At 55.6% G+C, this 54945-nt stretch carries 62 protein-coding genes and 5 pseudogenes (1 of these 67 running past the window's edge); 30 read left to right on the top strand and 37 right to left on the bottom strand.

The annotated features are described in order from the left end of the window. From AB5975_23825 to AB5975_23815, 3 genes are all read left to right on the top strand, one after another. A protein-coding gene (locus AB5975_23825) for an NAD-dependent deacetylase (protein ID XDR19511.1) crosses the window boundary here: on the top strand, positions 1-399 show its 3' portion. The gene continues 351 nt to the left of window position 1, outside the view; 399 of the gene's 750 nt are visible here — the last part of the coding sequence; the start codon falls outside the window, past its left edge; its stop codon occupies positions 397-399. 276 nt (positions 400-675) lie between these two features. Further along, entirely contained in the window at positions 676-1062 is a 387-nt protein-coding gene (locus AB5975_23820) for a hypothetical protein (GenBank protein ID XDR19510.1), read from the top strand. A gap of 185 nt (positions 1063-1247) precedes the next feature. Then, positions 1248-1589, top strand: a complete 342-nt coding sequence (locus tag AB5975_23815) for a hypothetical protein (GenBank protein XDR19509.1) — start codon at positions 1248-1250, stop codon at positions 1587-1589. A 152-nt stretch (positions 1590-1741) separates the two neighbouring features. Here AB5975_23815 and AB5975_23810 read toward each other — a convergent pair whose 3' ends face one another. Together AB5975_23810 and AB5975_23805 are read right to left on the bottom strand one after the other, a co-directional pair. Continuing rightward, complete coding sequence (locus AB5975_23810) at positions 1742-2788, bottom strand: DUF4062 domain-containing protein (GenBank protein XDR19508.1); 1047 nt, start codon at positions 2786-2788, stop codon at positions 1742-1744. A 136-nt stretch (positions 2789-2924) separates the two neighbouring features. Further along, a complete protein-coding gene (locus AB5975_23805) occupies positions 2925-3116 on the bottom strand; it encodes an antitoxin Xre/MbcA/ParS toxin-binding domain-containing protein (GenBank protein ID XDR19507.1) in 192 nt (63 codons plus the stop codon). Positions 3117-4319: 1203 nt separating this feature from the next. On the opposite strand from AB5975_23805, the gene AB5975_23800 reads away from it, so the two are divergent. Beyond that, positions 4320-6086 carry an SIR2 family protein gene (locus AB5975_23800; protein ID XDR19506.1) on the top strand — a complete coding sequence of 589 codons (1767 nt, stop codon included), beginning with the start codon at positions 4320-4322 and terminating at the stop codon, positions 6084-6086. Positions 6087-6141: 55 nt separating this feature from the next. Here the strand turns inward: AB5975_23800 and AB5975_23795 are convergent, their stop codons facing one another. From AB5975_23795 to AB5975_23785, 3 genes are all read right to left on the bottom strand, one after another. Continuing rightward, positions 6142-6351 carry a hypothetical protein gene (locus tag AB5975_23795; protein ID XDR19505.1) on the bottom strand — a complete coding sequence of 70 codons (210 nt, stop codon included), beginning with the start codon at positions 6349-6351 and terminating at the stop codon, positions 6142-6144. 652 nt (positions 6352-7003) lie between these two features. Further along, positions 7004-8689 carry a hypothetical protein gene (locus tag AB5975_23790; protein XDR19504.1) on the bottom strand — a complete coding sequence of 562 codons (1686 nt, stop codon included), beginning with the start codon at positions 8687-8689 and terminating at the stop codon, positions 7004-7006. Beyond that, positions 8686-9582: a hypothetical protein gene (locus AB5975_23785; protein ID XDR19503.1), complete on the bottom strand. Its 897-nt coding sequence runs from the start codon at positions 9580-9582 to the stop codon at positions 8686-8688. Before AB5975_23785 ends, AB5975_23790 begins: the two co-directional genes overlap by 4 nt. 129 nt (positions 9583-9711) lie before the next feature. On the opposite strand from AB5975_23785, the gene AB5975_23780 reads away from it, so the two are divergent. Then, positions 9712-10473: a competence protein CoiA family protein gene (locus tag AB5975_23780; protein XDR19502.1), complete on the top strand. Its 762-nt coding sequence runs from the start codon at positions 9712-9714 to the stop codon at positions 10471-10473. A gap of 287 nt (positions 10474-10760) precedes the next feature. Here the strand turns inward: AB5975_23780 and AB5975_23775 are convergent, their stop codons facing one another. The 3 genes from AB5975_23775 to AB5975_23765 all read right to left on the bottom strand — a co-directional run bounded on the left by AB5975_23775 (position 10761) and on the right by AB5975_23765 (position 12706). Then, positions 10761-11129 carry a histone-like nucleoid-structuring protein, MvaT/MvaU family gene (locus AB5975_23775; GenBank protein ID XDR19501.1) on the bottom strand — a complete coding sequence of 123 codons (369 nt, stop codon included), beginning with the start codon at positions 11127-11129 and terminating at the stop codon, positions 10761-10763. Between the two features lie 72 nt (positions 11130-11201). Beyond that, the gene (locus tag AB5975_23770; protein ID XDR19500.1) at positions 11202-12380 is read right to left on the bottom strand and encodes a hypothetical protein; all 1179 of its coding nucleotides are present in this window, start codon (positions 12378-12380) and stop codon (positions 11202-11204) included. After that, positions 12380-12706 carry a hypothetical protein gene (locus AB5975_23765; GenBank protein ID XDR19499.1) on the bottom strand — a complete coding sequence of 109 codons (327 nt, stop codon included), beginning with the start codon at positions 12704-12706 and terminating at the stop codon, positions 12380-12382. The genes AB5975_23770 and AB5975_23765 overlap by 1 nt, the downstream gene beginning before the upstream one ends. 293 nt (positions 12707-12999) lie before the next feature. On the opposite strand from AB5975_23765, the gene AB5975_23760 reads away from it, so the two are divergent. Further along, entirely contained in the window at positions 13000-13332 is a 333-nt protein-coding gene (locus tag AB5975_23760) for a hypothetical protein (protein XDR19498.1), read from the top strand. A gap of 313 nt (positions 13333-13645) precedes the next feature. Beyond that, entirely contained in the window at positions 13646-14077 is a 432-nt protein-coding gene (locus AB5975_23755; GenBank protein XDR19497.1) for an SH3 domain-containing protein, read from the top strand. A 6-nt stretch (positions 14078-14083) separates the two neighbouring features. Here AB5975_23755 and AB5975_23750 read toward each other — a convergent pair whose 3' ends face one another. Together AB5975_23750 and AB5975_23745 are read right to left on the bottom strand one after the other, a co-directional pair. Further along, a complete protein-coding gene (locus tag AB5975_23750) occupies positions 14084-14293 on the bottom strand; it encodes a hypothetical protein (protein ID XDR23025.1) in 210 nt (69 codons plus the stop codon). A 160-nt stretch (positions 14294-14453) separates the two neighbouring features. Then, complete coding sequence (locus AB5975_23745) at positions 14454-14663, bottom strand: hypothetical protein (GenBank protein XDR19496.1); 210 nt, start codon at positions 14661-14663, stop codon at positions 14454-14456. A gap of 255 nt (positions 14664-14918) precedes the next feature. Between AB5975_23745 and AB5975_23740 the strand changes: the two genes are divergently transcribed. The 4 genes from AB5975_23740 (at position 14919) to AB5975_23725 (ending at position 17682) form a co-directional block, all read left to right on the top strand. Then, positions 14919-15308, top strand: a complete 390-nt coding sequence (locus AB5975_23740; protein XDR23024.1) for an NUDIX domain-containing protein — start codon at positions 14919-14921, stop codon at positions 15306-15308. A gap of 112 nt (positions 15309-15420) precedes the next feature. Beyond that, positions 15421-15753: a transposase gene (locus AB5975_23735; GenBank protein ID XDR19495.1), complete on the top strand. Its 333-nt coding sequence runs from the start codon at positions 15421-15423 to the stop codon at positions 15751-15753. After that, positions 15750-16085, top strand: coding sequence for an IS66 family insertion sequence element accessory protein TnpB (tnpB, locus tag AB5975_23730; GenBank protein XDR19494.1), 336 nt, complete (start codon positions 15750-15752; stop codon positions 16083-16085). Before AB5975_23735 ends, tnpB begins: the two co-directional genes overlap by 4 nt. Positions 16086-16146: 61 nt before the next feature. Next, positions 16147-17682 (top strand): IS66 family transposase, encoded by a 1536-nt coding sequence (locus AB5975_23725; protein ID XDR19493.1) that lies wholly within the window; start codon positions 16147-16149, stop codon positions 17680-17682. Between the two features lie 33 nt (positions 17683-17715). Here the strand turns inward: AB5975_23725 and AB5975_23720 are convergent, their stop codons facing one another. From AB5975_23720 to AB5975_23710, 3 genes are all read right to left on the bottom strand, one after another. Continuing rightward, positions 17716-18249 carry an NUDIX hydrolase gene (locus tag AB5975_23720; protein XDR19492.1) on the bottom strand — a complete coding sequence of 178 codons (534 nt, stop codon included), beginning with the start codon at positions 18247-18249 and terminating at the stop codon, positions 17716-17718. 92 nt (positions 18250-18341) lie between these two features. Beyond that, positions 18342-19193, bottom strand: a complete 852-nt coding sequence (locus AB5975_23715; protein ID XDR19491.1) for a universal stress protein — start codon at positions 19191-19193, stop codon at positions 18342-18344. Between the two features lie 11 nt (positions 19194-19204). Then, positions 19205-20692, bottom strand: a complete 1488-nt coding sequence (locus tag AB5975_23710; GenBank protein ID XDR19490.1) for a SulP family inorganic anion transporter — start codon at positions 20690-20692, stop codon at positions 19205-19207. A gap of 519 nt (positions 20693-21211) precedes the next feature. Between AB5975_23710 and AB5975_23705 the strand changes: the two genes are divergently transcribed. The 3 genes from AB5975_23705 (at position 21212) to AB5975_23695 (ending at position 23674) form a co-directional block, all read left to right on the top strand. After that, positions 21212-21904, top strand: a complete 693-nt coding sequence (locus AB5975_23705; protein XDR19489.1) for a DUF421 domain-containing protein — start codon at positions 21212-21214, stop codon at positions 21902-21904. 245 nt (positions 21905-22149) lie between these two features. Further along, on the top strand, positions 22150-22944 hold the full coding sequence (locus tag AB5975_23700) for an OBAP family protein (GenBank protein ID XDR19488.1): 795 nt from the start codon (positions 22150-22152) through the stop codon (positions 22942-22944). Positions 22945-23314: 370 nt separating this feature from the next. Next, positions 23315-23674 carry a hypothetical protein gene (locus tag AB5975_23695; protein XDR19487.1) on the top strand — a complete coding sequence of 120 codons (360 nt, stop codon included), beginning with the start codon at positions 23315-23317 and terminating at the stop codon, positions 23672-23674. 258 nt (positions 23675-23932) lie between these two features. Here the strand turns inward: AB5975_23695 and AB5975_23690 are convergent, their stop codons facing one another. Beyond that, the gene (locus AB5975_23690; GenBank protein XDR19486.1) at positions 23933-24223 is read right to left on the bottom strand and encodes a hypothetical protein; all 291 of its coding nucleotides are present in this window, start codon (positions 24221-24223) and stop codon (positions 23933-23935) included. Further along, positions 24220-24765, bottom strand: coding sequence for an N-acetyltransferase family protein (locus AB5975_23685; protein ID XDR19485.1), 546 nt, complete (start codon positions 24763-24765; stop codon positions 24220-24222). The genes AB5975_23690 and AB5975_23685 overlap by 4 nt, the downstream gene beginning before the upstream one ends. Positions 24766-24796: 31 nt before the next feature. Between AB5975_23685 and AB5975_23680 the strand changes: the two genes are divergently transcribed. Then, positions 24797-25360 carry a DUF4440 domain-containing protein gene (locus AB5975_23680; GenBank protein XDR19484.1) on the top strand — a complete coding sequence of 188 codons (564 nt, stop codon included), beginning with the start codon at positions 24797-24799 and terminating at the stop codon, positions 25358-25360. 222 nt (positions 25361-25582) lie between these two features. Here AB5975_23680 and AB5975_23675 read toward each other — a convergent pair. Together AB5975_23675 and AB5975_23670 are read right to left on the bottom strand one after the other, a co-directional pair. After that, positions 25583-25791, bottom strand: a pseudogene (locus AB5975_23675) (hypothetical protein). 62 nt (positions 25792-25853) lie between these two features. Next, the gene (locus AB5975_23670) at positions 25854-26084 is read right to left on the bottom strand and encodes a hypothetical protein (GenBank protein XDR19483.1); all 231 of its coding nucleotides are present in this window, start codon (positions 26082-26084) and stop codon (positions 25854-25856) included. Positions 26085-26764: 680 nt separating this feature from the next. On the opposite strand from AB5975_23670, the gene AB5975_23665 reads away from it, so the two are divergent. Beyond that, entirely contained in the window at positions 26765-27103 is a 339-nt protein-coding gene (locus AB5975_23665) for a stress-induced protein (GenBank protein XDR19482.1), read from the top strand. Positions 27104-27192: 89 nt separating this feature from the next. On the opposite strand, the gene AB5975_23660 is transcribed toward AB5975_23665, so the two are convergent. After that, a complete protein-coding gene (locus tag AB5975_23660; protein ID XDR19481.1) occupies positions 27193-27465 on the bottom strand; it encodes a PepSY domain-containing protein in 273 nt (90 codons plus the stop codon). An 81-nt stretch (positions 27466-27546) separates the two neighbouring features. Beyond that, positions 27547-27957 carry an NUDIX domain-containing protein gene (locus AB5975_23655; GenBank protein XDR19480.1) on the bottom strand — a complete coding sequence of 137 codons (411 nt, stop codon included), beginning with the start codon at positions 27955-27957 and terminating at the stop codon, positions 27547-27549. A gap of 490 nt (positions 27958-28447) precedes the next feature. Between AB5975_23655 and AB5975_23650 the strand changes: the two genes are divergently transcribed. Then, positions 28448-28675: a hypothetical protein gene (locus AB5975_23650; GenBank protein XDR19479.1), complete on the top strand. Its 228-nt coding sequence runs from the start codon at positions 28448-28450 to the stop codon at positions 28673-28675. A 253-nt stretch (positions 28676-28928) separates the two neighbouring features. Here the strand turns inward: AB5975_23650 and AB5975_23645 are convergent, their stop codons facing one another. Together AB5975_23645 and AB5975_23640 are read right to left on the bottom strand one after the other, a co-directional pair. Next, the gene (locus AB5975_23645) at positions 28929-30104 is read right to left on the bottom strand and encodes an MFS transporter (GenBank protein ID XDR19478.1); all 1176 of its coding nucleotides are present in this window, start codon (positions 30102-30104) and stop codon (positions 28929-28931) included. An 80-nt stretch (positions 30105-30184) separates the two neighbouring features. Next, entirely contained in the window at positions 30185-31213 is a 1029-nt protein-coding gene (locus tag AB5975_23640) for an alpha/beta hydrolase (GenBank protein XDR19477.1), read from the bottom strand. Positions 31214-31475: 262 nt separating this feature from the next. On the opposite strand from AB5975_23640, the gene AB5975_23635 reads away from it, so the two are divergent. After that, positions 31476-32384, top strand: coding sequence for an AraC family transcriptional regulator N-terminal domain-containing protein (locus AB5975_23635; GenBank protein XDR23023.1), 909 nt, complete (start codon positions 31476-31478; stop codon positions 32382-32384). A 496-nt stretch (positions 32385-32880) separates the two neighbouring features. Here AB5975_23635 and AB5975_23630 read toward each other — a convergent pair whose 3' ends face one another. The 4 genes and pseudogenes from AB5975_23630 to AB5975_23615 all read right to left on the bottom strand — a co-directional run bounded on the left by AB5975_23630 (position 32881) and on the right by AB5975_23615 (position 36136). Then, positions 32881-33171, bottom strand: coding sequence for a hypothetical protein (locus AB5975_23630; protein XDR23022.1), 291 nt, complete (start codon positions 33169-33171; stop codon positions 32881-32883). A gap of 277 nt (positions 33172-33448) precedes the next feature. Beyond that, entirely contained in the window at positions 33449-33706 is a 258-nt protein-coding gene (locus AB5975_23625; protein XDR23063.1) for a hypothetical protein, read from the bottom strand. A 69-nt stretch (positions 33707-33775) separates the two neighbouring features. Beyond that, a pseudogene (locus AB5975_23620) lies at positions 33776-34078 on the bottom strand (aldehyde dehydrogenase family protein). Between the two features lie 510 nt (positions 34079-34588). Continuing rightward, positions 34589-36136 carry a sensor histidine kinase gene (locus AB5975_23615; GenBank protein XDR19476.1) on the bottom strand — a complete coding sequence of 516 codons (1548 nt, stop codon included), beginning with the start codon at positions 36134-36136 and terminating at the stop codon, positions 34589-34591. 183 nt (positions 36137-36319) lie between these two features. Between AB5975_23615 and AB5975_23610 the strand changes: the two genes are divergently transcribed. Next, positions 36320-36700, top strand: a complete 381-nt coding sequence (locus AB5975_23610) for a response regulator (protein XDR19475.1) — start codon at positions 36320-36322, stop codon at positions 36698-36700. A 15-nt stretch (positions 36701-36715) separates the two neighbouring features. On the opposite strand, the gene AB5975_23605 is transcribed toward AB5975_23610, so the two are convergent. After that, positions 36716-38050 carry a cation:proton antiporter gene (locus tag AB5975_23605; GenBank protein ID XDR19474.1) on the bottom strand — a complete coding sequence of 445 codons (1335 nt, stop codon included), beginning with the start codon at positions 38048-38050 and terminating at the stop codon, positions 36716-36718. Between the two features lie 165 nt (positions 38051-38215). On the opposite strand from AB5975_23605, the pseudogene AB5975_23600 reads away from it, so the two are divergent. Beyond that, positions 38216-38632 (top strand): annotated as a pseudogene (locus AB5975_23600) (low affinity iron permease family protein). Here the strand turns inward: AB5975_23600 and AB5975_23595 are convergent. The 5 genes from AB5975_23595 to AB5975_23575 all read right to left on the bottom strand — a co-directional run bounded on the left by AB5975_23595 (position 38629) and on the right by AB5975_23575 (position 40252). Continuing rightward, on the bottom strand, positions 38629-39066 hold the full coding sequence (locus AB5975_23595) for a response regulator (GenBank protein ID XDR19473.1): 438 nt from the start codon (positions 39064-39066) through the stop codon (positions 38629-38631). The pseudogene AB5975_23600 and the gene AB5975_23595 overlap by 4 nt on opposite strands. A 122-nt stretch (positions 39067-39188) precedes the next feature. After that, positions 39189-39584 carry a DNA methylase gene (locus tag AB5975_23590; protein ID XDR19472.1) on the bottom strand — a complete coding sequence of 132 codons (396 nt, stop codon included), beginning with the start codon at positions 39582-39584 and terminating at the stop codon, positions 39189-39191. Further along, positions 39581-39805, bottom strand: a complete 225-nt coding sequence (locus AB5975_23585; protein XDR19471.1) for a DUF2188 domain-containing protein — start codon at positions 39803-39805, stop codon at positions 39581-39583. Before AB5975_23585 ends, AB5975_23590 begins: the two co-directional genes overlap by 4 nt. A 17-nt stretch (positions 39806-39822) precedes the next feature. After that, positions 39823-40026, bottom strand: a complete 204-nt coding sequence (locus AB5975_23580; GenBank protein ID XDR23062.1) for a hypothetical protein — start codon at positions 40024-40026, stop codon at positions 39823-39825. A 1-nt stretch (position 40027) separates the two neighbouring features. After that, positions 40028-40252, bottom strand: a complete 225-nt coding sequence (locus tag AB5975_23575; protein XDR23021.1) for a DUF6555 family protein — start codon at positions 40250-40252, stop codon at positions 40028-40030. Positions 40253-40509: 257 nt separating this feature from the next. Here AB5975_23575 and AB5975_23570 point away from each other — a divergent pair. Both AB5975_23570 and AB5975_23565 read left to right on the top strand, forming a co-directional pair. After that, positions 40510-40785 (top strand): annotated as a pseudogene (locus AB5975_23570) (short-chain dehydrogenase). A gap of 312 nt (positions 40786-41097) precedes the next feature. Beyond that, entirely contained in the window at positions 41098-41637 is a 540-nt protein-coding gene (locus AB5975_23565) for a type 1 glutamine amidotransferase domain-containing protein (protein XDR19470.1), read from the top strand. 58 nt (positions 41638-41695) lie between these two features. Here the strand turns inward: AB5975_23565 and AB5975_23560 are convergent, their stop codons facing one another. Continuing rightward, on the bottom strand, positions 41696-42220 hold the full coding sequence (locus AB5975_23560) for a hypothetical protein (GenBank protein ID XDR19469.1): 525 nt from the start codon (positions 42218-42220) through the stop codon (positions 41696-41698). A gap of 195 nt (positions 42221-42415) precedes the next feature. Here AB5975_23560 and AB5975_23555 point away from each other — a divergent pair, with 195 nt between their 5' ends. Continuing rightward, positions 42416-43273 (top strand): SDR family oxidoreductase, encoded by an 858-nt coding sequence (locus AB5975_23555; protein ID XDR19468.1) that lies wholly within the window; start codon positions 42416-42418, stop codon positions 43271-43273. A gap of 51 nt (positions 43274-43324) precedes the next feature. On the opposite strand, the gene AB5975_23550 is transcribed toward AB5975_23555, so the two are convergent. Continuing rightward, positions 43325-43486: a hypothetical protein gene (locus tag AB5975_23550; protein ID XDR19467.1), complete on the bottom strand. Its 162-nt coding sequence runs from the start codon at positions 43484-43486 to the stop codon at positions 43325-43327. Positions 43487-43683: 197 nt separating this feature from the next. Between AB5975_23550 and AB5975_23545 the strand changes: the two are divergent. From AB5975_23545 to AB5975_23535, 3 genes and pseudogenes are all read left to right on the top strand, one after another. Further along, positions 43684-44186, top strand: a pseudogene (locus AB5975_23545) (CinA family protein). Positions 44187-44326: 140 nt separating this feature from the next. Beyond that, a complete protein-coding gene (locus tag AB5975_23540) occupies positions 44327-44791 on the top strand; it encodes a hemerythrin domain-containing protein (protein ID XDR19466.1) in 465 nt (154 codons plus the stop codon). A 79-nt stretch (positions 44792-44870) separates the two neighbouring features. Next, positions 44871-45119 carry a hypothetical protein gene (locus AB5975_23535; protein XDR19465.1) on the top strand — a complete coding sequence of 83 codons (249 nt, stop codon included), beginning with the start codon at positions 44871-44873 and terminating at the stop codon, positions 45117-45119. Between the two features lie 73 nt (positions 45120-45192). Here AB5975_23535 and AB5975_23530 read toward each other — a convergent pair whose 3' ends face one another. Next, positions 45193-46332, bottom strand: coding sequence for a glutathione-independent formaldehyde dehydrogenase (locus AB5975_23530; GenBank protein XDR19464.1), 1140 nt, complete (start codon positions 46330-46332; stop codon positions 45193-45195). 419 nt (positions 46333-46751) lie between these two features. Between AB5975_23530 and AB5975_23525 the strand changes: the two genes are divergently transcribed. Both AB5975_23525 and AB5975_23520 read left to right on the top strand, forming a co-directional pair. After that, entirely contained in the window at positions 46752-47744 is a 993-nt protein-coding gene (locus AB5975_23525; GenBank protein ID XDR19463.1) for an NAD(P)H-dependent flavin oxidoreductase, read from the top strand. A 130-nt stretch (positions 47745-47874) separates the two neighbouring features. Continuing rightward, the gene (locus tag AB5975_23520; protein XDR19462.1) at positions 47875-48153 is read left to right on the top strand and encodes a hypothetical protein; all 279 of its coding nucleotides are present in this window, start codon (positions 47875-47877) and stop codon (positions 48151-48153) included. A 189-nt stretch (positions 48154-48342) separates the two neighbouring features. Here AB5975_23520 and AB5975_23515 read toward each other — a convergent pair whose 3' ends face one another. Then, positions 48343-49695: an aminotransferase class III-fold pyridoxal phosphate-dependent enzyme gene (locus tag AB5975_23515; protein ID XDR19461.1), complete on the bottom strand. Its 1353-nt coding sequence runs from the start codon at positions 49693-49695 to the stop codon at positions 48343-48345. A gap of 84 nt (positions 49696-49779) precedes the next feature. Continuing rightward, positions 49780-51255, bottom strand: a complete 1476-nt coding sequence (locus AB5975_23510) for an NAD-dependent succinate-semialdehyde dehydrogenase (GenBank protein XDR19460.1) — start codon at positions 51253-51255, stop codon at positions 49780-49782. A 341-nt stretch (positions 51256-51596) separates the two neighbouring features. On the opposite strand from AB5975_23510, the gene AB5975_23505 reads away from it, so the two are divergent. Next, entirely contained in the window at positions 51597-52178 is a 582-nt protein-coding gene (locus tag AB5975_23505) for a TetR/AcrR family transcriptional regulator (protein XDR19459.1), read from the top strand. Next, positions 52175-53131, top strand: coding sequence for a DMT family transporter (locus AB5975_23500; GenBank protein ID XDR19458.1), 957 nt, complete (start codon positions 52175-52177; stop codon positions 53129-53131). Before AB5975_23505 ends, AB5975_23500 begins: the two co-directional genes overlap by 4 nt. Positions 53132-53367: 236 nt before the next feature. Here the strand turns inward: AB5975_23500 and AB5975_23495 are convergent, their stop codons facing one another. Further along, entirely contained in the window at positions 53368-54777 is a 1410-nt protein-coding gene (locus AB5975_23495) for an amino acid permease (GenBank protein ID XDR19457.1), read from the bottom strand. Positions 54778-54945: the final 168 nt, after the last annotated feature.

Genomic DNA, 54945 nt, shown 5'->3' with positions numbered 1-54945 from the left:
CACGGTAGCCTTCATTCGCCTCGGTGTATCGACTGTGGCATTGCGCACGAAGCGTTACTCGCCTGCGATCAAATGTCCGAGGATGGCTGCCGCGTCGAACCACCGCGGTGTCATTCATGCAACGGGCACATCAGGCCGGGCGTCGTTTGGTTTGGCGAGATGCTTCCAGAAGCCGCGTGGCGCGCTGGTCTTGAAGCGGCAGAGGATTGCGACCTGTTCTTTTCGATTGGTACCTCCGGCAACGTATTCCCGGCAGCAGAGCTGCCGCTTCGGGCCTTGAGTACGGGGGCGTCAGTCGTGCACATCAATCCTGTGCGTTTTGAAATCAGTGACCAGGAACATTTCCTCCAAGCGCCGGCTTCCGTCATGAGGACGTTGATCAGCGACGCCTTCAGCTGAATCTACTGATACGCGCAGTGCTTATTCGGTACACGCAAGTCACGGCGACTTCGGAGCGGTTGCCCGCAAAACATCGCGAGGAAGGCACTCGCCCCGTTGACTGACTGAATTACAATGGCCTGGCAGAAATCGGCTCGGCACAGCCACTGCATCTGACCGCGACGCACAGCTACGGTACCGAGAACCTAGGTGCCTGTGACAGCCTGCCCGCTCCCCCTCAACTCTCGCCCACTTGGCGAATGCCTGCTAGCAGGCCATCATCCATATGGTTAGATCATGGAAGTAGTCACACTTGTACACGTCACCCTCAACCGAATCGGCACCGCAAGTGAGTCAAGAGGATTGAGAACAGGCGCTAGCCGCCAACGGAAGTTTACAGCAGAGGTCACTGACTCGGCCCCCGCAGCGCTACGCGATCTGGTCATTGAGATCGCCGAGGCCAACGGTGAATCAGAGGGTAGCCTTGAGAAACTGACGCTCTCACGTCACTACGCAGCTGCAGGCGAATCTACCTTCGACATCCAGGTAGGTAACACGTATCACGGGACACCCTACTGCGTATGCCAAGTGCAGGCAGCGCTCAAAGCAAACGGCCAATACTTCGAGCTTCGGGCGATTGACGTGCAGGGCTTTGCGCCTTATGCCGCTAACACTCACGAATGAGCGGATGCGCTATTGCGGCGATTTGAGTCGCCGCCCCTTCTTCTAGTTACCTGCGACCATTCCAGGCAGTGCCAGGACGAGGCTTGCTCTTAGTCACGCGAATAATAGGAGCGCCACTTGAAGTGGCGGCCTATCGCCACTATCTCTATTTAGCCCCAATTTGCGGGTATAGAGAGCAACCAGCCATGACAACATTAACCCGGCAAGACTTGCAGTACGACTATGTGTGGACGACTAGCCCGGGCGACAATCCGAAGCTGATCCACGATGACGGCCACCATCTCAGCCGAAAAGAGGGTTATGAGATGATCCGTTTTCTGAATAACCTCGGCATGGCCAGCGATGGTACTGAGTTCGTGTACGGCAGTGGAAATGACCTTACTAAAGAAGCTCGGCTCCGAGTTGAGAAGATGCTGAAAGTTAACCTAAAAAGCACGTCGCCTGGACGCGGAACCGTGCTCAAGTGGATCAATGAAAAGTGGAATACGATCGCAACCGACTTCCAGCCCCTCAAAGCCAAGAAGTGACTGCGAACACCAGCCGGCGCTAGCAGCAGGCCGGCAATCTTGTGTGCCTGAGACGCCACGCAGGCATCAACAATAGTGCCTCCTCCTTTCCTTCAGCGAGTTGACGCCCCATCTGCTCCAGGGCCTGGCAAGGCTAGCTCGCGAACAGACTTTCACATGGACATTTTGCGCTCAAAGCGGAACATCACTTCGTCCAGCCAGTGTCGGTATGCAGCCGGTGTAGCGGGAATTAGGAGGCTTCGCTCCTCCAGGCTTTCGGTTGAGCGGAACGGTGTCGAGATGCTGTTGGCTGGGGTTGCTGGAGGCTCCGCAAATAGCTTGTGGCCAACGCCATAGAGGCCAATCTGGAACCACCCACTCTTCTCTTCACTCAACAAGCTGAACGCAGCCTCCGCCCCCTGCCTGACCTTGGAGGGCGAAAGGTAGAAGGAGTCCATGATGTTTCGCGAACTGGAGGTGTTAGCGAGAGTTACCGTCAACCAACTCAGCCCACTCTCATGATGCCGCCACTTCAGGTCTGCGGTATCAATCCCGGTCTGATCAGCAGAGTCGAAATCCTTGTAGCCGCCTTTTATTGAACCCAGCCCGGCCTGGCAGAGCTTGAGAAAGAAAGCTTCATGCTGAGTATGTGCGAGGCGCAGTGTGCCCAGAGTTTCGGGTTGCGGAAGGAAAGCCACCTCCAAGCGAGCTTCGTGGTCGTACCCACCCCAGCGCCCATTGCCATTGCGCAGCTGCAGACGCTGCACGAACTCCTGTTCAGTAATGGCCTTACGATTTACAGAAAGCTGGTTGAGGCCTTGGATGATGCCGTCATACAGCTCTGACTGATCGGAGAACGTCACCCGGAACAGACCATCAAGGTAGTCCGATACCTCCCAGGAGAATGCTTTCTGGCGTTCCTCCATCTCCACAGTTTCGAGGAAGGCCAGGATGGGTTTGCCTGAGGCCTTCGCACGCCGGAACTCCTGCTGAGTGACGGATTCCCCTGTCTCCGTCTGATAGCCGAAATTGGCACCTAGGATCAGCACTACGACATCTGCCTGGTCGACCTCAGTCATGCACGCATGCTGTGAAGAGTACGGGCGCGCTCCGAAGTCTTCGCACATTACTGGCGTGTGCCCCAGAAGCGTGATGGCCTTCCGGGCCGCAGCTCGGTACTGCTCAAAACCACTGACGACCGAGCTAACAAATACCTTCATTGTGATCCCCCATGACTGACGGCTGTGCTGTGCAACTGTATGTTCTCACAGGGGCTGATGCCAAGTGCCCTGCCCCGCACATTGAGCACTCGCTATGCCATCTGAACCTCGGCTTCACTCACCATTAGGATCTGTTTCAGGAGCCATACCCATGTTCGATCTGACTCAGCGCCTCGATCACACGCAGCGAGCTTTGGTGATCATTTACGAAGTCGATTGCAGTCAGCCCACCGAATAATTGCTTGGGCGTAGCCAACCACACCGCAGCTTTGGCTTTGTCACCAAACACCTCCTCAGCCTTAAGCCATACCACATCGATATCCTGCATTCGCCATCCCCGCTTGTGATTTTTCCCGACGTACTAACCCGATCGGCCCTCCGGCCTGGAGAGGCGGCCCAGAGTGCGCATCAGCAGCCCTCGCCCCACCAAGAGTAAAAGTTAAGCTGCGACGCGAAACACACCGCGATGAAGAGCAGGCGAATCGCACCGCGGACGCGAAAATCCTTAGCGCAGGCGGTGAAAGATCTGAGGATACCTAGCGCCTTGACAGTTTCACGAGAGCTGCCGCACCATTCGGCCACAGGTACGCCTACAGGTGCCTGAGCCGCCCGCTGGCCAAGTGAGAACACTGTAAGCAAAAATCTGACGAATTCCCAAAAATCTAGGGCCTGAGCGGGCCAGTGCTCCGTATTGGATTATGGGATAGCCATGTCTAAATTACTTGCTCCGTTACAGCCTCTCACCCCTGAGCTGCTGCATAAAATCAAACGCGAAGCCAAGCTTCTTAAGCGCAAAAGCCAAAAGACTTTGCGACATAGAGCATGCTTGGGCATCGTCGCGCGACGCTACGGTTTCGAGTCATGGGAGCGCTGCCAGGAATCATTCCAGGAAGCGTTCAAATCGTGGCGTGACCATAGAAGAGACCTCTGTGCAGCAGCATTTGCGGACAAAAGCCGGTCGTACTACTTCGTTCAGATGCATGATGACTTTGAGCGCAGCTATTTTAGCCACTGGGTGGGATGGTCGGATGACGGGTATGAGCTTCGGGTGCCATCTAAGGTCAATCCCGCTTGGTTTCTCCATCTTTTCAGGGAATCCAGGGCAGAAACGCTTTACGTGATCGAGACAGAGGAAGACTACAATCGCTGGACGCTTTTCTGGCATGGGCCAGCACTGGTTGAGTGCGACCTCATGCTATCGGAGGAGCCTCGATTCTTGAGTCCTGAACCCTCGTATAGCCGTCCTCGCTTGACGTAAATCGCAACGAAGAGAAAGGCCCGAATCACTAAATTCGGGCCTTTCATCGTATCAGTCAGACCAGGACAACGGCTTAAGCAAGTTGTCTTCGATTGCGACTCCTCAATGTGCCTTAATACCTGCCTATCAATGCGATGGCAATTGGGCAATCACTCTGCGCACCAATGGCTGCGTCGGTGATGGCCTTTGGCTAGAATACAGTCCATCGAGGATAACGCTGGCGACTTCATGATTTTGGCAATCGCCCCCAGAACGCAAGGAAGATCCCATCCCATGATCGCCAATGACCCTACTACCCAGCTTGCCTTCTCGGCATACGAGAACAAAGGCGTGTACGCACTACTCCTGGGGTCAGGGGTGTCACGCTCCGCCGGCATTCCGACCGGCTGGGAGATCACGATGGAGCTGGTCAAACGCGCCGGTATCGCCTCAGGGGTAGGTGAGCAGGAAGACTGGCATGCTTGGTATGTAGGTCAGACAGGAGAGCAGCCAAACTATTCGACACTGCTTGAGACCTTGGCTGGGACGCAAAGCGAACGCAGAGCTATTGTCCAAGGTTTCCTGGAGCCGACAGCCCAAGAGCTGGAAGACGGGTTAAAGGTACCTACCCGGGCGCATCGAGCTATCGCAGAAATGGTGCGCGCTGGGCACGTGCGTGTCATCGTCACGACCAACTTCGACAGGCTGATGGAGAATGCACTGCGTGATGCCGGCATTGAGCCCACGATAGTGAGTTCAGTCGACACTTTGGCAGGGGCCGAACCGATCACCCATTCCCAGTGCTTTATTCTCAAGCTTCATGGCGACTACAAGGACGCCAGAATTCTGAATACGGATGTTGAACTGGGTGACTACCCTGCCGAGTTCAACATCTTGCTCGACCGCATCATCGATGAGTTCGGTCTGATCGTCGCCGGCTGGTCAGGGGAATGGGATCATGCCCTGAGGGCCGCGTTTCTTCGCGCGCCTTCCCGCCGCTATCCAACCTACTGGCTCGCTCGAGGAGGTCTATCTGAGCGCGGCCAGGAGTTGGTCACACAGCGCCGCGCATCGGTGGTCAGTGGCACTGACGCAGATACGTTCTTCGAAGCACTTGCACTGAAGCTTGAGACCATTGGGCAATCCCGCCAGCCCAACCCGGCAAGCGTCGAGCTCATGATTACCATGACAAAACGATTCATGGATCGCCCTGAGCATAGGATCCAGCTCGACGACTTGGTAACGGCCCAAACTCGGCAGACGATTTCTGATTTCGCCCCTCTTTTCGCAGGAGGGGGTGACGTGAGAAATCAGGCGTTCAGTGACTGGGTTCCGGAGTACGAGGCCACTGTCGAACCGATCGCACGCATTGCTTCGGTGTTAGGCCGCTGGGGAACGGGAGAAGAGCTCAGTCTCGTACTGGATGCAGTCAAAGGATTGTATGCCGAAGCGCACAGAGAACAGTCAGGCTATACCCATTGGCTAGCACTGAAGGACTATCCGGTAATGTTGATCGTACTCGGCTATGCACTCGGGTTGACCCGTGCTAATCGCCTAGACGTTCTTTTTCGCCTGCTCAGCTCAACCGTGATTAACCATCGTGAGCAGCCAAGCCTGGTGGGTTATGAACTGTCTCCGTTCTATCTGGAGGCCGGCAATGGGCTACTGACGCACTGGAAAACCCTTGAGGGTCAAAGCAATGCCCGCACGCCGCTATCCAATCGACTTGCCAGCCACATCAGCTGTAAATGGGCGCCATCGTTCGCTGGCGTGCAGAATCCCGAGCTGCTGTACGAGCGCTTTGAGTTTCTGAACCTGCTGTACTTCGTTCAAGCGAACGGGGTTAACGAAGAAGAGCTGAATAATCGAATCCAGCAGAATCAATTCCGAAACATCGCGATGGGGCGTCTATCTTGGCACTCGGAGACGATCTCTCGCTTTAGTCAGGAGTACTCTACGCCAGAGTTCAGCGCGCCGTTGCTTGCTGCCGGCTTTGCGTTTGGCAGTGAGAGCTACCTCCAGAAATTCCTAGAGGGTTTGGCGCGATTTAGCAGGTGGTAAAGACGCCTCATCAGAGCGGCGCCATCAACTAATGCTCCCATCATCTGTTGGGCCATCAGTGAAGAGTGTCGTCGCGCCGCCCCATCACCCGCTGCTGGAATTCAGAGACCGCCTGGAAGAGACTCTCAGCCTCCAGGCGTAAACGTTCAAGCTCGTCCTCAGAAGCCTTCGCGGCCTGAGCCTCGTAATAGCGCTTCATCGCATCCAATGCCTGGATCATCAGCGGATTGCCCGGCTCCAAAATCGAGAACATGTGCTTGCTCACTCGCCTGAGTTCTCCGTGCATCAAAACCTGAGCCCCTAGAGACCCAGCAATCCAAGTTGACTGCCCCCAGGTCGCACCGCTGCTCAATGCCGCGACCGCCTCCTGATATCACCTAGGATGCATAATGCGCGTTATGTCAGGGCATGACTCGACGCTTCATGAAATCGTTCATCGACCGCAACTCCAAAGAGAAAGCCGTAGGGCAGGCGCTTTTGGAACTCGCACAGAACGGCTACGTGCCCATCGCGCCAAAGCCCGCCGACTAGGCCTTCGAGATAGCAAACAAATACAAGCGTCAGGCGACAAAACTACGACCAGCCGAAGACCCAGCGTCTGATCCAGAGGGCACCTGATTGCCCCGCTCCCCTAGGAACGACTTAGGTGATCCCACAACGCAGCATAGCTTCCTCCAGCACGCAGAGAACTTGACATGATCGCTTTTGATTTGAACACAAACGACGCCGAGGCCCTGCTTCGCCATTGCGAGCAATTCATCCCGAGATCGGGCGACGCCCGGGAAGACCGTCGTTTAGAGGATGCTCTCCTCACCTTGGCGGAAGCGCTGAGAGCTCACCTCGAGTCTGAGTGATTTCTCAAGTCAGGCCCTCGCCCCTGGATTACCCCCGTCAACTTTCCTAGTTTTTTGGTCGACTCAGGGAATAGCCTGGTTGGTAGCGCACTTCTGGAGATACCACGTTGGCAGCGGATGACGATGCATCCTGGCGGAGATAGCGACCAGCACATCCCATGGCGTGTTGTTCCACTCAAATTCATTCGCCGCCGCGCTTTGTGTTGGCAGGTGCAACGATGCGATCACCTCCTGCTCCGGCGTTTCGCGAAAATCCGAAATGGCCCGAGATACGCCAACCGTATTCAGTGACGTTCTCGAGCCTGTGAGTGTCTGCAATCCGGTACGGGGATACCAGCGCTCCATGGTCACCCCTTTGAGCTGGGGCACGATGCGGCTCGATAGCTTGTGAAGGGTTTCCCGGTCGCCCAGCATTGCGGCGACGGTGGCCAAAAGCGGTATCCAAGTCGTGGTTTTGAAGAAGCGACCGTGACGCCCTTCCTTGCCAGTGCGGAGCGCCATTGCGTCTTCTAGATCGTCAGTGTCCACGGGCATGTAGTGATTATTTCGGAGCGCCGCGCTAAATCGGTCGACGCACTCGCCCAGCATCGTCCTTGTGTTGGCTGTATCGCCTTCTGCGAACAAGGCGGCCATCGCGAGTGACATGTCGATAGCTTGACCGTCGTAGACAGGCAATTGGCACGCTGGATGTACGCTCATGAAGCTGATCAGCTGTACATGAAGCAATGCACGCTCCGATTCGTCGGCATCGATTGCCTGGGCCAGGAGTAAGGCCGTGCCCAAACGCCCAAGCTCCTCGCACACCAAGTCCATATACAGCACGTGATCTGGGCGGTACCGAAGAACCTTCCGAAGGTTAAGGAGTGAGGGGAAAATCCGTTCGTAATACCGGTTGAGCGCGCTTAAGTGAAGCCTCGCCAGGGTCTCAAAGCGCTTGAGAAACTGTTTATCCTGCTGGACACCGAGCGTGATCGCCTCGCTCCACAGTCTTAACAGCAGATATTCGCCGGCGAGCACTCCAGGCTTCTGATTATTTTCAGTCTGGCCCCACACTAGGAGCACAGCCCAGCCCATTGCCGCTGCGGCAGCGCGTTTCAGAAACCGTTTTTTTCGTGTGTTCGCTGAGCCCTCAGCGGCCCCATCAGGTGCTGCTACACAGTCCTCAACAAACCTGATGAAGCGACTGAAGGATGCTTGCGTATCTTCTAGCCCGGCCAGGGCTGCTCTGAGATCCGATTTGCCCCTGTCTAGAAGCAAGGCATCATCAAACAGATGCTGCTCAATGAGCGGACTGAGTCGATTGATGCCCCAAAAATCCAACGAGCACAGCGGGTTGATCTCAGAGACTTCTTTGGTGAGCGCGGCATAGTCTGACTGTGCGTCTTGCTTAAGCTCACCATTGGAAACGACGACGATCGTTTTCTTGCATCGTCTCAGTTTCGCCGGCAATCGATTCTGGATGTATTCCGAGGCAGCCTGGCGCACGCTGGGCTGGATCGCCTGCTGACCGCTGTAGAAGTCGTTGCGGCTTACGTTGCCAAACTTGATCACGTACAGGAATGCCTCCACTGTTCCGTCAGCGTCGGTAAGGGTGGACAGAACATCGACCCCGCCTTGATTGACGCCAACCTGTGGGCTGCTTTCGACCGAGTGCCCCATGGCAATCAGGAGATCGGGCAGAAGCGCGTCCAGTTCTTCTCGTTCGCGTAGGCCTGATAGGTAATGAGAGAGGACTAGCTGGATGCTCATTCGTCAAACCTGTTCCAGAGTGAGTTCATCATCAGTGCGTAGCGCAGTGGGTCGGCGATCCAGGTTTGCGGCAACTCAAGACTCATCTCATGAGTGAACATTGGAACAGTCATGTCGGTAGCCTCGCCATTCGCCACGTACTCCATGGCGATGCTGGATGCGTATTTGAAGTGCTGAGCTGTGACCGTACCGAACAACGAATGCTCATGCGCATGATCTGTCACCGTGCGGCTTTCGTTGCGGCGTAAATATCGGAAGCTGCGCTCCATCGCAGGGGGCATCTCAAGCTCGGTCAGATAAGGAAGGTCTTCCAGTGCGGTACCGGCAGCGACGAGTCGCTTCAAGGCGTCCTGCGCTATCTGTGAATGAGCGAACGGTGAATTTTCCGACTTAAGAAGGCGCATGCAGGTGCCTGGATACTCCGAAGTCAGGAGGCCGACAATCGTTGCGGTTGTGCTTGTGAGCCGCGAGCTAGTGGGTAGATCTTCATTCAGACTGAGAATCCAGCCGAGGGACACAGGCACCGGCACATTCATTACGCACATGCGGCTGGCTGCACTTATGGAGGATAGCTCCAGCCCCTCAGGCAACTGAAACCTCAGCAATTCTGAGTGCTGCAGGTAGCGGACGCTGACATGATGAAGCAATGGCTTGCTGATCCCCACGCGCCCCAGCTCCCCGATCCATCTACAAGCTGCTAGAGGAAAGAGCCTTGTTTCGGCGATGCGATGGAAGCAGTCGTCGGCCTCTTCATTGAGGGTGTCGAGGTCAATCCCGCTCTCCTCTGCCTCGCTCCAGAGGCCAAAGAACCGGTCTAGCAATTTCTCGCCGTTAGCCTGAAGGTCTTCGGTGTACAGACGCAGATAAAGGTCGTGAAACCTCATCATATCCATGTGCCTTCATCTCCTGTTATAAGAGCTCAAATAGGCCCTGTAGGTTGCCCGGAATTGATCGGTGCGCTGATGCAGGACGACTCCCCAAAACTATCTAACTACGGCCTCTAATGGTGGCCAAGCGCCTCATTGAACGACTCACGCTACCTTGAAATGCCCAACTACGCCAATGCTCCACGGAACAGGATATCAACAGTGCTTCCAGATGCATTAAATCGTAACGAGGAGCCCGTCTGGGCTGGCGAATTCAGCCATGAGGAATGGGAAGGCCTGAAAGCCCAGAGCCTTAGTGACCCCTTTGCTTTCAAGATGGCCTGCTGCAACGCCAGGGCGGTGCTCAAAACCAGCATCAATGGTCTCCAGTTCTTCGCGCATTATTCTGACGAGTGCGCCACCGCTCCCGAAACGATCTGGCACATCGAAGGCAAGGATTTAGTCTTCGGCGCCCTGAAGTTTTTTGGAGTGAAACCTAGAAGTGAGGTGCCTGGCGGTACAGCTAAAGATCGGTGGAAGGCCGACATCTATTTTGAGATTGGAGAACGAAAGATTGCAATCGAGCTCCAGCGATCGTACCAACACTTGCGCGACTATGTCCGTCGGCAAGAGCGCTACGCTCGGTATGGGGTGGAATGCTATTGGCTGGTTCGTCCGGAAGCAGCTAGATCGCTGATGAAGTCGATCATGAACAAGCGATGGAAGGAGGAATTTGAGCGCAAGATGCCGCCATTTGGTCATATGATCAACACAACCTCCGCCTTCTACTTCGGGATCCTCACGCCAGATGAAGAAATGAGTATTGTCTCCCCGGGGCTGGCCCTAAATCATCTAGAGTTCCTAGCGCATGTCATCAATAACGATGTGCATTGGAATGGTCTGCAGTGGTCGGTTTGACTGACATAGTGGAGCCATTAGCCTGAAAGAAATGTGCCGGCTAATTGCGCCCCTAACTTCATCCGCTCCACGCAGGCTTTCGACTGGAGCGCAATCAACTCAGTCAGACTTGCTACTTCTAGAATGAGAAATTGGCGATACTCGTTAGGTCGACGCAGAACCCAAAGTATGTCCAGATCAGCTGCAGTAACGCGTGTCAGCAGGTGCATCGAGCAAACTCACCGTGCAAGAAATCTAACCTCGCCCCAAAGCCCTGCTCTCAGGGGCTTTTGATGGCCACCTTGATCTTACTTGGCTACCCAGCCTTCAACCTCATCGGCACCGTACTGGGCTTTCCACTCTTTCAGCAGCTTGTGATTGCCGCCCTTAGTCTCGATGATCTCACCGTTATGAGGATTCTTGTACTGCTTAACCTGGCGAGCACGACGCGGTGCCTTCTCTGCAGCGGTAGGAGTAGCGGCGCGGCGACTGGATTGGGGATCCAGGAGATTGATGATGTCACGAAGGCTAAAGCCGTACTTATTCAACAGATCACGCAGCTTTGTCTCAAACTCGATCTCTTTCTGAAGCTCACTGCTGCCCTTCATAGCTTCCAGCTCAGCCAACTGGGCTGCCAATTTTTGCTCAAGCTGTCTGAACTCTGCAAGACGCGACATGTGCATACTCCGTAATGTGTGGATAATCTTGAGTGAATCCTAACGCATTTTAAGTTCAAACCCAAATTAAAATCAGGGCCACCAGTCATCGACTTGCTTACTGCTGCTCCAGTAGCCGTATTCTGAGTTCGGCAAATCCACGGACAGCTCAATAACTTTAGAGATATCCACTTTTAATGGATCAAGCAGCTGAACTTGTTGTGTAGCCCAGCTAACCCACATCGCCAATGACATTTGACTTGCTTCATCCTTAGACGAAGCTTCGACTGTCGCCTGGATGAATGCTCGCAGCCGCTGAGCGCGCTCCCAGCTTTCTAGATTTTTCATCAAACTCTGGCGCAGCTTGTCCAAGCGACGCTGCTGGTCAATTCCCTCTTTGCGCACCCGCTCCTCTTCTGCCCATCGGCGGCGACTAGCTTCATCGGATAATCGTTGGGCTTTCACGGAAGCGGCAATACGAACGAAACCTGTCATGATCTGACCAAGCTTCGACTCAAGCTTTCCTGTCTTGCTGTCAGTCCAAGTTTTTTGAATGAGAACCTCGGATCGTGCATCGACGATGAGGGAAAATACGCCAGTGGGCTCCCACCCAAAGCGAGCCGCTCTCATCGCGGTAACGTCAGGCCTCCATTGCTGCCCAGGCTTGAAAGGTTTCGGAGGGGGCGGTGGAATATCGAAGCGTTTTATCCGCTCCTGGATCGTGATCAGTAGCTCCTCACCGTCAACTTGCACGAAGCCACCGTTACCACTAATACCCCAGGTGTACCCCGACGACTCACTGGCTTTGATCAAGCTGTCGTAGAGAAGCGCGCAGCGATCCACTTCATTCCGGGATATGTGCGAGTTCAATACCTTTGTTTTGTCGAATACCAGTGCACTGTTGAGCTCCTTTGCCTTCCTCACTGCACTTAGCCATTTTTTTACCAACGGATGGGGGTCAGATAACTCCGTTGGCACGATCAAAATCTTAGGGTCGTTGACTACATTCTCTGGCTTCAGCCTGACAGCTTTCTCGACATTTAGAACGTGAAACGTGACAGGTGTGGTAGAGGCTGGAGGCTTTGGACGACGCGTGCGTTTAGAGACTGGTTTGGCCCAGTGACCCCGGGCTGGCAACGTAATACCCGCTTTGCGGCAGGCCTTCGACAAGCCCACATCCGAGACACCAATCTCCTTAGCGATGACCAGAACGGGTCGCTCCCAGACCATCTCGAATAGCTGTTGAGGTGTGAAGCTCTTTTCGACATACATTACTCACCCTTTGTGTCATCCAAAGCGTTGTACCAATCAGCGTATGGCGAAAGGTCTACCCGACAGCGAGTGTAGTCCGGGCTACCGTCGTCCCACCAAACGGGCCCCCGCTCGCCCAGTTCTACCTTGGCAGCATTCACTCGCGCACGCGCAGATTTGAGCATGCTCGAATCGTCAGCGCGCTTGGCACGCTTGACCTCCCGCCGGGCATCCATCAGGTCATGCACAAGGCATTGCCGCTCTTGCTCGGTCAGTGAAGGGTTCGTGCAGCGCCAGAGCTGACCTTTGACAACAAAATAGCGTCCGTCTGGTGTCGTTGGGTGCATAGAGCAGATCTCGTGAGCGATACATCAAGGACACCAGAGATGACTCAACAGCTGCATGCTAGGGGTAGAAGGACGCCACATGGGCTGAATTCTCATTCGTGAAGGCAGCGCAGCCTGCCGGCTGAATGCACGAGATGAAGCAAGTCAGCTTTCACTAGCGCCACGGAGCACATTTGTACTCCTGCCTCTTGCATTCACTTCAACCGCCAACTTCCCCGACCCTGCGTGCTTTCCGGAGCACCTTTCACACAGGTTAATATCGGTGGCTGATCACTGAGAGACATAGGCAGCGTATGACTGAACATAACCAGCACGACGCACCATCAGGCGCGTTGACGGCGCGGGACGTCTGCCAGGTGTTGCGAGAGGCGGTGTTCGGGCGCCGGACAATGACCAAGATTGGCAGCCAGTCCTGGGAGCAGGTGTACGCCTGCCATTTCGAAGTGGATGTAGAGGGGTGGCGGATCACGATCTACAACGACTGTGATGAGCTGGGCTACTGCGAGCAGTGCGTTAGCCCGGATGGGCAGCGCTGGGATTTCGATCCTGGTGACCGGACAGATCCGGTTGCCCTGTTATCGACATGGGAGCATCAGAGCCTGGAGCACATGTTGAAAGGCTTGTAGAGCGTTTAGGGCGTGGCCTAATAGGCCCGACAGTCGTGAACCGAGCCATCGCCTTACGACGACTCGGCCCTTGGGTGGCCGTTTATCAGCCCGGCGCGCTCCGCTTGCGGACTCTCATTTAGTGATCTTTCGAAGGCGGCTGCCGCTGCAATCAGCCTCACTCCGCTAAGCTGAATAGCATCGGCGAGGGAAGATGGAAAATTGCTCGCCAGGCCCCAGCCGGCCTCTTCTAAAAAGGACAGATACCATTTCGAGGGTGCAAAGGATATGCGCAAGAAAGGTCAATTTTCTGACGCTGCTAGTTCTCCTCGTGATGATCTGGGCCATTGGCAAGAAGGATTCGCCTAAAACTGAGCCATCAGTCAGCCAAGAACCGGTTAGCACTTTGGCCGCAATCTCATCACCAGAACCACAACCTACACAAGCCTTGGCACCTGAGCATTTCGTCAACGCGGACAAGCTGAATCTGCGCGCTCAACCGGGTGGGAAAGTGATTACCAGCCTCAAGCGCGGGGAGAAGGTTCAGGTTTATGAGCAGAAACAGGAATGGGCGCGTATTAGCCTGGACGGCCAGCCGCAACGATGGATCTCCTACAAAACCTCTGTAGTGGCTCGAACTGCTTTGTCACCTCGCAGCCCAGAAGGGAGCGCCCTGCCCCGCAGCGAGTTCGAAGCTCACCACCTGAATATGGATCATCGCGCCCCTGCTCCGCTGGTCGTGTTTGCAAAACGCTATGGCGTGTAACTATTGCTAATGATCGGGCTTGGCTGGGCCGCCAAGGGCGCGAAGCTGATAGTCAGTAACGGCCTGAAACTGATGTTCAGCCAGCAGCCGTAAACGCTCGAGCTCCGCCCCGGTGATGCCTTCGGTTTGTGCCTGGTGATAACGTTTCATAGCCTCTACAGCGTCCGAGTACATTGGATGATCAGGAGGCAGAACGCTGTTGGGATCCTTCGCCATCATGATAGACCTCTGGGTCTATGGGATTAGCTGAACCATAGCCTCAAATAGGTTAGCTTCTGCTGTACTGTTTTCGGACGCTATGCCGGCAGATTTGTTTTAGCGCAGCCTAGCAATCAGGATTGCTATGTTAAGCGGTCTGATGACGGCACATTTAGGATTAGTGCACTGGCTCGCCGAGAGCACCGGCTTTGTGCAGTTGGTAGTCGATCACGGTCTGGTACAGGTGATCCGCCTGAACGCGAAGGCGCTCGAGATCAGCTTCGGGTCGGCCCTGTGCTATTGCCTCGTTGTGGGCTCTGATGGCCTCCAGCGCTTGCTTCAGAAGAGGCTCACCTGCTTCCGTCATTCCCAGCAGTGTTCGCTTCATTTGGGTGCCTCTGCGTCGTTAATCATTCGCTGTCGCGTTCTATAGTATGGGTGTTAGCCCCTTCCGGGGATATGCGATGTGACGCAGCCGCATGGCCAGGTTCCATCGACCTGGACAATTGCTAATCCCACGTATGCTTAAGGCCCGAGGCAGTACAGATATTGGCACTGCCGAGGTCACCAGTGAAACCGTTCAACGCATCGCATGAACTTTGGCGTGCTCGCAAGGCCTTCCCTGCATAGCGGAGGAGCCATGATGAACCAAGCACGAGAAATGCACGCCACTGTCATCTGCCTACAGGAGAGCAAGATTCTCCTTGTACGAAAAGAGGCACCGGAGTGGTCGTTACCAGGCGGGAAGATTGATCCAGGGGAAACCCAGCTCGAGGCTGCGAGCCGCGAATTGCAAGAAGAGACATGCCTGCAACTGACCGGCGCTCAGTTTCTGGGTCACCATATCCTCACCAACGAAGAGCACTGGCTCTACCGAATGACTGTCAGCCAGTCAGCGGCGCCCAGCCCTTCGCATGAGATCGTCGAGTGTCGTTGGTTCGAAGTTGATGATCTGACACACCTATCCCTTAAACCGACCAATCTAGAGCTGCTCAGACGCGAAGGCTTCGTGTTCGAACGCGACCGGAATTGATCTTCTTTTGTAACCGTCCGGCCAACTCACCTTCCTGACCCCGACGCCAAAGGCGATGGTGTCCACCTAATTTAAGTGGACACCATTTCTAGCCTTTTAAGCGGGTCTTTCCATGCAGTCACAACGCCGTTCCTATTCAAAATCCTTCAAGGCCCAAGTTGTCCAAGAGTGCGCCCAGCCCGGCGCATCGATTGCCAGCGTCGCGCAGAAGCACAGCCTTAACGCGAACCTCGTACATAAATGGATTAGGGTACTCACGAACAAAACTATGGCGCTGCAACCTGCTTTCATTCCAGTGCCCTTGCCGCTAGCCGGAGGACATTCGCAGGCAGCTTCATCAAGTATCTGCATTGAAATCCAGCACCCGCGTGGCACCGTCAAAGTGAACTGGCCGACCGAAAGCGCTGTCGCCTGTGCCACCTTTCTGCGAGACCTGTTGGAATGATTCGGATCGATGCCATCTGGCTTGCCACCGAGCCTATGGACATGCGCGCCGGTACCGAGACCGCGCTGGCCAGGGTGATCGCGGTGTTCGGTGTGGCGAAGCCGCACTGCGCATACCTCTTCGCTAATCGCCGTGCCAACCGAATGAAAGTCTTGGTGCATGACGGTGTGGGCATTTGGCTGGCAGCGCGACGATTGAACCAAGGCAAGTTTCATTGGCCCGGCATCCGTCACGGATCGGAAGTCGAACTCGATAACGAGCAACTTCAAGCCTTGGTACTGGGTTTGCCGTGGCAGCGGGTCGGCGCAGGCAGCGCGATCACAGTGCTTTAGCCCCTGCCATTAGCCCATCGGTTTATCGCTGTTGACGACCTGCTCTGACACAATCAGCGGCATGACTTCCTCGCCCAATCTCGACCAGATGACACCGGAACAGCTGCGCGGCTTGGCCGAACAGGCTATGCAGTTGCTGTCCCAGGTCGACTCCATGAGCCAGAAAATCCAACGCCTCGAAACGGTCAACGAGCAACTGGCTCATGAAATCGCCATCCTCAAGCGACACAAGTTCGCCAAGCGCAGCGAGCAACTGAGCCCCGACCAAGGCAGTCTGCTTGATGATCTGCTCGATACCGATATCGCAGCTATCGAAGCCGAGCTGAAGGCAGCCAATCCGCCGGCCGCACCGGCCGAGCCACGTCATAAGCCCAAGCGTGCACCACTGCCGCCGCAGTTTCCGCGAACCGTGATCCGTCACGAACCAGAGAATACTCAGTGCGTGTGCGGCTGCCAGCTTCAGCGAATCGGCGAAGACGTCAGCGAGAAGCTCGATTACACTCCGGGCGTGTTCACAGTTGAGCGGCATGTGCGTGGAAAATGGACGTGCCGTCAGTGTGAAACACTGATCCAGGCGCCTGTACCGGCCCAAGTGATCGACAAGGGCATCCCGACCGCAGGCCTTTTGGCCCACGTGATGGTGGCGAAGTTCGCCGACCATTTACCGCTGTACCGGCAGGAGAAGATTTTTGGTCGGGCCGGACTGCCCATCGCCCGTTCGACACTGGCGCAATGGATCGGACAGACCGGTGTGCAGCTCCAGCCTCTGGTCGATGCGCTGCGTGAGCATGTGTTGGCCCAGGGCGTGATCCACGCCGATGAGACCCCGGTTCAGATGCTCGCACCAGGCGAAAAGAAAACCCACCGCGCTTACGTGTGGGCCTATAGCACCACGCCTTTCTCGGCCCTAAAGGCCGTGGTCTACGACTTCAGCCCCAGCCGTGCCGGCGAACATGCGCGTAACTTCCTGGGCACGTGGAACGGTAAGCTGGTCTGCGATGACTTCGCCGGCTACAAGGCCAGCTTCGAGCTGGGCATCACCGAAATCGGCTGCATGGCCCATGCACGCCGCAAATTCTTCGACCTGCATGCAGCCAATAAAAGCCAGTTGGCGGAGCAGGCGCTTCACTCGATTGGCGGGTTGTATGAAGTCGAGCGACACGCCAAGGAAATGAGCGACGAAGCCCGCTGGCGATTACGTCAGGAAACAGCGGTGCCCATCGCTGAAAAACTGCATGAGTGGATGTTGGCCCAACGCGAACTTGTGCCCGAGGGTTCGGCCACGGCCAAGGCCCTGGATTACAGCCTTAAACGCTGGGTAGCGCTGACGCGCTACCTGGAAGATGGTGCTGTGCCCATCGACAATAACCAGATCGAGAATTTGATCCGGCCGTGGGCGCTTGGGCGCTCGAACTGGTTATTTGCCGGGTCGCTGCGCAGTGGAAAAAGGGCGGCGGCAATCATGAGCCTGATCCAGTCGGCGCGTATGAATGGGCACGATCCGTATGCCTATCTCAAGGATGTACTGATGCGGCTTCCGACACAGCGGGCGAGCGAAATCACGCAATTACTCCCGCAGCATTGGATGCTTGCCTGAGGCAGGCTAAGTGGACTTCGCCAAATAGTCAGCTCAAAGGCTGATTGGCATCAACAATTCGGAAGCGACTTTTCTCAGCATGTAGGTTTCGCGCAGAATTGACTGCCCCATCGAAGACTCGTGACGCTGCATGACGGCTTCATTGTGTGCGATGGCTTCATGCAGGTTGATCCAGACAGGCCGCATACCATTAGCGATTTCGTGGCTTTCCATTCTCACCGGCTCTAGCTGGGGCGCTACTTCGCATTGATAAAAATGCGAGGTCATGTGCATCAGATCGTACTGTGGCTTTTGGTAGGGCCGGTACTCCTCGATGTAACCGTAGTGCTGGAGCACCTGTATTTCACGAGCACCAGTCTCTTCCTCAAGCTCACGCTTCAGGCCTGCGACAATGTCCTCGTCACCATCAAGGCCGCCTCCAGGAAAGCTGAAATCGTTATAGCGCTCGGTGAACAGCAACAGGATCTGTTCACCCCGCATCACGATGCCGCGAGCTGCATGTCGACGGAATACTCTGCCCTGCTTGGATTTCAGCTCGGGGTGAACAATTTCAGTTATGAGTTGCATGTGGTCTCGTAGCGGCAAGATCAGTTAGTCATCGTCCAGGGTGGCCACGGTATTTCCTCAGTTCTGGAAATACTGTGGCCAGTGGAACTGGCTCAGCGAAGCAGCAATAAGGGTACAGTGGATGTACGCAGCATCGTCGTGGTCGTGCTGCCTATCAGAAAGTGCCTGATGCGTGAGTGCCCGTACGCCCCCATGACCAAGAGGTCAATGCCGTGCTCTGCCTGATACGCATGCAGTGTGGACTCTACTTCGCCTGGGCGGATCTCGGAATGCACCAGCGAGCCGGAAGACGCAAGCGTGGTTCGTGCCTTCTCCAGCGCGTTCTGGTTGTCTTCAGAATCCGTTCCAACCATGACGATATGAATTGGCAGGCCTTCGCACAGCGGGCTTGAAGCAAGCATCTGTAAGGTCTTGTGGCCTGTTGCGCTGCCGTCAAATGCCACCATGACCGTTTCAGGTTTCCTGAAATGGCTGGTTGTAATCAGGGTGGGGCGGTGGATAGTTCGGACTATCGCTTCAATCTGGCTGCCAAGACTTTGGGCACTGCGCGTGCTGTCCTCACCGACTCTTCCAATCACCAGTAACCGAATATCGTCTTGGAGATCGCTCAGGCTCTCGACGAGATGGCCATGGCGCTGCTTCATATCAGGTGACATGGCGCCAGAGTGAACTGTTCGCTCGCGAGCTTTTTCAAGCATGTGCTGCCCATGCTCCAACGCCAGTTTTGCCCGCTGCGCATCCAGCATGGCCAACTCTTCCAGCAGATGTTCTCTGCTACCGAGACCGATATTGCCGCTGAGGTCAGCGGATGCAGGATATTTCTCCTTATCCAGCACATGAAGCAAGGTCAGGGGAGCGCTGAGTCGTTGCGAGGCCCATGCTGCGTAATCGCAGACCGCCAATGAGGATTGTGAGTTATCAATGCATGCCATTACGCGGGTCATTGTCGTTCTCCTTAGTGGCTCATGAGCTTGTCGATGGCACCGGGTTTGTCATGCACGCCGAAGCGGTCAACGATTGTCGCGCTGGCTTCATTGAGACCGAGCACTTCAACCTCAGCGCCTTCGCGTCGGAACTTGATCACGACCTTATCCAGCGCTGCGACGGCGGTGATATCCCAGAAATGCGCCTGTGTGAGATCGATGGTGACCTTGTTGAGCGCCTCCTTGAAGTCAAAAACCTCAGTGAACTTGTCCGCAGAGCTAAAGAACACCTGGCCCACGACGCGGTAAGTCCGATGCGATTTCGTCTCTTCAAGAGTGCTCTTGATATCCAGGTAGTGCCCGACCTTGTTTGCGAAGAACAGGGAGGCCAGCAGCACACCTACCAGTACGCCGTAAGCCAGATTGTGAGTGGCCACGACGACCACGACGGTCGCCACCATGACGAGGTTGGTCGACAGCGGATGCTCTTTCAGATTACGCAAGGAATCCCAGCTAAAGGTGCCGATGGACACCATGATCATCACAGCCACGAGTGCCGCCATAGGGATTTTGGAGAGCCACTCGCCAAGAAATACCACCATCAGCAGCAGGAAAACGCCGGCACACAATGTCGAGAGACGGGTGCGGCCACCAGATTTCACGTTGATGATCGACTGGCCGATCATGGCGCAACCTGCCATGCCGCCAAGCATGCCGGCAGCGATGTTGGCCACACCCTGGCCTTTGCACTCGCGGTTTTTGTTGCTGGTGGTGTCGGTAAGGTCGTCGACGATGGTCGCGGTCATCATTGATTCGAGTAGACCCACTACTGCCAACGCAGCCGAGTACGGGAAAATGATGCGCAGGGTTTCAAAATTCAGCGGAACTTCAGGCCAGAGGAAGATCGGGAGCGTATCAGGCAGTTGGCCCATGTCACCGACGGTGCGGATATCCAAACCGAGGTAAATGGCGATGGCAGTCAGCGTCAGAATGCACACCAATGGAGAGGGAATCACCTTGCCGATTTTCGGTACATACGGGAACAGGTAGATGATTCCCAGGCCCGCAGCGGTCATGGCATAGACATGCCAGGTGACATTGGTCAGCTCAGGCAATTGCGCCATAAAAATCAGAATCGCTAATGCGTTTACGAAGCCGGTGACTACCGAGCGTGAAACAAAGCGCATCAACGAGCCGAGCTTCAGGTAGCCGGCAAGGATTTGAAGTACGCCACATAGTAGCGTCGCGGCCAGCAGGTACTGGAGTCCATGCTCTTTTACCAGCGTAACCATCAGCAGTGCCATGGCTCCTGTCGCCGCCGAGATCATTCCGGGGCGCCCGCCGACAAAGGCGATGACAGCACAGATACAGAAGGAGGCGTAGAGACCGACTTTGGGATCTACCCCGGCGATGATGGAAAAGGCGATGGCTTCCGGGATCAGCGCGAGTGCGACCACCAGCCCCGCGAGCACGTCGGCACGGACGTTGGAAAACCACGTTTGTCTAAGTTTTTGCAGCATATAAATATCCAAGGCAAAGCATCGCGCACGCCAAGGGAGTGGCGAGCGAATCGATACAAATTCAAATTTTGAGGATTTTTTGCTGTGTGCTTAAGGTGTAAAACCAGGCGTACAGCAGTGAGCACCCGCGAGCGAGGCTAGCGGAAGCAGGTTGTTGCGAGGGGGCGTAGCGCTAAGGCGGCGTAGGCTGCCAGTAGATCGTTTGGAGTACAGTCATGCTGATGTTCCTGTAGCTCAAGGGGTATGCGGAGCCGAAGTATACAATGAAGCCATCGTCGATTGCGACCCGCTGGCAGGCTCTGCATGACCTACGTCAGATACAGGCTTATTCAATGGGTATACCTGCGGGCAAGGCTTTGTTTTCCACCCGTTCTTGTCCGAGCTGGTCTGTGTGCTGAGGGGTGGAGTTGGCCAGACGGTTACCTTCTTTTGACCTCAAGGCTCTCTACAACGAACGAGTAAGCGCTAGGGAAGCGGCCTGCCCGACGCTCGATCAATAACTAAAAAAAGGAACAGAGAATGGTCACATTCGATCTGCAACGGATGCTGATAGGCGAATTTCCAATGACCTTCCTCCTAGAGGTTGCCTTGCGAGTTTCTGCAGCTTTCCTGGCCGTGTTCTTCTTCTTGAAGTTCAGTGGTCGACGCGGAATCAGGCAGCTCTCCCGATTCGAGCTCGTGGTGATCCTCACCTTGGGCTCAGCCGCAGGCGATGTGACTTTCTACGAAGATGTACCCCTCCTCCCGGTCGCATTGGTTTTCCTCACGCTTTTGCTGCTCTATCGCGGAACCGTCTACATGATGAGGCGCAGCAGAACATGCGAGGCCTGGATCGATGGGTTGCCCATCACAGTCGTAAAGGAAGGAATGTACGAGATCCATTCGCTGCGGAATTTGAACATCTCGTCCAACGAGCTCTTCATGGAGCTGCGCCAACAAGGCGTGGAGCATCTCGGCCAGGTTCGGCTCGGCATATTGGAAACTGATGGCGATCTCAGTCTTTATTTCTATGGGCCAGACGACACCCGGCCAGGGCTGTCAGTGCTGCCAGTTGAACATCGTCCAGAGTACCTTTCGCCGCCGAACGCTGGCCTGCACTGTTGCGTCAGCTGCGGCTTCCCAACCTTCCATGAACCTCAAGACTCAGTCGTGTGTGAACGCTGCGGACATAAAGTCTGGTCACCTGCACTGGATACCTTACGCAACCGCTAGACCACATCCACTCAAGAGCGCGGGGGTTTGACAGGTACAGCCTTCACCGCCGAGTTTATTGACGTCATTTTCACATGCGTTGTGGGAATGTTAGCTATCCCTACGTGTGATACAAGCTCCCTTGCCCGTCTAGCAGCGGGCTTTCTTTTGCCCGCAATTCCTCTTCGAACCCGGCCATTCGTCCTGTGGGTTGTCCGCTTCTAAGACCTAGGTTGTCCTCTAGGAACAATACTAGAGGTGCGCTCATGCGACAGTTGATTCAGTCGATATCCCTTCCCCTCGCCTGCACCCTACTGGGGGCTTGCTCCGCTCCCGAAACAAAGTCGCCTGTAGAGTCACCCGGCAGACCTATATCAGCCACAACCCAGCTGCTGGAAGCCGGTGCAGCGGCACTACAGTCCAAGCCGCCCATTGAGGCCATCAACGTCTACCTAGATGGCTTTCATTTCTATAATGGGCATCCCGGTGTGCAGATGGAGGCGCATCACTACTGTTCAATCCTGAATGAGGATGTTATCCAGTGCGTGATCTTCGACGGCAACACAAAGGGCGCGAAGGTCATGGGCGTGGAATACATCATCAACGAGAAGCTTTTTGCCGGGTTACCAGCCAAAGAGAAGGCGATGTGGCATAGCCATGTCTACGAGGTCTCTTCTGGGCAACTGATCGCCCCAGGCATTCCTGCACCAGCTGAACATGCTCTGATGGAGCGACTTGCGCATACATATGGAAAGACATGGCATACCTGGCACACCGACCAGGACAAAGCGCTGCCTGTGGGTGTGCCGCAGTTGATGATGGGCTTTACCGCAGATGGGCAGGTTGATGCTGCAATGGTTGAGCAGCGCAATCGACGCTTGGGCGTTGATGCGACAAGAATCAAAGCTCAGCGGGCCGACATTCGTATTCCTGCAGCTGATCCTCAGGCGGATGGATGGGAGTACGGCAACGTCATCCAAATCACCGATCCAACCGGCGCGCATCTGCACCGCCCCGTTACATCCACGCCGGCGAATACCAACAGCCGTTCCAGTAGATAGCGGAGGTCGGAAGCAGATCTCCCACTGGGCGTGCCCCAGCGGGGGGACGGGTGTCGTAAACCGCACCCTGGCGCTGCCAGGGGAACGGCCCTACCGGGCTTCCATCCTCACGCCTCTGCCCATCCATGGGCTGCGCGCTCCGCTTGCATTAGGTGATGCAAATGGCTGCTGATACAGCAAGAGTAAGCTCGTCATGCAAAATAAGCTTGCCTCGCTGGCGGTCGGTGTTGACAGCTAGCATTCGGGTCGAATGCGGTCAGCCGCGACTGTCCGCTACCGACCCATTGCGGACATTCAGATAGAAGCCCCAGCCATCTAGGTATAGGCTTTGCGCTTCTGAAATGGATTTCCAGGTGAGGGCAAGTAGCTTATGGCAAGTTCCGAAATTCACGAGCGGTTGAACAACCGTCGATTCACCGTAGCCAACAACTCCCAAGGGCTCTCTGGTACTGGAACGATATTTCACTATTTCGTCGACGGTGGGGCCATCACCGGCACATACCACGGCGGCCGGATCCGCTTGGGCAGTCAAGTGGGGCGGGTGACCGGCAGCAACACAATCGAGCTTCTTTATCACTGCCTTACCACTGAGGATGAGATCCTTGCTGGCTGGTCGCGGGGTGAGATTGGCCAAGACGATCTCGGACGCACGACGCTTCATTTTGTTTGGGGATGGTTATCCGGTGCGACGGGTGAGGGCGAGTCTAGTTACGTTGAGCTTCTCGACTAGCTTATCTATCGCAGAAGCAGTGATTCTCCCCTGCAATGGGTCGAAAGCAGCCGGTTCGACTGACCACGATTGACCCAGACGGAACATTGAAGGGACGTCAAACAGTCAAATCCTTGATCATTTTTAGAACCTCATAACTACCTGTGGCGGATGTGCGAACAAATCTGTCGCAAACACGGAAACCACAACCCAGATAGCATTTGATGGCACGCATATTGGTTGACCGTACGTTTAGCGTTACTGCCAGCAGGCAGTGGTCTACGCCAGTTGATCAAGCGCAAGCTGCATGGCTCGTCGTCCGATCCCTTGCCCCATCAGAGCGGTGTCGCCCAGCAGCACGCCAAGGCTGGCATGGGTTGGATGGTCGCAGGACTCTACCCAGATCGTGCCGATGTCTCGCCCATCGACAACGATAACTTGCCAGAGCAATGCCTTTCGACTGGGTTGTGTTCGTGCCATGTAGTGCAAAGCACGCGCTCCAATTGCCCAGCGCTCCAGCGCCGCTTGATCGGCCAGAGTGAATGCACGCAGAGCGACCTGTTTCGTCATGAATCGAGCATCAAGCCATAGCGGGTAAGCGAGAGGGGTTCACAATTTTCTTCAAAGATGCGTTGGCTTCCTGCCTGCGCTGAAAAACCATGCTTGCAGTAAAAGCGTGTGGCTCGCTCGTTGCCGTCGAGCACCCACGCACAAACCTGTTGATAGCCATGGCCCATCAATGCCTGCCGGGCCTCTGCCCAAAGAGCCGTGCCAATACCACGTGCCCAGCATAATGGGTCGAGGTAGATTGCCATCAGTTCAGCAGTGCCGTTGGGAGCATCCTGGTCACGGCTAGGGCCGAACGAAACCCACCCAATCACTTGCCCATCCAATTCGGCCACGCGAATTGAGGGGCTGCCAGACTCGATTGCCTGCTTCAGGAACACCACACGGCGTTCCACACTGGTGTCTAAGGCGCTCAGGTATCGTTTCGACAGCAGCCCTACGTAGGCGCTTTGCCAACTGCGGATGTGAAGGATGGCTATGGCAGCGGCATCGTCACTGACAGGCTTGCGGACAAGGAGCTTGGGTAACAAGCTGATGCTATCCATGAGATAAGACCTAAAAGGGTACGCCGTAGACATGCTGCATGCGCCATGCCAGTTGGCGAGTTACGATCAACTGGCGCTTGTAATGGCTAATCAGCAGATTTGCCCTGCTCCGCAGCCGCGCAAACTGTTTCGGCAGTGTTTCCAGACCAACAGTAACGGTTTGGTTCCATCCAGCCATGCCTATCGGGGGGATTATGTTTCACACGAGAAGGTCAACAACATGAGTGTTTCGAAGGCATGGCTGGAGTCAGCCATTCACGCGCTGGAAGTACGTCTGCTTGAGCGCAAAACTCGTCTTGATCGCGACATACTGAACAGCTTGCTGGCTCCAGATTTTGTAGAATTTGGCGCGAATGGTGTCGTTTGGAACCGAGCACAGATCATCGACGCCTTGCTGGAACAAGACTTTGTCCAGCGTCAGATCTACGATTTTCAGATACGCATCCTCTCCGAAACAGTGGTGCTGAGCACCTATCGATGCGCTGTTCTTGATCCGAGCGGCGGTAGCGAGTCTTTGAGAAGCTCGATATGGCGCCAAGTAGGATGCGATTGGCAATTGGCGTTCCACCAAGGAACGGCGAGGGCAAGAGAATAATAAATAGCGCCAGCAGTTGGATGGCCGCTATGGGTCGTTAGCGGTCAATCGTGAATTACTGCTTGCGCCTCTTAGCCATGTGGGCGATTGGTCGTAACGATTGCAAGTGGCTGGCCACGTCGAATGCAAACGGCTGGTAAGCATCGATAAAAATCACTGGTCACGTACATGGCAAATTTCCACACCTTGCATGCAGGGTATCGGCCTGATGCAGGCCGCCTGTTAATGACCTTTCTCTGTGGGCCCGCCTAGGGCGTGCAACTGGTAGTCGGTGAACGCCTGGAAGCGATGCTCGGCCATCAGCTTGAGCCGCTTCAGCTCCGCTCCGACTACCCCTTTCGCCTGGGCTTGGTGGTACAGCTTGAGTGCTTCCACGGCCTCGGTGTACAGGGGTGGTCAGGCATGAGTACCTTGCTCAGATCTCTTTTCACGATCTCTTCCTTTCGCCATTGCTATCCCACACGACGCCATCCCACCCGGGCGTGTATTTAGCCTACCACTGCGGATCAGCTTGGACGGAGTGGGCGTACATCAATGCTTCGTCCGCGAGCTCCAGCATATCGGCCAAGGTTCCTGAGTCTACGGCATGCGTATCACGTAGCGCATATGCGTGATGCAGAAGCTCCCTGTGATGTTTCTTAGGTGCGAGGAGCAGGGCCTCGGTGTCGTTGAGCAGCTGCCGCCACTCTTGGATCGACATTACGGGCAGATTGGTGCCTGTCATGGCGGCATTCTCTATAACTGTATGGGAATACAGTATTCGAAGGATCCCCGGCTGCATAGGTAGTGCGGACGAAACGCGCCTGCGATGAGAGTCACAGTTGGCCGAAATTGAGCAGGGCTTGCCGAGCATCCCTCAAAGCCTGGTTTCGGCTTACACATCCTGGGCTCACGCAAGCGGTTTGCGATAGACCTCGCCCGATATTATTCATGCCCTTTTCACATACGGTGTGGGAATGTTAGCTATCCCTACGTGTGATAGAAGCTCCTTTGCCCGCCCCCAGCGGGCTTTCTTTTGGATACTGTTCCACGATCAATTGGGAAGTTGTCGGCCCTACCCTCTCAGCCTGGGAAATCCAATCAAGTTGGCGTTTCAAGCCTGAATAGCAGCGGAAGCTTGATCGCCACCTTGACGTGCCCCTCTGGGGACGGCTGTCGTGAACCGCACCCTGCCGTTGGCAGGGTACGGCCCGGTCGGGCTTCCATCCTCACGCCTCTGGCCATCCTGGCCGGCGCGCTCCGCTTGCGGGGCGTATTGCAACGACCTTTATCGTGCAAGACGTTACCATTTACGACCTTTCGCGCCCCCGGTCAGCCAGTACGAAAGTATTGGGAGCGGGATGCTGTTGCTCGGTATCTCAAGGAAACACAGGCTCCCTGTGTGAACCTTCGAGGTAAGTGATCATGGCAAACGATCCAGACAAGACCGGTCAACAAGGCGGCACCGATCAGAACAATCCTGGTGGCTTCGAGAATGACCCACACCCGCCATCTGAGCCCGGTCAAACGGGCGGACAGACGTGGGAAGGCGAATCCGACCCTCAACGAGAAGTCCCTCAAGGTGATCAAGACTTAGGCGGTGGATACCAAAGCGATCACCAGGGCGCAGCTGGTGCAGCTCATCAGGGTGGGATGGGAGGCCATACCACGGGGCCCAAATCGGACAATGGGCAAAGCGAAATTGATGAAGCTTCGCAAGCGGTACAGGATGAAGACAGTGGCATGACTGAGGACAACCGATAACGTTGTTCAGGGCCAAAGAGAATGGACTGCTAGCAGAAAAAAGCCCGCGCTCCACGCGCGGGCCGCCCAGAGAGCAATACCCGCCCTGATCAGTTATCCAGTTCGTCTTTGATGATTTTGCCGTCGTGCGGATCTACCTGGAATTCGTACTGCTTGCCGTCAGCCTTGATGCCCTCACCTTCCCAATGACCATCGTCAGCTTCGATTTTGGTGATCTGGGTGTAGCCTGCCCCTTTCAGGGCTGCCTCGGCCTGATCCTTATTCACCTTCCAGTCAGCTCCGGGCGTATCAGCCCAAGCGGAAGAAGCCCCCATAGCACCAACCAATGCCAGGCCAGTGAACACTCGAGTCATCGCTTTCATCGCTAACATCCTTTTTCATGACAGTTAACGATCCGACCCAAACGCTGATCTTGACGTTCAGTTTGTGTTGAAAGCCCACACTCATTCCAGTCGCCCATCATGGTAAACGAGCTCCTGCAGGTCTCGTGAAAGCAAAGCAGCGGCTGTGGGCTTCAGCATGGTTGAACTCAAGTCCTCCCAACAAATCCACTTACAATCAACGATGCCTCTGCCAAGCGCGACGCAGCAACCGTCGGGTACGTCAGTCGTAAAAATATGGTGGAGAACGTTGCCTACCTCGACAGTGCCCACAGCGTTCAAGCTTGTGCGATGAAGCGCTAGCCCCTTCCAAAGCTCACGGGCAGCGGCGACGATTGGCGCTTCACCGGTCGCGAGCACGCCGCTTGGAAACTTCCATTTAGCACCCTTCCTGCGGACTAGCAGAACCTTGTCATTTCGTGAGCAGATGATCGTGGCCTTAGCTCTGACCGGGCGATGCTTGGTGACGCTCATGAGGGATCGCACCTGGAGAATGGGCGACATCCTAAACGCGAAAGTGATCATCCATGATCTGATGATCCATCGCTGAATACGGAGTTCCGAACTGGCAGCTTTCCTGGTGAAGAAGCATGGAGTCACCGAATTCCCAGCGGCCATATGAGCATGCGTGAGTCAAAGAAGGCATGTATTGGAATGTCCCGAAATGATTGAAAACGCCGCTCTAGACGAAACGGACTAAGCTCGCTTGAAGGAGAGGTGATCAGGAGGCAAGGATGCGACATCGATGAGCAGTATTTTGGGCATGGGCAGATCCAGCTCTGGGGATACCCAGTTGTTCATCGGGATCTATGAGCGCTCAGGCTTGGTCAGGATTGAGGAAGCCTATGCAAAGCGCCCTGGTGAATCGGTAATTCGAGCCATGGCGTGGGGTGCTGGCCGGGGTCGTGCGCTGGCTCTATACACCTTGGAGCCAAAGCAGCACATGGGGTAGGAGGACAAGACAATGGTTGATCAGCTGGCCCAGTTGGACGCTAAGATCGCGTTCCTAGATCATGTAGCTGCCGAACTGGAGCGCCAAGTTGGGCCTAGCCCTGTCACTCGCACTCTGGTCATCGCCTGGCTGACTGAGTGGCTGAAGCAGTCGGGCGGATTGAAACCCGATTTACGACACCTGCCTCAGTCTCTCAAAGCGGCTTACGCCGCCTGGGCTCATCAAGCCGTGGATCGCTGAAAGTTAATTGCTACCCACGGCGTCCTGCAAAACACTGCAGCAAGCCGCTGCCTTGGCTGCCCACGCTCGGTTGAGCGGCATCTTACACGGCCTCCCGTCCAGGCCAAGGCACGGGTCATCAAAATGAGCTGATGACAGCATGAAGACTGTGCCAGCCACTGGGGCAAAAAGCACAGCAGCGGCTTCAAAAGTTTAGGAAATCAATGCTGGTTGCGACGGATAGATTAAACCGACTGCCGCTGGCAACTACAGGCTATCTTCGACTTGTCATCACACTCAGAGCGGTTGCGATGAGCAAGAACACGCCACTGGCAATGAAGGTAGCCTGATACCCCATCCTGTCGTAAAGCACCCCGCCTACCGTCGCACCAACAGTGATTGCCAATTGAATCACCGCGACCATCAATCCACCTCCGGCTTCGGCATTGTGCGGCAGTGCTCTGGCCAACCAAGTGAACCAGCCCACAGGCGCACAAGTCGCGACCAGACCCCATAGGCCCAGCACTGCGGCGACTGGAACGACCCAGCTACCAATCGCGATAACGGCGAACGCGATGGCGGTCATGCTCAAAGGTATTCCCACCAAAACCTTGTTCAGACTATGACTAACGAGAGAGCCGGCTAACATGGTGCCTACCAATCCTGCGGCACCGATGATCAAGAGCAAGAGCGAAAGCGTAGGCACATCGACATGCGTGACCGTCTCCAGGAAAGGCCGCAGATACGTGAAGAGTGTGAACTGCCCCATGAAGAGAAACGCAACTGCGGCCATGCCGAGGGCGACCTTGCTGTCCCCAAGCAAGCGTAATGAGCCGGTGGCCGATACTTGAGTCCGCTCATTCGGCATTGCCGGCAGAGTAAAAGTTTGCCAGATCAACGCTAGTGCAGCCAAAGGCACCACGCAAAAGAATGCCCCTCTCCAGCCAATGGTGCCGCCTAGGTAGCTTCCAACCGGCGCTGCGATTGCCGTAGCTAACGCGGTACCGCCCTGCATCACAGCAATCGCCTTCGGAACGAGCGCCTCGGGCGCAATGCGCATCACCACTGCGGTGGACATCGACCAGTATCCGCCAATGGCGATTCCAAGTATGGCTCGCCCTACCATCAACGTCAGGTAGTTCGGAGCAAACGCCACCATCCCACCGGATACCAGCATGAGCGCCGTTGTGGCCAGCAGCACAGGCTTGCGGTCGATCCCCTGGGTCACGCTGGCCAGCCACAGGCTGGTAATGACAGCAAAGAAACCCGAGATGGAAATGGCCTGCCCGGCTTGGCCTTCCGTCAATGACAAGTCCGATGCAATCGGCGTGAGCAAACTCACCGGCAGAAACTCTGAGGCCACTAAAGCGAAGGCGCAGAGCGCCATCGCCAGGACAGCGCTCCAGACCTGACGGTGTGAGTGTTGAAGGGGTATTGCTGGGCTGCTCATGGCGGTTCTCGATGTACCAATTTCAAAAGACACGGCTGCCGAGGCCCAGCGAGAAGAGCTGGGCCTGGTGACTGCAGTAGTTACTTGAGGTTTTCGTGGAAGAACGAGGCCAGCTTGCTGAAAGGGATCAAGCCAACACGGTCGTAGAGATCGACATGGCCAGCACCCGGTACGATCACAAGCTCCTTGGGTTCACCGGCAAGGCGATAGGCCTCTTCGCTGAATTCACGGGAATGAGCGTTTTCCCCCGCAATGAACAGCATAGGGCGTGGCGAGATCGTCTCGATGTCATTGAACGGATAGAAGTTCATGAACCTGACATTGCTGGTCAGAGTAGGATGCGTCGTCAGAAGTGGCGATAGCCCTTCGGGGGTGAACTCACCCCGTGGTGTGCGGTAGAAGTCGTAGAATTCCCGTTCGATAGCGTTGGAGTTCTCGGTCAGTTGGTCGACCGTCCCACTGGTGTACTTGATATCCCCACCCGCAAATTCGACATCACGCCGGGCTGTTGCTTCGGCGATAAGCTTCTTGCGCTGCTCGACAGAGACGCTATGTTTGAGGCCGTTGCGATTGGCCGCGCCCATGTCGTACATGCTGACCGTGGCAATCGCTTTCATGCGTGGGTCGATCTTCGCCGCACTGATGGCAAAACTGCCGCTGCCGCAGATACCCAGCACGCCAATACGGTTGCGATCAACGAAACCCTGGGCGCTAAGATAGTCGACCGCCGCACTGAAATCTTCGGCATAAATGTCCGGCGATACCAGGTTACGCGGACGCCCATCGCTCTCGCCCCAGAACGACAGATCAATGGCCAAGGTGACGAAGCCCTGCTCTGCCAGCTTCTGGGCGTAAAGATTCGCGCTCTGTTCCTTCACGGCCCCCATCGGGTGACCGATGATGATGGCGGGGTAACGGGTATCGCGGCTCAGGTTCTTGGGGGTAAACAGGTTACCCACCGTATTCATCTGAAACTGGTTCTTGAAGGAAACCCGTTCGAGTGAAACCTGTTCACTCTTGTAGAAATTGTTGGCCCCATGGGACATGTCGGCGGCTCCCGCAGTAAGTGAACTGGCCATCAAGGCAAACGCAACGAACAAGGACTTCATGCATGGCTTCCTGTCTGCTCGAAATGGAAGTGGCACGAGAGGCCGTCGCTGCTGAACAGTCCCGCCCCCTCGTCTGCCACCCATCTTCCTCGCGTAAACCGATCAATCAGTAGAGCAAACGGGTATTTTTCTTGCCTGATTGTCCAGCCCCTGCTCACTGGGCATGGACAACTGAACTGACCTGGAAGTAGTGTTTTGCCATACGTGATCGGAACCCTCGCGATGGCCATTAGCGCACCCCCCCCCTTCAAGCACGAACCCACTGGCCAACCTATGCAGGGTCATCGGCGCCCTCGCGCCAACTGCTGGCGACTTCGCGACGAGCGTTGCAGACCTGAGCGTCTACCGGCGTAACGCCCCAGCCCCACCGATCACCTGCATTATCGAGCCGAGCATCGTGCTGGTCGTACAGGGCGCTAAGGAAATGGTCATCGGCAGCGACGTTTTCCCCTACGATACGACTCGCTTCCTGGTCACTTCGCTGAACATCCCTGCCCACTCAGCGGTGACCATGGCCAGCGATGCAGCGCCCTGTCTCGGCTTGGTGTTCAAGCTAGACCTGCGCACACTGGCGGAGCTGATCGCCCAGGATGGCCGCCTTCCCCTGAATGGCCAGGCCTTCCACACCAGCGCCGGCGTGGGCAAGCTGAGCCCGAAATTGTTCGAGAGCTTCGCCCGTCTCATCCATCTGCTTGAGGAGCCGGATGCGATACCCGTGCTCTGGCCGCTGATTCAGCGAGAGATCCATTATCGGTTGCTGTTGAGTGACCAGGCTCCCTTGCTGCGCCATATCGCCTCGGTGGGCAGCAAAGGTCATCGAATTGCCAAGGCTATCGACTGGATGAAGCTGAACTACGCCGCACCTCTGCGCGTGGACGAGCTGGCCTCTCGGGTACAGATGGGGCTCTCGACCTTTCATCAGCATTTCCGTCAGCTCACCGCCATGAGTCCGCTGCAGTACCAGAAATGGCTAAGGTTGAACGAGGCGAAACGGTTGATGCTCAACGAGCATCTGGATGCTGCCACCGCTGCCTTCAAGGTCGGCTATGAAAGCCCCTCGCAGTTCAGCCGCGAATACGGGCGCCAGTTCGGTACGCCGCCAAAACGCGATATCGCAGAATTACGCCTGGGTGCGGAAAGATCAAACGCACCAATGCCGAGTATGCCCTGAGCTCTCAACGTTGAGGAAAGAGCCAGCTCCGTTGTATCAGCTTTACCTCAATCCCAGTGCATCTAGAGCCGCCCTGCCTACACCATTCCCACCTAGAGGAGCTACATGATGGGGCCAGGCTCGATATGCAGATTCGGCATCCCTGTACTGGGGCATGCAATTGTTCATAGCGATCTATGGACTGCCAGGGGTGGCTAGCGTGGGAAGCCTATGTAATAACGGCCCAGCGGAATGCTGATTCGAGCCATCGATTGAGGTGCCAGACCAGTTAGGACAATGGCTGATCAGTTAGCCGAACTGGAGCGCCAGGTTGGGCCCTGCCCTGTCATTAGCACTCTGGTCATCGCCTGTCTGACTGATTGGGTGAAGCAGTCGGGCGGATTGAAACCCGATTTACCTCACCTTCCTCAGTCTCTCACAGCGGCTTACGCCGCCTGGACTCATCAAGCCTTGGATTGCTGACAGTTAATGCTACCCAATGCTTCCAGCAGTCTGGTCAAGCAAACCGCTGATTAGGCTGATGACGCTCGGTGGCAAGACACCTGGCGCGTCCTACACCCCACGCTAAGGCACGCGTCATGGACTCTCCAGGGCGCGTATCAAAGGCTTCCTCATGAAGTGCCATGCCGGTGCCGGCATACACGCCTATGAACATCTGGGTGTTGCCTGTGCGCGACAGGCGCACTTGGATATCCATCGTCGTGCCATCATCCAGCGTCTCATCATGAGTGCGATGATGAAGCGTTGGATCTGCCCATTTCCAGAAAATGTCACCGCGAATCCGCATGCCGCCCTCCTGCGACTTTAGTCTTATATATGGGGTGTCTGTACCATAGCGCAGCGAAGCGGAAGCAACAGCACCGCCGAGCGGATAATGGCTCATCAATATGACGAGATGTGACGCAGGAGGGATTTCGATTACTTCAGCAGAACTCGGGATAACCAAGAATTTTGAAGGCCCTCAAAAGATTGGTTCTTAGCGCCGACTTGCACCAGTTCCCCATAGTCATGAATGCACCATGGGATTTAAGCCTGGCTGTATCTAGCACCACTTGTCGACCCCGTTACTTCATCACAAACCTGCGCTTGCCTCCCGGAGCCTGGCTATGGCCCTCAGCGGTAGGCAAAACAAATTCTAAATCCCCCGCTTGGCTGTACACGCCGATCTGCAGGAGGCGCAGCGCCTCTTGAGCGTCTGGCAGGATGCGCCGAGCGAGATTTCGATCTTTCATTGAGCATGCATCATTTTCGATGACAAGGCAGGCAGCCACGAGTACCTCGGCTATGAGCTGCTCTGCTTGATCTTTGTTTTGATGCTGCATGATATCTCCTTGGAACCACGAAGACGGCACTGAGCGTGGAACAGTGCTTGTGCCCCTGTACTTACTGTCTGACGGTTTGTAACCACCTACCGGCATCGCGCAAGCGACTCGCCACAGGCATTGATCCAGCCAGCCTCAAGCTGATGATCGCACGATGTGCCCGGGCAACGTCTTTCGGAACCACGCCAGCAGCTAAGCCGTACTCGCTAACATTGGCTCGGCGGAAGACCTGATCTTCGGTTTTATAGGTCAGGATGCTCATGACCAGGCCGAAGATCTCCTCGCGCATGATGGTCATGTCGTCACTGCAACCGTAAACACGGTAGGTGTCACGAATGCTCCTTCGCCCACATCGCCATCCTCCAGGCGCTGCTGCGGGCAGCCAACGGGTGACATCCCGAGTCAGTATCATTGCCATGGCCATGGCCATGGCCAATGCCAAGGTTCTGGCTGATTTACCTAAAGAACGACTCGCCTATCTGCAATCAGCTTCTATGGAGGTTGAGCATTAATTGGCGAGCTAAGCACTTTATAGAGCCTGTGAGCCTGGACGAGACAGTCTCAGGAAGATAGCAAAATAGGCAACAAGGGTTTGCCTCTCGCTCGCAGCCGCCCACCGATTAACATCAGCATCAATGAAGCAGCCGTTAGGGCAAGGCTCATTCCGAGCATTTGAGCAAAGCGGTCATGTGATCCCAAAACCACAGCAACCACCATGGCTAACGATCCGAAAAGCCCAGCACACCCCAAAGCAGTAATAAGCCATCCCAAGGTTCGCATTCCCGACTCCTCAATGTTGATTTTCGAGATCAATTCGACTTGATACGAGACCATGCGCATTTGGCAAAGTGCCATCAGCGCGTAGGTGCGCCCCTCTCGCGTCTAGAGCTTAAAGCGGACATGGATGCAGCTTTTACTATCTTGGCGATCAACCACTACTGCCGCGCTGCCGTAACCGGAATAGCTTTTGACCAATCGCATGCCAAGCCCCGTTCCTGTCGGCTTAGGGTAATGATCAGGAAAGCCGTCGCCCTCATCCCTGACGGTGAGCTGAGCATGATCGCCGGCATGCTTGACGATCACGTCTATGGAGCCTTTGCCGTACTTAAGGGAGTTGGTGATCAACTCGGAGATCACTAACCCCAAGGGAGCCATTCTTTCAGGTGGCAGGACGAAGTCGTCAGCCTCCAACAGAATTTGTCGGTCGGCCAAAGCCTTGCCCAGATCACCCAACAGGGCACTCAGGTAATCGCGAGCGCGTACCTCTTGGTCTTCGGCGGCCTGGTATAGTCTCTCGTGAACACTGGCAATGGTCACCACTCGCCCTGCGGCAGTTTCGAGCTGCAACTTAACAGCCGCATCTGGCGTGAGATTGGCTTGAAGTAACAGCAGGGTGTTTACAAGGTGGAGGCTATTTTTGACGCGATGATGGATTTCTTCGAGATAAAGGTCGCTTCGATTTTGCCTGCTGTTCTGCGCCTCAATGAGAGAGAGCAGCTGAGCTTCGTACTGGTGCCGTTCAGTGATATCCCGTGATACCGCTATGATCCGTTCGACCTGGCCATCCGTGCCCATGATTGGCGCCACAGTCACATCCCACCATTTGGGTTCATCGGGAGCGATTGGGCAGTACGATTCGAACCTCATGGTTTCGCCAGCGCTAACTTTAGTTACCGCCTCCCAAACAAGTGATCGCGACTCCTCAGGCCACAAGTCATACCATCGCTGACCTTTAACGCTGGTCAGTTGTGTATCCAGGAATGTCAGCCCGGCTTCATTCATGAACTCGATCTCGCCGCTCGGGGCCAGGATATCCACCCAGTCAGGGCTTGCGTTCAGAATGGTTTCGGAATAAGGGTCGGGAACTGGAACATCCACTCCTGCAGATATTCTTTCGACAGCCATGGAAATGACGTTCGAGATGCCTTCCAGAAATACCAGATCGCTCTCTACAAAATCGTCCCCGTTGCTGCTGTCGGCTTCCAGTACACCAAACGGGCTGAGCACACCCCGTATCGGGACATTGATGGCCCGCTCTATTCCATATTTTTTCAGCAGCTCCGGCGTTCGAAAGCGATTTTCCATACCCAAATGATTCGAGAGTACAGGCCTGTAGGTGGCCAAAGCATAGCCTGCGGGACTAGCCACATCGCCGCCCACGGTTGCTCGCCCGATGTCAGAAGCATCCCAGCCAACGCCGTGGGTCAGAACAAACCCTTCCCCTTCCTCTGTTGGCTGGAGCACCTTGGAAAAACGAGTGTTCATCCCTTCAGCGACTACTTCACATGCACGGGTCAGCAACAGATCCAAGTCCGCAGCCTTCAGGGACATCACGCCAAACTCGACCACGAGCTCATGTTGGCGGTGCAAGCGCGCATGAGTCTTCTTCAAGGCCGCTCGGATTGTTTCGTCCACTGGTAGCTGCTGCATAGTCTTCCCTTCCGGATTAACGGGAAACGCCCAGAATCCTTTCAGGGGGTACAGGCGGTTCGCTTAACGTTTTCCTACCATAGCCGCTAATCCATGACGGCGCCTAGCGCACCACTCATCGCCCCGGAGCAACGGCTTTGAGGCCCAGAGCCCTAATGCATATGACCCGCGAGCAAACCCTACATGCCGAAAACCATCCTCATTGTGGAAGACGACGACCTCCTAAGAGACCTAACTGCCGAGAGCCTCTCGTCACTCTACGCCGTTGCTATGACGTGCTGCGCAAATGCTGACGAGGCGTTGCATTACCTTTGCAATAAGGAAGTCCCTAGCTTAGTGATGACCGATATCCATATGCCTGGAAGCATGGACGGTTTAGGCCTTGCACACGAGATTTGGCGTCGATGGCCTACCCTGCCAGTGATTCTGACTTCGGGCGACGCAGTAATCGACACCGGTTTGCTGCCTGCTCGGACAGCATTTCTCCCCAAACCTTGGGAGATTTCTGATCTCGCCTCGCTGATCAACAAATTAGTAACGCTCCCGCCACAAGTAGAAGCTTGATCCAAAGAACACTGCCTACCCCTTCCATGCTTCGTATTTGGCTAGCAGCGGTTGAACGCTCAATCCATGTAGCAGAATGCTCAACGCCACCACCGACAAAACCAAGCTAATGCTCTGTGCGGCGAAGGTGGGAAGCAGCCCATGATTGAGGGTATAGAACAAGTAATAGAAGCTGCCGATACCTCGGATGCCAAACCAACCCAAAAGCCCGCGCTGACGAATATCCAGCATTTCCCGAGCCGGGAAAAGCAGAATGCTGACGGGCCGAATGACAAAGAACAAAGCGCCGGCAACCGGCACTGCCCGCCAGTCCCAATGTTCAATGAGCACTACCCCGAGCATGGTGACAAGAAACACTTCCAGTGCCCGCTCGATCAAGCTACCGAATGCCAACATGTCTCCCAACATTATCCCCGCTGCCACCTGTGAGTCATCGAGCCCTTCCACATCACCTTTGACGGCCAGCTCCGGCGCGACATGCTGGTGTCCTACTACAGGCTGTACTAGATGCTCGGCAGCTGGATCCTCGGGGCTATTTGAGGTGTGAACCTCCGCCTGGCGCAAACCGAGGCCCGCAGCGAACACCGCGAGAAACCCATAGGCCTGAATAGTCTCGGCGCTCACATAAGCCAGCGCGATAAGGGCAAGGGCGAGATAGTCGTTGGGTGACACGGTGCTGTCGTCGTTGCGCAAACGCAAGAAAAGCGTGAACTTGCCCAAGCCACGCCCCATCCAGTAGCCCAACAGCAGACCTGCAGAGACTGCCCACAGCATGTCCTTGATGAGCCAGTTAGAGAACCAGGCTTGTCCGGTATCCTGTTGCAGGAACAGGCCGAGGATGACGAAGGGAAAAGCCACTCCATCGTTAAGCCCTGCCTCACCGGACAGGCTGAAACGGACAGGATCATCGTCTTGAGCATCAACCACCTGTACCAGGGTTGCCAGCACAGGGTCTGTGGGTGCGAGGATAGCTCCAATCAGAACTGATACTCCCCACCCCAGGCTCAGGCCGTAATGCAGCACCATCGCTACCCCACCAATGCAGAGCAACATGACCGGCCCCGCCAGATAGAAAGCGCTCAACCAGCTGCGATTGTGCCAGGGCAATCGCAACTTCAAGCCACTGAAGAACAGCGAAAACAAGACCGCGACTTCGGTGAGGTGCTCCATCCAGCCACTCGACGTGCTCAAGTCCAGCTGTAGCAAACCCAGGCCCGATGTTCCCAGAGCCATACCTAAGCCAAGGCACACAACGGACGTTGTAACTGGAATCCAGCGCAGGTACGAGGATGAAAGCGAGAGCAGCAGGAGCACTGCACCCAGCATGGCGAACCAGACGATGAAGGTCATCTGCGCAGAAGCCTTGGGAGAATTTTCGACTACTTTTTGACTTTCTGGCTTAAGACGTCGTTCCGCTGCACTTACTACGTTCGTCCATCATCACGGCGAAATGTAAAAAAAGATTTCAGCGCTCCTCTGCTGTCAAATCCGATAGGTCGCATTGGAGTTATCGTCATGAAATTCGCCCAGTTCTGCCAATTACTCGCTAACCACGCCGATAAACCGAGTACCTTCTTGATTGCCGTGGTACTGATTGCCTCATAGGCTGCATCCGGGCCCTGGTTTCACTACAACGACACCTGGCAATTCATCGTTAATACGTCGACCACCATCATCACATTCCTGATGGTTTTTCTGATCCAGAACACCCAGAACCGGGACAACGACATCATCCACGTCAAGCTCGACGAGCTTATCCGTGCTACGAAATCAGCAGAGCATTCGGTGCTCGATCTTGAAGCGCTCGACAACCGAGCAATCCATAAACTTCGCAAGGAATACCAGGCAATGGGCAGCCACTGCGAGACGCCCCACCAAATGTCTAGCGAGCAGCGGGCGGATGATGCAGCTCGAGACAACTTGCAGCGCTAGAGAGCGTTATGGCCGGGCGATGCGGGCAGAGCTGGAGGAACATTTGCAGAGCTGAGCGCGTGGTTAATAGCTTCAGCGAGCTCGTCAATTGACCAGGGTTTGAACAGGTAAGTGACAGGTGGGGTGACCTGCGATGGATCAAGCTGGTAACCAGAGGTCAGGATGGCGGGCAGCCCAGGCCACCTTTCGTGGGCCATGGAGATGAACTCCATGCCTTTTATACTTCCAGGAACACCGTGATCGACAACGATCAACGAACAGTCGCTCTTGAGCCCCATCAAGTGAATCAAGGCGTCTTCGGCGTTATCGAACGCATCGCAGGCAGCGCCCAACTCGATCAGGATATCCATCAGCAGGGTTTGAAGCGTTGGATCATCTTCCACGACAACTACTGTCTTCCCTGACAGCGACAAACCTTCGATGTCGAGCTTCATCACCCTCTCCAGTCCATAGTTGAATAATCGAGTGTTTCACTCATCTGTCCACTCGTCGATGGAGGCTAAAGGCCACCTTCTGTTCAATGGCCTTCGAACATCGTTAGGTGGAATGGGCGTTCTCACATGAATATCTCCAATGTCTTGGGGCCTATACCCTCGAAGCTCAATAGCCAGCGCTTGAAGCTTTCACCACCTGGGTCTTCCCGCAGCGCCTCAAGTTGACCACCCAGTTCCGCGTCTACATTCTTGCCAAGGGCATGCAATCGTCGGGCAGTGGATTCATCGTATCGCGCATACCCAGCCTGGCCGAGGAAACTCACAAGGGTCGCATGGGGAGCCTGCACAAGCTTTTGCGGCGTATCTAGCCCCTGCTCGTCGACAAGTATCCGATACGCCCTCAGGGCAACCGAAGAACGTATGCGCTTGCCCATGAGAAAGCTGGCCAGCAACCATCTGAAAACACCACCGACATTCGTAACCTCAATGCCGAGGTCACAGGCAGTTACGGTCTTCAACCTTTGCTACGGCGCGGGTCAGCTGAGCGTGGGTAGGTGCGTTCCTCTTCGAACGTGCCGTCCGCTTTGCGTATCTTCACAGACGCTTTCTTGCTATCAAAGAAATCTGTAAGGGCAATGACCAGTTCCTGCTTCGTCGCAGCTCGTTTGGACGCCCGTACGGCACCGGCTTTCTTCAGCTCCCAGCCATCCGATGTCGGGCTAAGGTGGTAATTGTCCATCGTGTGCTCCTTCCGGCTTAAATGGATTGGCCGTCATCCTCGATGTCTTCATCTGCCTCAGCTGCATCCGTGGCATCAGCATCATTCAAAGGTGGCGACGTGGGCTTTTCCGGATCATTGATGAAGGGTACGTCGCTCGGCCCCTTCTCTTCAGAGCCTTCAGTTTTCGGCTGCATCACAACACCTCCTGAAAAATTGGTCGGCTGCAAAGCACCAAGCATCTTATGAAGCGCCTGAGAATTTGCCGACATCGATAGGTTGTGGAACAAACTCAGGGCCATTGCCGGCAGGTCGCCACTTCACGTTCGCGATGCCGTAGCGCTCTGCCATGGGACGACTGACCAGCTTGATCTTCTGCTGACTGAACCTTGGGATGATGCCAACGCCGGCATCGCAACTGGCCCAGTGCCAGGCCACGGGGTTGTCCATTTTTTCCAAGCGAATAATGAACGTTCAGCTCTCGCCATGGAGTGTGTAATCGATCACGAATAATTGCTGCCCCGCCACGTGCATATCTCCCTTTGACCCATTTTACTGAGCGGGATGTACGCTTAAAAATTCAATTCAAAAGTCAGACGGCAGACCCTGCGTTCAAGTACCGGCCACGCACCAACAGATTGGACTGAAGTCCATTGGTCATCCCTTAGGAACACATACTGCCTCGGCAACCTCCATGGCTATACCAGCATACGGAGGTCGTGGTCATGATTGATCCAACAACAGGCATGAAGGCGGGTGAGCGTTACTCCGTGGAGAACGTCGAACGCGCTCACCAGTTTCCAGGCTTCTTCCTCGATGGAAAATACTACCTCGGCCCCGAGTTACTCACAGCCGTTGGCTGGCTGGAGGGCAAGCGCTTCATTTATGACAACCTCGATGCTGCAGGCGAACCGGTTTTTCCAGGTCGCGCAGCGGGAGACATTGAAAACCTGACACTGACCTTGACGGACGGCACAGCGTTGAAGCTGAACCCATTGGACGTCCACGCCACGACTGAGGACGTCGAGTTCGTCGCACCATCCAATCCGGATACACCATTGAACCTCAGTTCCGGCGCGCTGGATTCCTCCGAGAATCTGTTCACGCCAACAGGTAGGCCAGGAAGCATGGAGGGCATCGGCCTAACCCCTAAAGACAAGATACCGCTGTTGCTGAGTGCGGCAGTCATCGGTTTGCTCGCGGGACTTCTCATCTCTCATGCCCAACGTCGACGCCGTTGAGGCGTCGCCTTTGAACTTCGCGCCTGGCCAAAGGCCTTCCCTCTCAGGCTTATCGAAAATGGAGATTCAATGATGAATGCACAACTGAATGGCAAACGCGTGGCCTTCCTGGTGACTGATGGTTTTGAGCAGATCGAGCTCACCGGGCCTCGTGAGGCTTTGCAGAAAGCTGGTGCCGAGATCGACATCCTCGCTGACAAGGAAGGTACGGTGCGTGGCTGGAATCACGACAAGCCTGCCGACGAATTTGCCGTTGATGCAACCTTCGAAAGTGCCCAACTCGATCTCTATGATGCTCTGGTGCTGCCTGGTGGCGTGCAGAATTCCGACACCATCCGCCTGATCCCCGGCGCGCAAAAGCTGGTGAAGAGCCATGACGCGGCTGGTAAGCCGCTGGCCGTCATCTGTCACGGTGCCTGGCTGCTGGTGTCCAGCGGTTTGGCCAAGGGCAAGCGGATGACCAGCTATAAGACATTGCAGGACGACATTCGCAATGCGGGTGGCAATTGGGTGGATGAGCAGGTGGTGGTGGAGGGCAACCTGATCACCAGCCGCCAGCCGGACGATATTCCGGCGTTCAACGAACAATTGATCAAAGCGCTGGCTGGCTGAGCCCAGCGTTCTGCTTCGCGCCCTCCGGTGAGGCTTCAAGGCGTTTGGAGGGCGCGGGTCACGCCAGCTGGATGTAAACCGAATAGGTGCCCAACAAGACCCAGAAACCGAGAAAAATCCAGGGCGTGCGCAGGGAAAACAGCAGCGATTTGCGGTGCCCCGCCTGCGAGGTTTCCGCTTCGCAGAACAACGGCGATTCGTCATAGGCCAACCCCATCATGGGCTCACTGCGGAGCAAATGGCTTTGCTTCAGTTGCCAGTGCTCGATGATCCGGAACGCAGCGCGTATGCCTGGCCAGGCGTTCAGCGAACTCAGCACGCCGAGCAGTGCGAGAAACGCCGGTACCATCACAGTAAACATCTCGCCCCAGCTCTGATTCAGGTTGCCCATCGAAGAAACGAAAGCGATGACCAGGAACGACTGGGCAGCGAGATAGGCATCTGTGCGATTGGCCAGGATGGTGGTCTCGTACTGAATTTCGCGTCGATAGAAATCCAGGCGCTCTTTTGGGGTACCGAACATCTTCGCATTCTGCTGATCGATCTCATGTTCGGGCGTGCTGGGGGTAATGATTCGAGGCACTTGACCCTCCGGTTAATGGTGGAGCCTCACACAGAAAGCGCGACACAGGTCACCGGTAGAGCCGACCAATTCCCGATAATTCAATGGAAATAGAAGGAGTGACCGCCCGTCGTTCAAACCCTGAACTCATCTCAACGTCGGCCCCTAGCTCCGTTCGAAAGGTAACAAGCGTTCTCAACTACAGGAGCCTTCCTCATGAGCGACTACCCTACTCCTCCATTTCCGTCTCAACCGCAAAGTGTTCCTGGTTCACAACGCAAGATGGAGCCCTATCCAGATTGTGGTGAGCAGTCGTACACCGGCCACAATCGACTCGAAGGCAAGATTGCCCTCATCACCGGCGCAGACAGCGGTATCGGACGAGCAGTAGCGATTGCTTACGCCCGTGAAGGCGCCGACGTGGCCATCGCTTACCTGGATGAACATGAAGACGCGCAAGAAACCGCGCGCTGGGTTGGGGCTGCTGGCCGGCAGTGCTTATTACTGCCAGGCGACCTAGCGCAGAAACAGCACTGCTACGACATCGTCGACAAGACCGTGGCGCAGTTCGGTCGTATCGATATTCTGGTCAACAACGCCGCGTTCCAGATGGCTCATGAGAGTCTGGACGAGATTGACGATGATGAATGGGTAAAGACCTTCGATACTAACATCACCGCCATTTTCCGGATTTGCCAGCGCGCGTTGCCCTCGATGCCAAAAGGCGGATCGATCATCAACACCAGCTCGGTCAATTCCGACGATCCATCACCCAGCCTGCTGCCGTATGCCGCCACCAAAGGCGCCATTGCCAACTTCACTGCAGGCCTGGCCCAACTGCTGGGCAAGCAAGGCATTCGGGTCAACAGCGTTGCACCTGGCCCCATCTGGACGCCCCTGATCCCGGCGACCATGCCCGATGAGGCCGTGAAGAACTTCGGTTCGGGCTACCCCATGGGTCGCCCGGGACAGCCCGTCGAGGTTGCACCGATCTACGTGCTGCTGGGTTCCGACGACGCCAGCTATATCAGTGGGTCACGCTATGCCGTCACAGGTGGTAAACCGATCCTGTGAAGTAGCTCAGGCTCGCCAATCTGGTGAGCCTTCTACCTGGCCACTTGTACTTCAACGCTTGTGATGCCCATGGTCACGCGCCGTTTTCTGTGCTGTGGAATCATGAGAGGTACCGGTCGAGCCGTCGGGACGATGAGCATCATTGTCCCGCTCTTCCTCACCTTTTGATTCGGGTTGTGAGCTCGGCTCTTCTGGATGCGCTTCTTTATTCATGCTGCCCTCCTACTCTTTTTCACTCAGTGGCAGTAGCACAGACACTCACGGTGCCCGCCCCTTCAAGTAAGGGAAGCCGAATCACCAAGCAAAGTTCAGGCTAGGATTACAAAGCGGGATGGACGGGTAGTCGCTGGGATGAACCAATACTCGCTGAGATCCATCTACCGGAGACCTACAAGCGAGTCGAACTTCAAATGGCAACCGACCCCGTGCTGGCCGCGCTCGGCTACCTCAAAGACAACCAGTTGATCTTGACCACCGCAGAGTCATGCACGGCGGGTTGCATGGTGGCAATGTTGGCAGCTGTACCTGGCACGGGCGAAGTGCTGGAAAGCGGCTATGTCGTCTCTCCCCAAGCGCCAAGAAGCGCTTGCTGGGCGTTAGCGCGGAGAATATCGAGCGATACGGTCTGACGAGCGAAGCCGTAGCGTGGGAAATGGCGTTGGGCGCCTTGAGGGACAGCGATGCTACCGTGGTCATCGCCACCACCGGCGTAGCTGGGCCGTCACCGGAATCAGGCATACCGCCAGGCACTATGTGTTTCGCCTGGGCGTTTGCTGGTGAACCGGTAGCCGTTTTCACCCGCACTCAGTGCTTCTTCGGCGAACGCTCTGAAGTCATGCGGCAGGGCGCACTTTTCGGACTTACTCGACTTTCCCACTATCACCAGCGCTGGCTTCGCGGCGAGCGTGTCTGAAGGCATGTGCGTAGGCCGGATGCCACGATATTGATTGCCAAAGATGCTCCGCTACCAAACATCGTCGCCATTGAACCGTGATACGTGGCCATGACTCAACCACAAGCAAGTTCTTTCCTCTGTCCATGATGAGGTACGCCATGAACGCCATCGATTTACTGATTCAAGACCACAAGCTGGTGAAAAAGCTGCTCGAAGAACTGTCGACCACCACTGAGCGGGCGGTGAAGAAGCGGGGTGAATTACTGCACAAGATCGAGCAGGAGCTGCAGATCCACACAAGGCTTGAGGAAGAAATCCTTTACCCGGCCATCAAGCAAGCCGGAGGTAAGGAAGAAGCGAAAATGTACTACGAGGCTAAGGAGGAGCACAGAACTGTCGACTCCCTCGTCCTACCCGACCTCCTGCATACCGAAACCGGCACCCTCGAATTCGCCGGGCGGGTCAAGGTCATGAAAGAGTTGCTGGAGCATCACATCGAGGAAGAAGAAAGCGAACTCTTCCCGACGGCCAAGAAGCTACTCAGCAAAAAGATCCTGGAGGAGCTTGGGCAAACCATGGAAACGCAGAAGAAGATGCTGAAGGGTGAGCAGCGCGCGGCCTGATGAAGCGATTACCTGCCAGCTCCACGACGCTGGCAGGTATCCAGTTGCAGATATCAAACGAGCTGTTGGGGTGAGCTTCATGGAACACTGGATTGGGTTGTTGGAATGGCCTGCCATGCTTATGACAGTGCTCGCAGCGTGGTGCATTGGGTCGGGCAGTCCCAGGAGAAGAAAAATCGGCTTTTGCTGTTTCATCACTAGCAACGTGCTGTGGGCCGTGTGGGGCTGGCAAGCAGGAGCCTGGGCGTTGATTATCCTGCAGTTTTGTCTCTGCGCCATGAATTTGCGAGGGTGGCATAAGAACACGCAACAGGAGGTCAGCAGTTGACTGGATTGGGTAGGCAGATACGGGGGGTTCTGCTCAATTGCTCGCTTCCTTCCTTGGAAGCAAAGTAAGCGGTTTAAGCAGCAGGTTTGAGCACAACCTTCGTCCAACCATCATCTCGGGCATCGAAGTGCTTGTAGGCATTCGGGCCTTCAGCCAGCTTCAGGCGATGAGAAATGATCTGCGAGGGCTTGGCGCGCCCATGATGGATAAGCTCAGCGAGGCGGCGATTGTAGGCCTTCACATTCGCCTGACCTGTACGGATCTGTTGACCCTTGAACCAGAACGCTCCGAAGTCGAAGGCCATCTTGCCCTCCTTCGCCAGTTCGTTTTTCGCCCCAGGATCTTCTGGCACGAACACACCAACTACGCCGATGCCGCCGGTGGCTTTGGTTGAAGCGACCAGGTTGTTCATGGTGAGGTAGTTCGCTTCATGGCCATGCTTGTCGCAGCACTGGTAACCCACGCACTCACAACCTCGGTCGGTGCCTTTGCCGTGGGTCAGGTTCATGATCTCTTCCACTGCTTTTTGCTCGACTGCGTTGATTGGGATTGCCCCGAGCTGCGCGGCGAGTTGCAGGCGATCCGGCTGGTTGTCGATGACGAACACCTGAGATGCGCCTTTGATGATTGCCGAATGAGCCGCCATCAGGCCGACAGGCCCTGCGCCGTAAATCGCAATGCTCTCACCAGGAAGTAACCCGGCCAGTTCAGTTGCATGCCAACCGGTGGGAAAAATGTCCGAGAGCATGACGTAGTCGTCCTCACGCTCCTCGGCATCTTCCGGCAATACCAAGCAATTGAAATCGGCATACGGGACGCGCAGCAATTCGGCTTGACCGCCTTGATATGGCCCCATCTCTGCGAAACCATAAGCGGCGCCGGCAGCACCAGGATTGGCTGTAAGGCAGAATCCGGTGAGCCCCTTTTCACAGTTTTCGCAGAACCCGCAGCCGATATTGAACGGCAGGCAGACCCTGTCACCGACCTTGACCCGGTCAACCCCCTCACCGACTTCAATTACCTCACCGAGGTTCTCATGGCCAAATACACGTCCGACCTCAAACGAGGTACGGCCTTCGTACATGTGCAAGTCAGAACCGCAGATGTTGGTAGTGGTAATGCGCACCAACACATCCGTAGGTTTCTCGATTTTTGCGTCCGGTACATCCTTGACCGCGACGTCCCGTGGGCCGTTGTACACGATTGCTTTCATGCTGAACTCCCAAAATCAGGGGCGGCAGAAATCCGCCCTACCCTGTTCAGGCGAACTGGTGAGCCAGTACGTTCAGTGAGGTGGTGGTGGGGTCAGACCGGTGGCGCTAAATGCTGTCGCTCTCACCCCTAGCTACTTGATTGGTAGCGATTTCCGGAATGCAGTACCGATGCCTGAGTGGGCTCGACATCGATAGAGCCGCCCATGTCGACGGCTAGCGTCAGCGAAGGCTCGTACCGTCCCCCCGATGCTGCGCAGCCCTCAAGATCCCTGTCGACGTCAAATTGCTTTACTACTGAACGGATGTTCAGCTAAAAAGCAGATGCCTGCCACCTACGTGCGGAACTATCACGTGGTTCCACCTCTTATTCACAGGTTGGACTGCCCGCTCTCTGTATCGTGAACGAACTGGAGTGCCCATGCGAAACCAATTGTTCAAAACCCGGATCACTGAAATGCTCGGCATCCGCCACCCCATTCTTTGCGGAGGCATGGGGCCGGGGGTGTCTGACGCGACCTATGTCGCGGCAGTGGTCAACGCGGGAGGAATGGGGTTCATAGTTGCTTCCGCCTACCCTGATTCGGAACAGTTTCGCGAGGAGCTTCGCAAATGCCGGCAGCTGGCATCTGGGAAGAGGTTCGGCGTGAACCTTTACATTTCAGGTCAGCCCAATGCTGCAAGTCGCTTGCAGGAGCAGGTGAGAATCCTGGCTGAAGAAGACGTTCTATGCGTCGAAACCTCCGGTGGGAGCCCCGAGGCAATCCTTCCTGTCCTCCACGAGTCCGGCATCAAAGTGCTTCACAAGGTTTCAGCTGTCCGACATGCCCGGTCAGCCGAACGCTTAGGCGTTGATGCCGTGATTGTTGTTGGCAACGATTCCGGAGGTCATCCAGGAACCTACGGCATCAGCAGCATTGTGCAAGCCCCGCAGGCCTCGCGGGAGCTATCCATACCCCTGGTGATTGGCGGTGGAATGGGAACAGGTAGCCAACTAGCCGCCACCCTCGTGATGGGAGCTGACGCGATCTTGATGGGCACCAGGATGCTGGTATCGGAAGAGCTGTGGATTCACCGCCAGTACAAGGATCTACTGGTGAACAGCGATGGCACGGACAGCGTCATCGTCAAGACCGGCCTACGCCAACATCACCGGGTCTTGAACAACGAAAGCGCGAAAGCCGTGGCTGCCATAGATGCGATGGGCTCCAGCGATTTTGAACACTACCGCCCACATGTCATGGGCACGTTAACCACCCAGGCCTACCTCACGGGTGACAGCAGCATCGGTATGCTCGACTACGGCCCATCGGCAGTTTTTGCGAATGCAGTGCAGCCAGTCGAACAGATACTCGATGACATTCTTGACGATGCGCAGCGTGCAATGCAGCGCTTGAATGGCCTGACCGTGTAAAACCTCATGTGTTGGTGACCACTATCTCGCAAGCTTCGGTGCGAGAAAAATGTTCCTAGGCCGGCCAGTAACAGGCGAATAGATATACGCATGATAACCTCGGGCCATGTTTAACCGAGTAGCGCCCTACTTGAGCAATCCACCCGTTTCTGGCTACTACGAAAATCTTCTGAAAGCTCCTGTCTTCTCTGCCGATCCCATCGGTCGCCGGCAGAGTCAGCGCTGGCAACTGATCGTTGATGACATCCACCACAGCAGCTCTGTAGATGATCTGCGTGAAGCACAAGGCAAAGCTGAAGGCTACATTCGAGGACTGGTAGATGCTGGGCACCTCTCCCACGACCGAATCCGGGATTACAAAATACTGAGTAGCATCCACCGGCGCCGAACATTGCTCTCGGGCGCTTGATCGCAGCATCTTTTATTCAGCGCACGGAGGCGCCTGGCTACTCATCAAGCGATGACGGCAACTCACTGAGCCGAAGCACTACAGCCCTATTCGCACCTGACCGTCATTTCATGAGGCAAAAAAAAGAGGGCGTTCTAGAAGAAGGCCCTCAAAAACAGCGCCTAACGCTGTCTGGTGAGATCAGCAGGGTTAAACCCAATTAGCACCAGTCACTTTCTGGATGGAGAAAGTGAGAATTTCGATCAGAGTGTCGACGTCAGCTTTGGTGTAGTTCAGCGACGGTGCGAACCCAAGGATGTCGTCAGCAAACGCGCGGAACACCAGCCCCTCCGAAAACGCATGAGCCAGGATTTTTTGGCCCAACTTCAGGTTGGCGTCCGGTTTGGCCCTGGTCTGCTTGTCCGCAACGAGTTCCAAGCCCGCGAGCATGCCCTGCCCCCGAACCTGACCAACAATATCCAGGTTTTCCAGGGTGCGCAGTCTGGACTGGAAATATTCCCCGACGTCCGTGCCGTTCTTTAGAAGTCCGTTTTCGTACAGATCCAGCGTTGCGTTGGCGATCGCGGCGCTGACAGGGTGACCTGCGTAGGTTTGCCCATGACCGAATGGCGTACCGTCGGAGCCAGCCTCTGCGATCGCCGCATAGATCTGCTCGGAGATGAGGGTCGCCCCCATCGGTGCATAACCTGAAGTTAGCCCTTTAGCCAGCGTCATCAAGTCAGGGCTTACACCTTCGTGCTCGCACGCAAACATCGGCCCGGTGCGACCGAAGCCCGTGATGACTTCATCTACGATAAGCAGGATGCCCAGCCTGTCACATGCCGCACGCATCGCCTTTAAATATCCAGCGGGTGGAACAATCACCCCACCAGATCCAATGATCGGCTCGCAAATGAATGCAGCGACTTTTTCAGGCCCGATTTCCAGCACCTTGCTCTCAAGCGCCGCAACCGTCGCCTGCAAGATGGCGGCCTCAGCCGGGCCCGCGCTATGACGGTAAGGATAAGGTGCCTCGATGTGATGCTGAGTCGGCGCCGGCACATCGAAATAACGGTGGAAGACCGGAAGTGCAGTCAAACCGCTACCGATGGCTGACGAACCATGGTAGCCACGCTGCACAGCGATGAAGTGCTTCTTCTCTGGTCGACCAATGGCGTTGAAGTAATAGCGGACTGTCCGGATGGCCGTGTCGACCGCGTCAGATCCACCTTGGCCGAAAATGACATGATTCAATCCTGGTGGGGCCAGTCTTGCCAGACGATCAGCAAGCTCAATCGCAGGCTCACTACCAAATCCGAAGTAACCAGTCGCATAGGGCAGATCTTCAAGCTGCTTTCTTGCCGCTTCGACGATGCTCTGCTGTCCGTACCCAGCGTTTACACACCACAGACCTGAAAACGCATCTTGGACGCGATGTCCGTTGACATCGATCAGGTGAATACCGTCTGCGCTCTTCCAAGCGCATACACCCTTCGCCTGATGATCCAACAGCGGCGTAACAGGGTGAACCCAGTGTTGATCTTTTTCTTGAAGGTTGCTCATACGACCTCTGGTCTACAAGTCGGTTCGACCCTGCACCTCAAATGCCGAGAGGTGCAGAGCGCGAAGCCAGCAAAAGAGAAGCGATTAGTCCAGGCCGCCTTGGCAGACGTATTTGATGTGCATGTATTCTTCAAGCCCGTGAACAGAGCCCTCACGGCCATAGCCAGAATCTTTCACACCGCCGAATGGGGCCGCTTCGGCAGCCAGCGCCCCTTCGTTCACGCCAACAATGCCGCACTCCAGGGCGTCGGTGACGCGGTGCACCCGACGCATGTCGTTGGTGTAGAAGTAGGAGGCCAAGCCGAACGGAGAGTCATTGGCCATCTCGATGACGTCTGCCTCGGTTTCGAACGAGGTGATAGGTGCGACAGGGCCAAAGGTTTCTTCGTGGAAGCAACGAGCGGCAGGATCAACATCTGCCAAGACAGTGGGAGCGTAGTAGGTGGACTCTGCACGCTGCTCAGTGAAGAGACGCTGGCCACCCGTCAGTACGCGCGCGCCTCGCGCGACCGCGTCGCTCACATGTTCCTCGATCTTGTTGATAGCCTTGGCGTTGATCATGGGGCCAATCTGCGAAGCGGGATTGCTAGCCGGGCCCACAACCAAAGCCGACACGCGTGCGGTGAGCTTTTCCAGGAAGGTGCCGTAGACCTTGGACTGCACATAAACGCGGTTAGGGCAAACGCAGGTCTGGCCACCGTTGCGGAATTTCGCGACCATCAAACCTTCGACTGCCGCATCGATGTCTGCATCATCAAAGACGATAAACGGAGCGTTACCACCTAGTTCCAGCGCCAGCTTCTTCAAGGTGCGGGAAGACTCGTGGGCAAGGTGCTTACCTACTGGAGTCGAGCCGGTAAATGTGATTTTGCGAACACGCGCATCGTCGAGCCACACATCCGCGACTTCCTTCGAGGAAGCGGTGATGACGATGTTCAAGACACCTGCAGGCACCCCTGCCTCTTCAGCCAGCTTCACGAGGGCAAGGGCAGTCAGTGGCGTCTCTGCCGCAGGCTTGCAGACGACAGTGCAACCTGCGGCCAATGCAGGTGCGATCTTCCTTGCGATCATCGCAGCAGGGAAGTTCCAGGGGGTAATGGCTGCGACGATGCCCACAGGCTCTTTGTAAGCCGACATTTTACGGCCACGGACAGCCTGAGGAATGATGTCGCCATTGGCGCGAGTGGCCTCCTCGGCAAACCACTCAACGTAGCTCGCCGCGTAAGCAATTTCACCGACCGCTTCAGAGAGCGGCTTACCCTGCTCAGAGGAGATGATCTTACCCAGATCTTCAGCAGAAGCCATGATCAGGTCATTCCAGCGCTTGAGAATTACAGCGCGCTGCTTGGCAGGCGTGGCGCGCCAGGCTTCGAAAGCCTGAGCAGCTGCATCAACGGCGGCCTTGGCATCCGTAGCGTCACCATTTGGTACCAGGGCAACACGTTCGCCGGTGGCTGGGTTGTTGACCGAAATGGTTGCCCCCGCAACTGCGTCCTGCCATTCACCGCCGATGAAGTTCTTGGTTGCCATCAGTTCTTTGCGCTGCAATTCGAAGCTCATAAAACCCTCACACGAATCTAATAGAAACTACCCACGCCTCAAAAGCCTTGGAGTTCACTCACTAACCATGAGGTTCACGCAGTGCAGCTTCAGCCATTGTTCTGATGACCATCCTATTCAACGAGCTGCTTACCATCCACCTACCCGAAATAGGATGAATTGGGTCAAATTAAGCACCCGAAATAGCAGGTCATGAATCAGAGCCACCGCTGCGAAAATGCTTACCGCTTTGCTCGAGTAGCGTTGACTGGCTGAGAGAACGCCAAGGACTGCTCGTCTGGTCGCCGTGTACAGGGCCTCGAAAATAGGTAGACTGGTCTACCTAATTTGGAGTCCATGATTTGCCACCCCTCAAGCAAAAAGCTGCGAGAGACCGCCTTCTCGAAGCTGCAGCAACGCTGTTCTACAACGACGGAATCACTGCTACTGGTATCGACACAATTACGGCCAAGGCCGGTGTCGCCAAGATGAGCCTGTACAACAACTTCTCCTCCAAAGCCGACCTGGTCGCAGCCTTCATCGAAGCCAGGCACGCCGAATGGTTAGCGCTTTATGACGCCCGGATCCAGAACGCGCAAACCCCTCGCGACAGAATTCTCGCGGTATTCGACGCATACGCCGACCACGCAAACTGCGCCTACGAGCGCGGCTTCCGCGGATGCGGCCTGCTCAATGCAGCGGCAGAACTCCCTGTCGGCGATGTTGGTCGCACCGCAGTAAAGCGCCACAAAGAGCATGTCGAGCAGTTGATGCAGCTGCACTTGGCCGAGATGGGGATTACCGACACACAGGCGATCGATGACATCGCGTCTCACCTGTCGTTTCTTCTCGAGGGCTCGATGTCCCGTGCAGGCCTTGAAGGAAACGATGCACGAGTACAACAAGCGCGGCGAATAGCTGCCTCGATTCTGGAGGCGGTATGACCGGGCACGCATTATCAGCCGCCAAGAATAGGACTGTTGGTGTCATTTTTGTCCTGGTGGCATCTGTGCTCTGGGGAACAACCGGTACCGCTGCGACCTTTGCCCCCAGTGTCAGCCCTCTGGCGATTGGTGCTGCGGCGATGGGACTGGGCGGCCTGCTGCAGATGGTAATTGCCCTGCGGCCCATTGCTGCTGATTGGGCCAAACTCAGCGCCCAGTGCGCTTACGTCTTCATTGGCGCGGCGGCGGTAGCTATTTACCCCCTCGCCTTCTACACCTCGATGCACCTCGCAGGCGTAACCATTGGCACTGTGGTCACCATTGGTTCCGCACCGCTGCTGAGCGCGGTGATCGAACGAATGTTTGACTGCAAACCCCTCTCCAGGCGCTGGGCTCTCGGCGCAACACTCGGCCTTCTGGGCACTATTTTGCTGTGCATGGCCAAGGCACACGGCCACTCCGACGATGCCATTGGCGAGTCGGGAGTTCGCAGTCTGTTTGGAATTCTATTGGGGCTCGTCGCCGGCACGACCTATGCGCTCTATTCCTGGACAGCTCACCGGCTTATCCAGCACGGCATCTCATCAGACGCGGCCATGGGCACCACCTTTGGCTTAGGAGGACTTGTCTTGCTGCCGGTGCTGCTAGTGACGGGGGCTCCCTTGGTAGAAAGCTGGACGAACGCGGCTGTGGGCTTATACATGATCCTCATCCCGATGGGGCTCGGATACGTCCTATTTGGCAAAGGCCTCGCCAGAATCGCAGCAAGCACTGCTACAACGCTATCGCTGATTGAACCTGTGGTGGCGGCAGTCTTAGCCGCGATGATCGTGCGCGAACAGCTTCCACTAATGGGCTGGGTTGGCGCAGCCCTGATTGTAAGTTATCTATACATCTTAGTGCAGCCCGAAAAGCAAGCCGATACAGCGATTCGGCCTGCAAGTGCAGCCTGAATAAGATCACTCCGAAAATCGTGTTTCCTCTTGCCCTTTTCGACTGATACTCACGCCCTAACATTGAGAAACCGACATCTGACATCACCGTTTCGGCGATGGTTTGTACTTGCTGAGTAGACAGGAAAATGCCCCCTCTCACTTCCATGATAGAGAGGGGGCAAGTCTGGTTACGCAATCTGTCACAGCAGTGTAGTGCTGGTCGATGGGAGCAACCCTGCTGACCAAAGAAACCTTCAGCTACGCCGGGCACGTCGCGCCTGATGAAGCATACCGATCAGGGCCAACGCCACCCCTGCCCCACCTGTCGATACAACCAACACCTGATACTCAGGCATGAATGACATAGCCGCAAGACATACGACAATAAAGACGATCACCCCCCACGTCAGCCAAGGATAGAGCCACATCCTGAGGGGGATGTCCCGACCAACTTGATCGAGCTTGCGGCGCATCTTGAGTTGGGAGCATGCGATTACCAAATACACCAACAGTGCGATGGTTCCTGTCATATTCATGAGGGTGTCCAGTACGTCTTTAGGACGCAGGGTCTCACTGAAATTGATCAGTGCCAGCACCACCGCAACGGCACATGAACCAATGATGGCGTACACAGGTATGCCGGTCTCCGGCTTGATGACCTTGAAGATCGACGGAGCGTCACCACGGGTTGCCAAGGAGAAGAGCATCCGCGACGCGGTGTAGTGGGCAGAAATCAGGCAGCTACTGACAGAGGTCAGTACAACGAAATTCATCAACAGCTCGGCGCCAGGAACGCCCAGCAGCTCGAGGGTACGACGGTAAGAGCCATAACCGGATTCGCCGAGCATTGGGTCATTCCATGGCACCAAGCACACGATTAGGAAAATCGATCCCACATAAAACAGACCAACCCGCCACACCACCGATTTAGTGGTTTTGATGATTTGCTGAGAAGGATTCTGCGATTCCGATGCCGCGATCGTCGCGATTTCCGCTCCGAGGAAAGCGAACATAACGCCCAGCATGGCACCCACGACCGGCTCTATTCCGTTGGGTACAAAGCCGTGTGCGGTCAAGTTTGTGATGCCCTTCACCTCTCCCGCAGTCCAGATATTCATGACAGCCAGACAGCAGACCACCAGGAAGCATACGATCGCCACAACCTTGATCAGAGCGAACCAGAACTCGAATTCGCCGTAGTTCTTCACGTTGAAGAAATTGATGCTGATCAGCCCAAGGGTCACCGCCAGGACAAACACGTTGACACTCACACCAGGGAACCATCCGTGCAGGATCTTACCGGCTACATAGGCCTCCCAAGCCATCAGGCTTACCCAGTAACCCCAGTAAAGCCAACCGATTGTAAAACCGGCCCAGCGCCCAATTGCTCGATCAGCGTAGGTGGAAAATGATCCAGAGTCAGGAGATGAAGTGGCCATTTCCCCAAGCATCCGCATGATCAGCATCATGAGGATACCGCCTACCAGAAAAGCCAGCACCGCCGCCGGGCCTGCGCTGTGAATCACGCTTCCCGATCCAACAAACAAGGATCCACCGATAACTCCAGCGATGGACATCATTGTCAGATGGCGTGATTTCAGCCCAGCCTTCAGACTACCCCTCGCCTTACTGTCTTCATCTAAATTAGTACTTGTAACATCCATCTTAAAAACCTCTGTTTATTTTAATTTCGCAGAGTTACTCACAGGCCTAATCAATGCTTTTCCGATTTTTTCGAGCCGCTCATCTCCCTCCCCTGTATGAATACGATCCCCATAAAAAAGCCCCCAGTGTGAGGGGGCAACGTACAACGACGGTAGAGACCAGAATCG

Source organism: Pseudomonas putida, from assembly GCA_041071465.1.
GTDB classification, from domain to species: Bacteria; Pseudomonadota; Gammaproteobacteria; order Pseudomonadales; family Pseudomonadaceae; genus Aquipseudomonas; species Aquipseudomonas putida_P.
Note: the sequence above shows the minus strand (reverse complement) of the source record. Positions and strands in the feature narration are given on the sequence as shown.

Bases quoted from the DNA above. Each gene is read 5' to 3' on its own strand.
- AB5975_23555 (XDR19468.1), top strand. From the start codon at position 42,416: ATGAGCGACTACCCTACTCCTCCATTTCCGTCTCAACCGCAAAGTGTT.
- AB5975_23770 (XDR19500.1), bottom strand. From the start codon at position 12,380: ATGTATGTCGAAAAGAGCTTCACACCTCAACAGCTATTCGAGATGGTC.
- AB5975_23645 (XDR19478.1), bottom strand. From the start codon at position 30,104: ATGAGCAGCCCAGCAATACCCCTTCAACACTCACACCGTCAGGTCTGG.
- AB5975_23815 (XDR19509.1), top strand. From the start codon at position 1,248: ATGACAACATTAACCCGGCAAGACTTGCAGTACGACTATGTGTGGACG.
- AB5975_23715 (XDR19491.1), bottom strand. From the start codon at position 19,193: ATGACCCGCGTAATGGCATGCATTGATAACTCACAATCCTCATTGGCG.
- AB5975_23525 (XDR19463.1), top strand. From the start codon at position 46,752: ATGCGAAACCAATTGTTCAAAACCCGGATCACTGAAATGCTCGGCATC.
- AB5975_23565 (XDR19470.1), top strand. From the start codon at position 41,098: ATGAATGCACAACTGAATGGCAAACGCGTGGCCTTCCTGGTGACTGAT.
- AB5975_23700 (XDR19488.1), top strand. From the start codon at position 22,150: ATGCGACAGTTGATTCAGTCGATATCCCTTCCCCTCGCCTGCACCCTA.
- AB5975_23670 (XDR19483.1), bottom strand. From the start codon at position 26,084: ATGACAGGCACCAATCTGCCCGTAATGTCGATCCAAGAGTGGCGGCAG.
- AB5975_23790 (XDR19504.1), bottom strand. From the start codon at position 8,689: ATGAGCATCCAGCTAGTCCTCTCTCATTACCTATCAGGCCTACGCGAA.
- AB5975_23510 (XDR19460.1), bottom strand. From the start codon at position 51,255: ATGAGCTTCGAATTGCAGCGCAAAGAACTGATGGCAACCAAGAACTTC.
- AB5975_23775 (XDR19501.1), bottom strand. From the start codon at position 11,129: ATGTCGCGTCTTGCAGAGTTCAGACAGCTTGAGCAAAAATTGGCAGCC.
- AB5975_23515 (XDR19461.1), bottom strand. From the start codon at position 49,695: ATGAGCAACCTTCAAGAAAAAGATCAACACTGGGTTCACCCTGTTACG.
- AB5975_23705 (XDR19489.1), top strand. From the start codon at position 21,212: ATGGTCACATTCGATCTGCAACGGATGCTGATAGGCGAATTTCCAATG.
- AB5975_23655 (XDR19480.1), bottom strand. From the start codon at position 27,957: ATGAGCGTCACCAAGCATCGCCCGGTCAGAGCTAAGGCCACGATCATC.
- AB5975_23805 (XDR19507.1), bottom strand. From the start codon at position 3,116: ATGCAGGATATCGATGTGGTATGGCTTAAGGCTGAGGAGGTGTTTGGT.
- AB5975_23615 (XDR19476.1), bottom strand. From the start codon at position 36,136: ATGCAGCAGCTACCAGTGGACGAAACAATCCGAGCGGCCTTGAAGAAG.
- AB5975_23785 (XDR19503.1), bottom strand. From the start codon at position 9,582: ATGGATATGATGAGGTTTCACGACCTTTATCTGCGTCTGTACACCGAA.
- AB5975_23650 (XDR19479.1), top strand. From the start codon at position 28,448: ATGGTTGATCAGCTGGCCCAGTTGGACGCTAAGATCGCGTTCCTAGAT.
- AB5975_23720 (XDR19492.1), bottom strand. From the start codon at position 18,249: ATGCAACTCATAACTGAAATTGTTCACCCCGAGCTGAAATCCAAGCAG.
- AB5975_23530 (XDR19464.1), bottom strand. From the start codon at position 46,332: ATGAAAGCAATCGTGTACAACGGCCCACGGGACGTCGCGGTCAAGGAT.
- AB5975_23735 (XDR19495.1), top strand. From the start codon at position 15,421: ATGCAGTCACAACGCCGTTCCTATTCAAAATCCTTCAAGGCCCAAGTT.
- AB5975_23710 (XDR19490.1), bottom strand. From the start codon at position 20,692: ATGCTGCAAAAACTTAGACAAACGTGGTTTTCCAACGTCCGTGCCGAC.
- AB5975_23750 (XDR23025.1), bottom strand. From the start codon at position 14,293: ATGGCGAAGGATCCCAACAGCGTTCTGCCTCCTGATCATCCAATGTAC.
- AB5975_23495 (XDR19457.1), bottom strand. From the start codon at position 54,777: ATGGATGTTACAAGTACTAATTTAGATGAAGACAGTAAGGCGAGGGGT.
- AB5975_23630 (XDR23022.1), bottom strand. From the start codon at position 33,171: ATGCGGATTCGCGGTGACATTTTCTGGAAATGGGCAGATCCAACGCTT.
- AB5975_23665 (XDR19482.1), top strand. From the start codon at position 26,765: ATGGCAAACGATCCAGACAAGACCGGTCAACAAGGCGGCACCGATCAG.
- AB5975_23550 (XDR19467.1), bottom strand. From the start codon at position 43,486: ATGAATAAAGAAGCGCATCCAGAAGAGCCGAGCTCACAACCCGAATCA.
- AB5975_23820 (XDR19510.1), top strand. From the start codon at position 676: ATGGAAGTAGTCACACTTGTACACGTCACCCTCAACCGAATCGGCACC.
- AB5975_23595 (XDR19473.1), bottom strand. From the start codon at position 39,066: ATGAAGCTCGACATCGAAGGTTTGTCGCTGTCAGGGAAGACAGTAGTT.
- AB5975_23765 (XDR19499.1), bottom strand. From the start codon at position 12,706: ATGCACCCAACGACACCAGACGGACGCTATTTTGTTGTCAAAGGTCAG.
- AB5975_23695 (XDR19487.1), top strand. From the start codon at position 23,315: ATGGCAAGTTCCGAAATTCACGAGCGGTTGAACAACCGTCGATTCACC.
- AB5975_23580 (XDR23062.1), bottom strand. From the start codon at position 40,026: ATGCTTGGTGCTTTGCAGCCGACCAATTTTTCAGGAGGTGTTGTGATG.
- AB5975_23740 (XDR23024.1), top strand. From the start codon at position 14,919: ATGAACCAAGCACGAGAAATGCACGCCACTGTCATCTGCCTACAGGAG.
- AB5975_23745 (XDR19496.1), bottom strand. From the start codon at position 14,663: ATGAAGCGAACACTGCTGGGAATGACGGAAGCAGGTGAGCCTCTTCTG.
- AB5975_23810 (XDR19508.1), bottom strand. From the start codon at position 2,788: ATGAAGGTATTTGTTAGCTCGGTCGTCAGTGGTTTTGAGCAGTACCGA.
- AB5975_23680 (XDR19484.1), top strand. From the start codon at position 24,797: ATGCTGCATGCGCCATGCCAGTTGGCGAGTTACGATCAACTGGCGCTT.
- AB5975_23605 (XDR19474.1), bottom strand. From the start codon at position 38,050: ATGACCTTCATCGTCTGGTTCGCCATGCTGGGTGCAGTGCTCCTGCTG.
- AB5975_23800 (XDR19506.1), top strand. From the start codon at position 4,320: ATGATCGCCAATGACCCTACTACCCAGCTTGCCTTCTCGGCATACGAG.
- AB5975_23690 (XDR19486.1), bottom strand. From the start codon at position 24,223: ATGACGAAACAGGTCGCTCTGCGTGCATTCACTCTGGCCGATCAAGCG.
- AB5975_23500 (XDR19458.1), top strand. From the start codon at position 52,175: ATGACCGGGCACGCATTATCAGCCGCCAAGAATAGGACTGTTGGTGTC.
- AB5975_23760 (XDR19498.1), top strand. From the start codon at position 13,000: ATGACTGAACATAACCAGCACGACGCACCATCAGGCGCGTTGACGGCG.
- AB5975_23725 (XDR19493.1), top strand. From the start codon at position 16,147: ATGACTTCCTCGCCCAATCTCGACCAGATGACACCGGAACAGCTGCGC.
- AB5975_23535 (XDR19465.1), top strand. From the start codon at position 44,871: ATGGAACACTGGATTGGGTTGTTGGAATGGCCTGCCATGCTTATGACA.
- AB5975_23540 (XDR19466.1), top strand. From the start codon at position 44,327: ATGAACGCCATCGATTTACTGATTCAAGACCACAAGCTGGTGAAAAAG.
- AB5975_23610 (XDR19475.1), top strand. From the start codon at position 36,320: ATGCCGAAAACCATCCTCATTGTGGAAGACGACGACCTCCTAAGAGAC.
- AB5975_23640 (XDR19477.1), bottom strand. From the start codon at position 31,213: ATGAAGTCCTTGTTCGTTGCGTTTGCCTTGATGGCCAGTTCACTTACT.
- AB5975_23685 (XDR19485.1), bottom strand. From the start codon at position 24,765: ATGGATAGCATCAGCTTGTTACCCAAGCTCCTTGTCCGCAAGCCTGTC.
- AB5975_23755 (XDR19497.1), top strand. From the start codon at position 13,646: ATGATCTGGGCCATTGGCAAGAAGGATTCGCCTAAAACTGAGCCATCA.
- AB5975_23585 (XDR19471.1), bottom strand. From the start codon at position 39,805: ATGGACAATTACCACCTTAGCCCGACATCGGATGGCTGGGAGCTGAAG.
- AB5975_23625 (XDR23063.1), bottom strand. From the start codon at position 33,706: ATGCAGCATCAAAACAAAGATCAAGCAGAGCAGCTCATAGCCGAGGTA.
- AB5975_23660 (XDR19481.1), bottom strand. From the start codon at position 27,465: ATGAAAGCGATGACTCGAGTGTTCACTGGCCTGGCATTGGTTGGTGCT.
- tnpB (XDR19494.1), top strand. From the start codon at position 15,750: ATGATTCGGATCGATGCCATCTGGCTTGCCACCGAGCCTATGGACATG.